Annotated in this window: 57 protein-coding genes and 1 tRNA gene (1 of these 58 running past the window's edge); 30 read left to right on the top strand and 28 right to left on the bottom strand. The window is 70.2% G+C overall.

Features of this window, described 5'->3' with window-relative positions; translation table 11 throughout:
• From sigM to ACQPZZ_RS39785, 5 genes are all read right to left on the bottom strand, one after another.
• Positions 1-461 carry the 5' portion of an RNA polymerase sigma factor SigM gene (gene sigM, locus ACQPZZ_RS39805; RefSeq protein ID WP_363635984.1) on the bottom strand. It extends 130 nt beyond the left edge of the window, so 461 of the gene's 591 nt are visible here — the first part of the coding sequence; its start codon is at positions 459-461; its stop codon lies off the left edge, out of view.
• Positions 462-521: 60 nt separating this feature from the next.
• Entirely contained in the window at positions 522-2,039 is a 1,518-nt protein-coding gene (locus tag ACQPZZ_RS39800; RefSeq protein WP_432927697.1) for a protein kinase family protein, read from the bottom strand.
• Between the two features lie 413 nt (positions 2,040-2,452).
• Positions 2,453-4,051: a murein biosynthesis integral membrane protein MurJ gene (gene murJ / locus ACQPZZ_RS39795; protein WP_432927695.1), complete on the bottom strand. Its 1,599-nt coding sequence runs from the start codon at positions 4,049-4,051 to the stop codon at positions 2,453-2,455.
• Between the two features lie 86 nt (positions 4,052-4,137).
• On the bottom strand, positions 4,138-6,393 hold the full coding sequence (locus ACQPZZ_RS39790) for a hypothetical protein (protein WP_432927693.1): 2,256 nt from the start codon (positions 6,391-6,393) through the stop codon (positions 4,138-4,140).
• 46 nt (positions 6,394-6,439) lie between these two features.
• Complete coding sequence (locus ACQPZZ_RS39785) at positions 6,440-6,976, bottom strand: aminoacyl-tRNA deacylase (RefSeq protein ID WP_432927691.1); 537 nt, start codon at positions 6,974-6,976, stop codon at positions 6,440-6,442.
• Positions 6,977-7,118: 142 nt separating this feature from the next.
• On the opposite strand from ACQPZZ_RS39785, the gene ACQPZZ_RS39780 reads away from it, so the two are divergent.
• Positions 7,119-8,552 (top strand): CCA tRNA nucleotidyltransferase, encoded by a 1,434-nt coding sequence (locus ACQPZZ_RS39780; RefSeq protein ID WP_432927689.1) that lies wholly within the window; start codon positions 7,119-7,121, stop codon positions 8,550-8,552.
• On the top strand, positions 8,553-9,866 hold the full coding sequence (locus tag ACQPZZ_RS39775) for an adenosylmethionine--8-amino-7-oxononanoate transaminase (protein WP_432927687.1): 1,314 nt from the start codon (positions 8,553-8,555) through the stop codon (positions 9,864-9,866).
• Positions 9,867-9,923: 57 nt separating this feature from the next.
• Here ACQPZZ_RS39775 and ACQPZZ_RS39770 read toward each other — a convergent pair whose 3' ends face one another.
• The 3 genes from ACQPZZ_RS39770 to ACQPZZ_RS39760 all read right to left on the bottom strand — a co-directional run bounded on the left by ACQPZZ_RS39770 (position 9,924) and on the right by ACQPZZ_RS39760 (position 14,988).
• Positions 9,924-11,456 (bottom strand): extracellular solute-binding protein, encoded by a 1,533-nt coding sequence (locus ACQPZZ_RS39770; protein WP_432927685.1) that lies wholly within the window; start codon positions 11,454-11,456, stop codon positions 9,924-9,926.
• Positions 11,456-13,504 (bottom strand): vWA domain-containing protein, encoded by a 2,049-nt coding sequence (locus tag ACQPZZ_RS39765; RefSeq protein WP_432927683.1) that lies wholly within the window; start codon positions 13,502-13,504, stop codon positions 11,456-11,458. The genes ACQPZZ_RS39770 and ACQPZZ_RS39765 overlap by 1 nt, the downstream gene beginning before the upstream one ends.
• Before the next feature lie 185 nt (positions 13,505-13,689).
• The gene (locus ACQPZZ_RS39760) at positions 13,690-14,988 is read right to left on the bottom strand and encodes an MFS transporter (RefSeq protein WP_432927681.1); all 1,299 of its coding nucleotides are present in this window, start codon (positions 14,986-14,988) and stop codon (positions 13,690-13,692) included.
• Positions 14,989-15,089: 101 nt separating this feature from the next.
• On the opposite strand from ACQPZZ_RS39760, the gene idi reads away from it, so the two are divergent.
• Positions 15,090-15,689: an isopentenyl-diphosphate Delta-isomerase gene (gene idi, locus ACQPZZ_RS39755; protein ID WP_363636004.1), complete on the top strand. Its 600-nt coding sequence runs from the start codon at positions 15,090-15,092 to the stop codon at positions 15,687-15,689.
• A 115-nt stretch (positions 15,690-15,804) separates the two neighbouring features.
• Here the strand turns inward: idi and ACQPZZ_RS39750 are convergent, their stop codons facing one another.
• Both ACQPZZ_RS39750 and ACQPZZ_RS39745 read right to left on the bottom strand, forming a co-directional pair.
• Complete coding sequence (locus ACQPZZ_RS39750; protein WP_363636006.1) at positions 15,805-16,884, bottom strand: inositol-3-phosphate synthase; 1,080 nt, start codon at positions 16,882-16,884, stop codon at positions 15,805-15,807.
• 13 nt (positions 16,885-16,897) lie between these two features.
• Entirely contained in the window at positions 16,898-17,536 is a 639-nt protein-coding gene (locus ACQPZZ_RS39745) for a helix-turn-helix transcriptional regulator (protein ID WP_432927678.1), read from the bottom strand.
• A 125-nt stretch (positions 17,537-17,661) separates the two neighbouring features.
• Between ACQPZZ_RS39745 and ACQPZZ_RS39740 the strand changes: the two genes are divergently transcribed.
• From ACQPZZ_RS39740 to ACQPZZ_RS39725, 4 genes are all read left to right on the top strand, one after another.
• Positions 17,662-18,045 (top strand): DUF5318 family protein, encoded by a 384-nt coding sequence (locus ACQPZZ_RS39740; protein WP_432927676.1) that lies wholly within the window; start codon positions 17,662-17,664, stop codon positions 18,043-18,045.
• A gap of 447 nt (positions 18,046-18,492) precedes the next feature.
• Complete coding sequence (locus ACQPZZ_RS39735) at positions 18,493-21,123, top strand: transglycosylase domain-containing protein (RefSeq protein ID WP_432927674.1); 2,631 nt, start codon at positions 18,493-18,495, stop codon at positions 21,121-21,123.
• A gap of 116 nt (positions 21,124-21,239) precedes the next feature.
• The gene (locus tag ACQPZZ_RS39730; RefSeq protein ID WP_432927672.1) at positions 21,240-22,604 is read left to right on the top strand and encodes a glycosyltransferase family 87 protein; all 1,365 of its coding nucleotides are present in this window, start codon (positions 21,240-21,242) and stop codon (positions 22,602-22,604) included.
• 115 nt (positions 22,605-22,719) lie between these two features.
• Positions 22,720-23,955, top strand: coding sequence for a glycosyltransferase family 87 protein (locus tag ACQPZZ_RS39725; RefSeq protein WP_432927670.1), 1,236 nt, complete (start codon positions 22,720-22,722; stop codon positions 23,953-23,955).
• A gap of 43 nt (positions 23,956-23,998) precedes the next feature.
• On the opposite strand, the gene ACQPZZ_RS39720 is transcribed toward ACQPZZ_RS39725, so the two are convergent.
• Positions 23,999-24,787 carry a deoxyribonuclease IV gene (locus tag ACQPZZ_RS39720; RefSeq protein ID WP_432927668.1) on the bottom strand — a complete coding sequence of 263 codons (789 nt, stop codon included), beginning with the start codon at positions 24,785-24,787 and terminating at the stop codon, positions 23,999-24,001.
• 179 nt (positions 24,788-24,966) lie between these two features.
• Between ACQPZZ_RS39720 and ACQPZZ_RS39715 the strand changes: the two genes are divergently transcribed.
• Positions 24,967-25,143 carry a hypothetical protein gene (locus ACQPZZ_RS39715; protein WP_363636020.1) on the top strand — a complete coding sequence of 59 codons (177 nt, stop codon included), beginning with the start codon at positions 24,967-24,969 and terminating at the stop codon, positions 25,141-25,143.
• 11 nt (positions 25,144-25,154) lie between these two features.
• On the opposite strand, the gene ACQPZZ_RS39710 is transcribed toward ACQPZZ_RS39715, so the two are convergent.
• Positions 25,155-25,487 carry a hypothetical protein gene (locus tag ACQPZZ_RS39710; protein ID WP_363636022.1) on the bottom strand — a complete coding sequence of 111 codons (333 nt, stop codon included), beginning with the start codon at positions 25,485-25,487 and terminating at the stop codon, positions 25,155-25,157.
• A gap of 185 nt (positions 25,488-25,672) precedes the next feature.
• On the opposite strand from ACQPZZ_RS39710, the gene rpsF reads away from it, so the two are divergent.
• From rpsF to ACQPZZ_RS39675, 7 genes are all read left to right on the top strand, one after another.
• A complete protein-coding gene (gene rpsF / locus ACQPZZ_RS39705; protein WP_030508619.1) occupies positions 25,673-25,963 on the top strand; it encodes a 30S ribosomal protein S6 in 291 nt (96 codons plus the stop codon).
• 101 nt (positions 25,964-26,064) lie between these two features.
• Positions 26,065-26,601, top strand: coding sequence for a single-stranded DNA-binding protein (locus tag ACQPZZ_RS39700; RefSeq protein ID WP_432927666.1), 537 nt, complete (start codon positions 26,065-26,067; stop codon positions 26,599-26,601).
• An 85-nt stretch (positions 26,602-26,686) separates the two neighbouring features.
• Positions 26,687-26,923: a 30S ribosomal protein S18 gene (gene rpsR / locus ACQPZZ_RS39695; protein WP_030508621.1), complete on the top strand. Its 237-nt coding sequence runs from the start codon at positions 26,687-26,689 to the stop codon at positions 26,921-26,923.
• 19 nt (positions 26,924-26,942) lie between these two features.
• Positions 26,943-27,389, top strand: a complete 447-nt coding sequence (gene rplI / locus ACQPZZ_RS39690) for a 50S ribosomal protein L9 (RefSeq protein WP_432927664.1) — start codon at positions 26,943-26,945, stop codon at positions 27,387-27,389.
• Positions 27,390-27,567: 178 nt separating this feature from the next.
• Positions 27,568-28,449 (top strand): ABC transporter substrate-binding protein, encoded by an 882-nt coding sequence (locus tag ACQPZZ_RS39685; RefSeq protein ID WP_432927662.1) that lies wholly within the window; start codon positions 27,568-27,570, stop codon positions 28,447-28,449.
• Positions 28,446-29,342, top strand: coding sequence for an amino acid ABC transporter permease (locus ACQPZZ_RS39680; protein ID WP_432927660.1), 897 nt, complete (start codon positions 28,446-28,448; stop codon positions 29,340-29,342). Before ACQPZZ_RS39685 ends, ACQPZZ_RS39680 begins: the two co-directional genes overlap by 4 nt.
• Entirely contained in the window at positions 29,339-30,082 is a 744-nt protein-coding gene (locus tag ACQPZZ_RS39675; RefSeq protein WP_432927658.1) for an amino acid ABC transporter ATP-binding protein, read from the top strand. The genes ACQPZZ_RS39680 and ACQPZZ_RS39675 overlap by 4 nt, the downstream gene beginning before the upstream one ends.
• 1 nt (position 30,083) lies before the next feature.
• Here ACQPZZ_RS39675 and ACQPZZ_RS39670 read toward each other — a convergent pair whose 3' ends face one another.
• The gene (locus ACQPZZ_RS39670; protein ID WP_432927656.1) at positions 30,084-31,412 is read right to left on the bottom strand and encodes an MATE family efflux transporter; all 1,329 of its coding nucleotides are present in this window, start codon (positions 31,410-31,412) and stop codon (positions 30,084-30,086) included.
• A gap of 335 nt (positions 31,413-31,747) precedes the next feature.
• Here ACQPZZ_RS39670 and dnaB point away from each other — a divergent pair, with 335 nt between their 5' ends.
• Positions 31,748-33,070, top strand: a complete 1,323-nt coding sequence (dnaB, locus tag ACQPZZ_RS39665; protein WP_139575704.1) for a replicative DNA helicase — start codon at positions 31,748-31,750, stop codon at positions 33,068-33,070.
• A 12-nt stretch (positions 33,071-33,082) separates the two neighbouring features.
• Here dnaB and ACQPZZ_RS39660 read toward each other — a convergent pair whose 3' ends face one another.
• Complete coding sequence (locus ACQPZZ_RS39660; RefSeq protein WP_432927654.1) at positions 33,083-33,397, bottom strand: ester cyclase; 315 nt, start codon at positions 33,395-33,397, stop codon at positions 33,083-33,085.
• Here ACQPZZ_RS39660 and ACQPZZ_RS39655 point away from each other — a divergent pair.
• From ACQPZZ_RS39655 to ACQPZZ_RS39640, 4 genes are all read left to right on the top strand, one after another.
• Positions 33,389-33,760 carry a TetR/AcrR family transcriptional regulator C-terminal domain-containing protein gene (locus tag ACQPZZ_RS39655; protein ID WP_432927652.1) on the top strand — a complete coding sequence of 124 codons (372 nt, stop codon included), beginning with the start codon at positions 33,389-33,391 and terminating at the stop codon, positions 33,758-33,760. The two genes, ACQPZZ_RS39660 and ACQPZZ_RS39655, sit on opposite strands and share 9 nt — an antisense overlap.
• A 94-nt stretch (positions 33,761-33,854) precedes the next feature.
• Complete coding sequence (locus ACQPZZ_RS39650) at positions 33,855-34,472, top strand: DedA family protein (protein ID WP_432927650.1); 618 nt, start codon at positions 33,855-33,857, stop codon at positions 34,470-34,472.
• A complete protein-coding gene (locus ACQPZZ_RS39645; protein WP_432927648.1) occupies positions 34,456-35,541 on the top strand; it encodes a sensor histidine kinase in 1,086 nt (361 codons plus the stop codon). Before ACQPZZ_RS39650 ends, ACQPZZ_RS39645 begins: the two co-directional genes overlap by 17 nt.
• Positions 35,532-36,176, top strand: a complete 645-nt coding sequence (locus tag ACQPZZ_RS39640; protein ID WP_432927646.1) for a response regulator — start codon at positions 35,532-35,534, stop codon at positions 36,174-36,176. The genes ACQPZZ_RS39645 and ACQPZZ_RS39640 overlap by 10 nt, the downstream gene beginning before the upstream one ends.
• A gap of 93 nt (positions 36,177-36,269) precedes the next feature.
• On the opposite strand, the gene ACQPZZ_RS39635 is transcribed toward ACQPZZ_RS39640, so the two are convergent.
• Complete coding sequence (locus ACQPZZ_RS39635) at positions 36,270-36,824, bottom strand: PadR family transcriptional regulator (RefSeq protein WP_432927644.1); 555 nt, start codon at positions 36,822-36,824, stop codon at positions 36,270-36,272.
• 95 nt (positions 36,825-36,919) lie between these two features.
• Between ACQPZZ_RS39635 and ACQPZZ_RS39630 the strand changes: the two genes are divergently transcribed.
• Positions 36,920-37,477 (top strand): hypothetical protein, encoded by a 558-nt coding sequence (locus ACQPZZ_RS39630; RefSeq protein WP_432927642.1) that lies wholly within the window; start codon positions 36,920-36,922, stop codon positions 37,475-37,477.
• Between the two features lie 15 nt (positions 37,478-37,492).
• Positions 37,493-38,800, top strand: a complete 1,308-nt coding sequence (locus ACQPZZ_RS39625; protein WP_432927640.1) for a carotenoid oxygenase family protein — start codon at positions 37,493-37,495, stop codon at positions 38,798-38,800.
• Between the two features lie 21 nt (positions 38,801-38,821).
• Here the strand turns inward: ACQPZZ_RS39625 and ACQPZZ_RS39620 are convergent, their stop codons facing one another.
• The 5 genes from ACQPZZ_RS39620 to ACQPZZ_RS39600 all read right to left on the bottom strand — a co-directional run bounded on the left by ACQPZZ_RS39620 (position 38,822) and on the right by ACQPZZ_RS39600 (position 42,662).
• Complete coding sequence (locus ACQPZZ_RS39620) at positions 38,822-39,556, bottom strand: metallophosphoesterase (RefSeq protein WP_432927638.1); 735 nt, start codon at positions 39,554-39,556, stop codon at positions 38,822-38,824.
• A gap of 72 nt (positions 39,557-39,628) precedes the next feature.
• Entirely contained in the window at positions 39,629-40,093 is a 465-nt protein-coding gene (locus ACQPZZ_RS39615; RefSeq protein ID WP_432927636.1) for an SRPBCC family protein, read from the bottom strand.
• Positions 40,094-40,190: 97 nt separating this feature from the next.
• The gene (locus ACQPZZ_RS39610; RefSeq protein ID WP_363636057.1) at positions 40,191-40,982 is read right to left on the bottom strand and encodes a helix-turn-helix domain-containing protein; all 792 of its coding nucleotides are present in this window, start codon (positions 40,980-40,982) and stop codon (positions 40,191-40,193) included.
• Between the two features lie 70 nt (positions 40,983-41,052).
• Positions 41,053-41,802 (bottom strand): ABC transporter permease, encoded by a 750-nt coding sequence (locus ACQPZZ_RS39605; protein ID WP_432927633.1) that lies wholly within the window; start codon positions 41,800-41,802, stop codon positions 41,053-41,055.
• On the bottom strand, positions 41,799-42,662 hold the full coding sequence (locus ACQPZZ_RS39600; protein ID WP_432927631.1) for an ABC transporter ATP-binding protein: 864 nt from the start codon (positions 42,660-42,662) through the stop codon (positions 41,799-41,801). The genes ACQPZZ_RS39605 and ACQPZZ_RS39600 overlap by 4 nt, the downstream gene beginning before the upstream one ends.
• A gap of 132 nt (positions 42,663-42,794) precedes the next feature.
• Between ACQPZZ_RS39600 and ACQPZZ_RS39595 the strand changes: the two genes are divergently transcribed.
• The 3 genes from ACQPZZ_RS39595 (at position 42,795) to dnaN (ending at position 46,106) form a co-directional block, all read left to right on the top strand.
• The gene (locus ACQPZZ_RS39595) at positions 42,795-44,294 is read left to right on the top strand and encodes a sensor histidine kinase (RefSeq protein WP_432927629.1); all 1,500 of its coding nucleotides are present in this window, start codon (positions 42,795-42,797) and stop codon (positions 44,292-44,294) included.
• Positions 44,285-44,932: a response regulator transcription factor gene (locus ACQPZZ_RS39590; protein WP_432927627.1), complete on the top strand. Its 648-nt coding sequence runs from the start codon at positions 44,285-44,287 to the stop codon at positions 44,930-44,932. The genes ACQPZZ_RS39595 and ACQPZZ_RS39590 overlap by 10 nt, the downstream gene beginning before the upstream one ends.
• Positions 44,933-45,014: 82 nt before the next feature.
• On the top strand, positions 45,015-46,106 hold the full coding sequence (dnaN, locus tag ACQPZZ_RS39585; RefSeq protein WP_363636067.1) for a DNA polymerase III subunit beta: 1,092 nt from the start codon (positions 45,015-45,017) through the stop codon (positions 46,104-46,106).
• 134 nt (positions 46,107-46,240) lie between these two features.
• Here the strand turns inward: dnaN and ACQPZZ_RS39580 are convergent, their stop codons facing one another.
• From ACQPZZ_RS39580 to upp, 6 genes are all read right to left on the bottom strand, one after another.
• Positions 46,241-46,930, bottom strand: a complete 690-nt coding sequence (locus ACQPZZ_RS39580; protein ID WP_432927624.1) for a FadR/GntR family transcriptional regulator — start codon at positions 46,928-46,930, stop codon at positions 46,241-46,243.
• Positions 46,931-47,027: 97 nt separating this feature from the next.
• A complete protein-coding gene (locus ACQPZZ_RS39575) occupies positions 47,028-48,305 on the bottom strand; it encodes a helix-turn-helix domain-containing protein (protein WP_363636071.1) in 1,278 nt (425 codons plus the stop codon).
• A gap of 183 nt (positions 48,306-48,488) precedes the next feature.
• Positions 48,489-49,019 carry a PH domain-containing protein gene (locus tag ACQPZZ_RS39570; protein WP_363636073.1) on the bottom strand — a complete coding sequence of 177 codons (531 nt, stop codon included), beginning with the start codon at positions 49,017-49,019 and terminating at the stop codon, positions 48,489-48,491.
• Positions 49,016-49,192: a hypothetical protein gene (locus ACQPZZ_RS39565; RefSeq protein WP_179155058.1), complete on the bottom strand. Its 177-nt coding sequence runs from the start codon at positions 49,190-49,192 to the stop codon at positions 49,016-49,018. The genes ACQPZZ_RS39570 and ACQPZZ_RS39565 overlap by 4 nt, the downstream gene beginning before the upstream one ends.
• Positions 49,193-49,263: 71 nt before the next feature.
• Entirely contained in the window at positions 49,264-49,482 is a 219-nt protein-coding gene (locus ACQPZZ_RS39560) for a hypothetical protein (RefSeq protein ID WP_363636076.1), read from the bottom strand.
• A gap of 128 nt (positions 49,483-49,610) precedes the next feature.
• Positions 49,611-50,249, bottom strand: a complete 639-nt coding sequence (gene upp, locus ACQPZZ_RS39555) for a uracil phosphoribosyltransferase (protein ID WP_363636078.1) — start codon at positions 50,247-50,249, stop codon at positions 49,611-49,613.
• A 138-nt stretch (positions 50,250-50,387) separates the two neighbouring features.
• On the opposite strand from upp, the gene ACQPZZ_RS39550 reads away from it, so the two are divergent.
• The 4 genes from ACQPZZ_RS39550 to ACQPZZ_RS39535 all read left to right on the top strand — a co-directional run bounded on the left by ACQPZZ_RS39550 (position 50,388) and on the right by ACQPZZ_RS39535 (position 52,012).
• Positions 50,388-50,876, top strand: a complete 489-nt coding sequence (locus tag ACQPZZ_RS39550) for a tRNA adenosine deaminase-associated protein (RefSeq protein ID WP_363636080.1) — start codon at positions 50,388-50,390, stop codon at positions 50,874-50,876.
• A 15-nt stretch (positions 50,877-50,891) separates the two neighbouring features.
• Positions 50,892-51,374 carry a tRNA adenosine deaminase-associated protein gene (locus ACQPZZ_RS39545; protein WP_363636082.1) on the top strand — a complete coding sequence of 161 codons (483 nt, stop codon included), beginning with the start codon at positions 50,892-50,894 and terminating at the stop codon, positions 51,372-51,374.
• A 35-nt stretch (positions 51,375-51,409) separates the two neighbouring features.
• The gene (gene tadA / locus ACQPZZ_RS39540) at positions 51,410-51,865 is read left to right on the top strand and encodes a tRNA adenosine(34) deaminase TadA (protein ID WP_432934688.1); all 456 of its coding nucleotides are present in this window, start codon (positions 51,410-51,412) and stop codon (positions 51,863-51,865) included.
• A 62-nt stretch (positions 51,866-51,927) separates the two neighbouring features.
• Positions 51,928-52,012, top strand: a tRNA-Ser gene (locus ACQPZZ_RS39535).
• Positions 52,013-52,092: 80 nt separating this feature from the next.
• Here ACQPZZ_RS39535 and ACQPZZ_RS39530 read toward each other — a convergent pair.
• Together ACQPZZ_RS39530 and ypfJ are read right to left on the bottom strand one after the other, a co-directional pair.
• Positions 52,093-52,389: a type II toxin-antitoxin system VapB family antitoxin gene (locus ACQPZZ_RS39530; protein ID WP_363636084.1), complete on the bottom strand. Its 297-nt coding sequence runs from the start codon at positions 52,387-52,389 to the stop codon at positions 52,093-52,095.
• A 56-nt stretch (positions 52,390-52,445) separates the two neighbouring features.
• Positions 52,446-53,306, bottom strand: a complete 861-nt coding sequence (gene ypfJ / locus ACQPZZ_RS39525) for a KPN_02809 family neutral zinc metallopeptidase (RefSeq protein WP_363636086.1) — start codon at positions 53,304-53,306, stop codon at positions 52,446-52,448.
• A gap of 148 nt (positions 53,307-53,454) precedes the next feature.
• Between ypfJ and ACQPZZ_RS39520 the strand changes: the two genes are divergently transcribed.
• Complete coding sequence (locus ACQPZZ_RS39520) at positions 53,455-54,993, top strand: dolichyl-phosphate-mannose--protein mannosyltransferase (protein ID WP_432927615.1); 1,539 nt, start codon at positions 53,455-53,457, stop codon at positions 54,991-54,993.
• The last annotated feature ends 108 nt before the right edge of the window (positions 54,994-55,101 follow it).

Here is a 55,101-nt window from a genome sequence, read left to right as displayed (position 1 = left end):
GGGACGCCCAGCACCGTCGCCGCGTCGTCCACGGCGTACCCCATCATGTCCACCAGCACGAGGGCCGCCCTCTGGTCGGGCGGCAGCAGCTTGAGCGCCGCCGTGACCTCCAGGGAGACCTCGCGCTCGCCCGCATGGTCGGTGGCCGGCACCTCCCGCTCGACGGCCTCGATGAGCTCGTCGTCGGCGATCGGGCGTACCGACTTGCGGCGCATGCGGTCGAGGCAGGCGTTGACCACGATGCGGTGGAGCCACGTCGTGACCGCCGCCTCGCCGCGAAAGCTGCCCGCCTTGCGGTACGCCGAGACGAACGCGTCCTGAACCGCGTCGGCGGCCTCGTCGGGATCGCCGAGCGTACGCAGGGCGACCGCCCACATCCGGTCGCGGTGCCGCCTGACGATCTCGCTGAACGCGTGAGGGTCACCGCCGAGGTGGCGGTTCAGCAGATCGGCATCGGTCATCGCGCGACGCGCGTGCTCAGCCGTCGGGGGATTGTCTGGTGGGGAATTCACAAGTCCCTGCTATGCCGATCCGGGGGAATGCACCGTTACTTCGTAGATGGTGCCACGATACTGCCCGTTGTAGGGGGGAAGACGGGTGAACCAGATCAAAACGTACTGACCTGTGGTGGCCTTTCCCGGGGTGAGCGTCACCGAGCCCGAGGCGTTCTTCTTCTCCGCCGCCGTCTTCAGCGATGACAGCTCCGCGGCGTCGCCCACCTTGAGCTGCACGGTCGCGCCGGAGGAACCGCCCAGGGAGACGACCACGTCGGCGATGGGCACCGGCTTGCCCATGTCGAGGATGAGCCCGACGCCGTCCTTGAGCCGTCCCAGGTCGGCGCTGATGTAACTGTCGGTGTGCCACTCGGTGGACGGCTTGCCGTCGATGGCGAGATTGCTGTACTCCGGGTTCTCCGCGCGGTCGTCGCCCAGCGGGTCGAACCCGGTCGCGCTCACCGGCTTGACGGTCACCGGCTTGCGTGTGGGGGACGGGGACGTGACGGCGTCCGACTGGGCCACGCCCCTCGGGGTGTTGCCGAGGTTCTTGCCCACGGTCCAGGCGCCCACGCCGACGGCGGCCATCACGAGCAGGACGATGACGGTCAGCAGGACCTTGCTCGCGGTGCCGGTCTGCGGGCGCGGCGGCGGAGGGGCCATCGTCATCTGGTGCGCCGTATGAGACGGCATGCGGGGCGGCATGCCGGACATGCCCAGCCCGTCCGGCGCCTCGCTGCGCAGGTTCAGCGCGGGCGGCGCGGTGGTGACGGGGGCCGGCGCGGGGCGGGGCACCTCGGCCAGCGCCTCGGCCACGTCGGCCGGGGTGGCCAGCGGCGGCTGTCCCCGCCGCGACTCCTGCAGCAGCGCGCGGCAGGTGATGGCGTCCAGATAACCGGGCACTCCGGCGGTGACCTGCCGGGGTGTGCAGACCTTGCCGTCGTCCAGGGGCGCGGCGGGCAGCCCGCAGTCGGACTCGCCGGGCCAGTGGCCGGTCAGCGCCGCGTAGAGCAGCCGGCCCAGCCCCTCGGCGTCCTCCCTGGCGGGCTCGTCGCTGCTCAGCTCGAGGATCGCGGCGTCGACGGCGAGCCCGAGGAGCTTGACCGTGCCGCCGCTCGTCCAGACCAGGCGGCCGGGGGTCAGGTGCAGGTGGGTGAGGCCGGCCGCGTGCGCGTGCGCCAGGGCCTCGGCGGCCTCGGCGACCAGGGCGGCGCCGCGCTCGGGCTCGATCGGCCCGCTCTCCAGTAGATCGAGGAGCGAGTCTCCGCTGACCCACTCGCTCACGACGTACGCCGTGCCGTCCTCGTCGGCCGCGTCGAAGACCTGGGTGAGGCGAGGGTCGGTCAGGCGGCTCGCCAGGCGGGCGGCGGTGACGACCTCCTCCACCCGGGGGAAATCGGGCGCGAACGTGTGGACCGCGACCGGGCGGGCGAGGATCTCGTCCAGTGCCTTCCACAAAGTCGCGCCGCCGGACTCGTGCACCCGGTCCTCGAGGCGGAAGCGATCCGCCAGCCGGGTCCCCGGTTCGACCGTGGACATGCTCATGCGGCCGCTCCGCTCCGCGGCCCGTCGGCATGCATCAGCCGATGCCGGGTGGTTCCGCCCACGCCTTCCCGCTTCCGCTCGCCGGTCCGAAACTCCAGATCGCGCCCCTAAGACCTCCTGCCTGCCGCGGTCGCCGAGCGGAGCACCGCCGGGTCGGCGAGACCCCGAGACGAGCATCCGCAGGCCGGAATCGGTCCGCGCGGCGCCGCCGCCCGGTCCTCCTCCGCCTCGCGGTCGCCCGCCCGGCCGAATCCATCGGTGGGGCAAGGTCTGCGGGACGTTCCCTGGTCGTGTCTCAACACTCCCTGGCGCACCATGCTAGTGCCGTGCCGCTTGTGCCCGCCTTCCCGATCGAAGACGTCCGAATCGGACTTTCGGGTTACCTTCCAGTTGCCGGTCGTTCTTGAGGACTCTTACCGTCCTACCCGGCTTGCGACAAGTCCAATGATGGAACGGACCTCGGGCACCCGCAGCCGGTGCGCGGCCAGCATGTACAGCAGCAGCCCGGCGCCGCCGCCCACCACGAGCACCACGGCCGAACTCGCCGCGGTGATCGGGGTGATCTCCCTGGCCAGCCACAGGATCGCCAGAGCCAGCGCGGCGGCCGGGATCGCCGCCGCGTACATCCGGCCCAGACCGGCGACGATCTCCCGGCCGCCGAGCCCGCCGATCTTCCGGCTGGCCAGCACCCACGCGACGCCGCAGAGCACGACATAGGTGATCAGGTAGGCGAACGCCAGTCCGATGACGACGTACCGGTCGGGGAGCGTGAAGTAGGCGACGAGACTGAGCGACGCGTTGACGACCACGTTCACCCCCGCCATGATCGCGGGGGTACGGGTGTCGCCGAAGCTGTAGAAGACCCGCAGCAGCAGCTGGAAGACCGAGAACGGCATGAGCGCGACGCCGAACACCTGCAGAACGTGGCCGATGTAGATCGCGTCGGTCGTCGTCATGTGTCCCCACGAGAAGATCAACGTGGTGACCGCCGGGCCGAGCACCATCAGCAGCAGCCCCGCGGGGACGATGACGGAGGAGACCAGCCGCACCCCGGAGGAGAACTCCTCGCGGGCCGTGGCGAGGTCCCCGTCCGCCACGAGCCTGCTCATCCTGGGCAGCATCGCCGTGATCACCGACACCGCGATGATCCCGTACGGGAGCTGGAAGAGCTGGAACGCGTACGCCCAGGCGCTGTTGCCCGCGCCCGGCGCCCGGGCGCCCGCGCCGGTCGAGAGCTTGGTGGTGATCAGGAGCGCGATCTGATTGATGCCGACGAAGGCGAACGTCCACACGGCCGCCCTGGCCGCCTCGCCGAGCCCGGTGTTGCGCACCCCGAACCGCGGGCGGAACCGGAACCCGGCCCGGTGCAGCGCGACGATCAGCACCAGCGCCTGGGCCACGATGCCCGCGGTGGTGCCGAGACCGAGCAGTGTGAGGTCGCGCTCGGTCACCTTCTCGATGTCGGACGTCCCGACGGCGTAATAGGCGGCCAGGACGCCCATGACCACGATGTTGTTGAGCACCGGCGCCCACATGGGCGCGGCGAACCTGTCCCGCGTGTTCAGGATCGCCCCGGCCAGCGAGCCGACCCCGAAGAACGCGATCTGCGGGAGCAGGTACTGGGCCAGCGTGGTGGCCACCGTCACCTTGTGCTCCGACCAGTTCGAAGCGGTGTAGAGCTCCATGATCGGCCGGGCCAGCAGCACGCCGATCACGGCGACGGCCGACAGCACCACCACGCCCAGCGTCATCAGCCGCTGCTCGAACGCCTGGCCCCCGTCGGGGTCCCGCTTCTGCGCCCGTACGATCACCGGCACGACCACGGCGCTGAGGATGCCCTGGAGCAGCAGGTCGAGCAGGATGTAGGGGATCTGGTAGGCCGCGTTGTAGGCGTCGCCGAGGGCGAGGGTGCCGATGGCCGCGGCGAGCATCGCCGTGCGGACGAAGCCGGTGAGCCGCGAGACCATCGTCCCGGCCGCCATGATCGCGCTGGCCCGCAGCATCCTGCTCATGGTTGTCCTTCGGTTCACGGCGGCCCGAATCGCGCGGCCGCCTCACTCGGGGTCCCGGGGTGGTCCAGACTCTACGGCGACCCAGACTAGGGCGACTGGGTGCGCTCGGCCGGGACGGCTCCCGGCCGGCCGGCGGGCGGGCCCTCCTCGTCCTCCGGCCCGTCGAACGGGAACGCCTTGCGCGACCTGCGGCGCAGGATGCGCATCACCACGGCGGCCAGCATGATGACCACGGCCGCCCCCACGATGACGAGGGCGATGCCGGTGTAACCGGTCGCGCGCACGACGACCCGCACCGCCTTGCCGTACTTCTCGTCGCCGTCGGTGAGGAGCTGTACGGAGATGCTCGCTTCGCCGCCCTCGTTGCGGACGATCACCGGCACGTTCACAAGCTGGCTGCGCCCCGCGAGGATCCTGGTGGTGGGGGTCACGTAGACCCCTCCGTCGGCGTCGATGGCGAGCCGCGACTTGCTGGCCGAGGTGACCCGGACCTTGATCTGGATGTCCTTGTCCAGGTTGTTGGCCACGCTGACCGGGACCTGGCCGTTGCTTCCGGCGACGGCGCGCGGGGTGTCGAGCACGGACACGTGGTCGATGCGGTCGTCGATCGCCTTCTGCACCTGGCCGGCGAAGGAGCCCGCCCGCTTGCCGTCGCCTCGCCAGGAGGCGGATGTCAGCCGGAGTATGGCCGTGTGGAAGACGTCCGTGTGCTCCTCGGTGACGGTGGCCACGGCGTCGGCCTTGCGCGCCAGCTTGCGCACGGTCGTGAGGTAGGAGCGGCTCAGCTCGGCCTGGCGGTCGCGCTCGGTGTACGTCAGGTCGCCGCGCGGCACGCCGGCCCGGCCGGGCTTGACCGCTTCGAGCGAGGTCATGCGCAGCCAGGGGGCGCCGACGGCGGCCTGGAGGAGGCTGGAGACGAACGCCGGGTCGGGGGTCCACAGGTGCGAATCGGGCGCCGCGATGACCGTTCGCGCGGCCGCCGTCGCCGTCTCGCCCTGCCCCGTCTGCCCCGTCTGCCCCGTCTGGCCGGTCTGGCTGGTCTGCTGGGCCTGCTGCTCAAAGGCGATCATGGCGGTCTCGGCGAGGAACCGCTGCCGCGCGAGCATGGCGGCGCCGGGAGCGGACACGTTCCCGCCGAGGACCTTGCTGAGCGTGGGATCGGTGAGCAGCGCGGTGAGCGGAGCCTCCGCCACGGTGTCGAGCCTGGCCGCACCGTCGGGAGTGGCCTGCGCGGGGGGCGGGACGGGCTGTCCGTTCTGCGTCGCGTCCTGCGCCGTGTCCTGTCCCGCGGTCCGCGGCGGCAGCGCGTCCCCGGACAGCAGCACGGATTTCACGCCCGACATCGCCAGTTCGTCCACCGCGTCACGGTCGATCTTGCCGCCGGCCGGCCACGCGGTGGTGCCGCGAATCTCCCGGCCTAGCAGTTCGCTCGCGAGCGCGGCCCCGCGCTGGACGGACGCCGCGGCCTGTTTGTCGAGACCGTGGTGGACCAGCGCGGCCACGTCCGGGTCGGCGTACGGCGTGGCGATGACCGTCTTGTCCGTCAGCGCGCTGCGCAGGCCGTTCAGCCACTGGCCGGCCGCAGGGTCGGCGTTCTTGCGTGTGCCGCGCACGTCGCGGGTCCCCGAGGACAGGACACGGACGTCGTCGAGCAGGGCGGGGTCCACGAACCAGGTCACGCCGTCGCCGGTGTCCTGCGCGGTCTGGAGCAGGGAGGCCAGGCGGCCGGAGGCGAGCGACTCGGACAGGTCGTCGTCCATGAACGTCGCGTCGTCGGCGCGGTGGGGCCGGTCCACGATCGGCAGGGCGACCGCGAGCTTCACCTTGGGGATCTGCTCGCCCTTGGGGGCGTACGTCAGGAATGTCCGCTCGATCCCGAGGCGCTGCCCGGTCGCCGCGTCGGTCACCTCGATCTCGAAGGGGTAGACGCCGGGCCGGGGCGTGCCCAGCTCCTCGGGCGTCACCGTGAACCGGAAGGGCAGCTTGCCCGACTGGTCGAGCGGCGTGGCCTGGACTCTGGTGCTCCAGTTGGTTGTGCCGTACCCCTGCTCGGACAGGTAGGCCGCCATCTCCGAACGGGACGCGAACGGCCGCCCCCGGGAGTATCGGACGGCGACCCGCACGGAGGACCCGGGCGTGCCGGAGAAGGTCCCCGCGACCGTTATGGGCGTGGCGGCCGCACGCACGACCTCCGGGGTGATCTCGCTCACGAGGAGCGGATCGGCGGGAGCCGCAACTGCGGCACGACCCGGAGGAGGTGCCGCGACAGCCGTACCGGCCATGCCCGCGGGGGAGGCGAGCAGGGCGGTCAGCAATGTCAGCAGCGCGGCCTTACGGATCATGTGCCGGCCGGCGGTGAGGTACGGCGCACGCCCAGAATGCTATTGGCTATGCGGTCCGCATAGGACTCACCAGGCTTGCGAGACCTCTCCTGTGGCCGGTGCTCAGGTCGACGGGCTTGGCCGCCACCAGGTCGAACAGGTGGATGGCGCGCAATCGCAAGGCGGTGCGGCGCTCGCCGGTCGCGGTGTGGACGAAGTCGTCGGGATCGATGCGCTCCAACAGGCGCTGGTCCACCAGAACGGTCAGGTCGTCGGGCAGCAGCAGCGGGCAGACCAGGCCGTGCGCGTAGTCGGTCGCGGAGTTGACGGCGAAGGCGGACGCGGGGGTCACCCTGTGGGCGCGCAGGACGTCGCCCACCGCCGCCGGCCCGGGACAGGAGTCCACCGCGCTCACCACGGCCACCTCGTGTGTCGCTCCACGCGCCGACACCTCGAACAGCGATACGCACACGCAGGTCCCGGGAGTGACCCCCAGCACCTCGGGAAGCTCGTCCGAGCATGTCAACGGGCGCGGAAGACGTACGATCTCATGGTGGATCTGGTGGGCGAGGAGCCAGCGGTGAATCGCGAGAGCGTCTTTCATCTCGTGTGCTCCTTGCGTCGTCCAGCGCCCCCGAACCGTTCGTGGCCTGGTGATCGCTAGGTGTGTCTCCCCTGGGTGACACCCGAACACCTGGGCCATCGGGGGAGAGTTTCTGTTCCGTGACCGAAGGACCTACCCAGCCTTGTCCGTTTCAAATCTGAGCGACAGCCAGCAGCGCGCCGTGAACGAACTGTTCCGCCGGATCGCCCCGGTCGCCGACGAGCTCGGCGAGCTGTTCTCGGCCCGGGGGCACGAGCTGGCCCTGGTCGGCGGTTCCGTCCGCGACGTCCTCCTCGGCCGTGCGAGCAAGGACCTCGACCTGACCACGGACGCCCGTCCCGAGCGGGTGCTGGAGATCGTCAAGGACTGGGCCGACGCCGTCTGGACGATCGGGATCGACTTCGGCACGGTCGGCGTCCGCAAGGGCGGCTGGCTGCTGGAGATCACCACCTATCGCAGCGAGTCGTACGATCCCGCCTCGCGCAAGCCCGAGGTCATGTACGGCGACTCGCTCGACGGCGACCTCGCCCGGCGCGACTTCGCGGTCAACGCGATGGCCGTCCGGCTGCCGCACCACGAGTTCGCCGACCCGTACGGCGGGCTGCAGGACCTCGCCGCGAGGAGCCTGCGGACGCCGGGCCGCCCCGAGCAGTCGTTCGACGACGACCCGCTGCGGATGCTGCGGGCGGCCAGGTTCGCCGGCCAGCTCGGATTCACGGTCGCGCCCGAGGTCGTCGAGGCCATGACGGCGATGTCCGGCCGCATCGAGATCGTCTCGGCCGAGCGGATCCGCGACGAGCTCGACAAACTGATCCTCGGCGCGCACCCGAGGGCCGGGCTGGCGCTGCTGGTGGAGACCGGGCTCGCCGCCCACGTCCTGCCCGAGCTGCCCAAGCTGCGGCTGGAGATCGACGAGCACCACCGGCACAAGGACGTCTACGAGCACACGCTGATCGTGCTGGAGCAGGCCATCGGGCTGGAGACGGCCGGTCCCGACCGGGTGCTGCGGTGGGCGGCCCTGCTGCACGACATCGGCAAGCCGAAGACCCGGCGCAACGAGCCCGGCGGCCGGGTGTCGTTCCACCACCACGAGATGGTCGGCGCGCAGATGACCAAGAAGCGGCTGACCGAGCTCAAGTTTCCCAAGGACGTGGTGTCCGACGTGTCCAGGCTCGTGGAGCTGCACCTGCGCTTCCACGGCTACGGGACGGGGGAGTGGACCGACAGCGCCGTGCGCCGCTACGTCCGCGACGCGGGACACCTCCTCGAACGGCTGCACAAGCTGACCAGGGCCGACTGCACCACCCGCAACAAGCGCAAGGCGCAGGCCCTGTCGCGCACCTACGACCAGCTGGAGGAGCGCATCGCCCGGCTGGCCGAGGAGGAGGAGCTGTCCAAGATCCGGCCTGAGCTGGACGGCAACGAGATCCAGGAGATCCTCGGCGTGCCGCCCGGCCCGGTCGTCGGCAGGGCCTACAAGCACATGTTGGAGATCCGCATGGACCAGGGCCTGATCGGCAAGGAGGCCGCGAAGGACGCCCTGCTCGCCTGGGCGCACGGCAACGGGCTTCTGTGAATGGACGCCGGGGAGGTGCTCCGGCTGGACCGGGAGCACGTCTGGCACCCGTACGCGGCCATGCCGTCGAAAGGGCCGTCGAAAGGGCTGTCGAAGGGGCCGTCGGAGGCGCCGCCGGGGGTGCCCGTGCACGTCGTCCGCCGGGCGGACGGTGTGCGGATCACCCTCGACGACGGTCGTGAGCTGGTCGACGGCATGGCCTCCTGGTGGGCGGCCATCCACGGCTACAACCACCCCCGGCTGAACCGGGCCGTGCGCGACCAGGCCGGCGACATGGCGCACGTCATGTTCGGCGGTCTCACCCACGAGCCCGCCGTACGGCTCGCGCACCGGCTGAGCGAGATGACCGGGCTCGACCGCGTCTTCCTGGCGGACTCGGGTTCCGTGGCGGTCGAGGTCGCGATCAAGATGGCGGTCCAGCACAGCGGCCGGTCGGCGCTGCTGACCGTGCGCGGTGGCTATCACGGCGACACCTTCGGCGCGATGTCGGTCTGCGATCCGGTCAACGGCATGCACCACCTGTTCACCGGGATGCTCCCGGCCCACGTCTTCGCGCCGGCGCCGCCCGCCGACTACGGCCGCCGCCCTGGGCCGCCGGTCGAGCCGGGACCCGACGAGGCGTATCTGGCGGAGCTGACCGCGGCCGTCGCGGCGCACGCCGACCGGCTCGCCGCGATCATCGTGGAACCGGTCGTGCAGGGCGCCGGCGGCATGCGGTTCTATCACCCGGCCTACCTGCGGCGGCTGCGCGATCTGGCCGACGAGCACGGCGTCCTGCTGATCGCCGACGAGATCGCCACCGGCTTCGGCCGTACGGGGGAGATGTTCGGCTGCGACCATGCCGGGATCAGGCCGGACATCATGTGCGTGGGCAAGGCGCTGACCGGCGGCTACATGACGCTCGCCGCCACGCTGTGCACGGCGCGGGTGGCCGAACGCGTCGGCGTGCTGATGCACGGCCCGACCTTCATGGGCAACCCGCTCGCCTGCGCGGTGGCCGGCGCCTCGCTCGACCTGCTCGCCGAGCGGCCCTGGAGGGAGGAGGTCGCCCGCATCGAGGCGGCCCTGCTGGACGGTCTGGCTTCCGCCGCGCACGCGCCCGGCGTACGAGACGTACGGGTGCTTGGGGCGATCGGAGTGATCGAGACCGACGAGCCCGTCGATGTCGCGAAAATCCAGGACATCGTGATGGAGCACGGCGTCTGGCTGCGGCCCTTCGGCCGCCTGATCTACACGATGCCGCCCTACGCCTGCACGCCGGACGACATCGCGACGATCACCAGGGCGATGACGGCCGCCACTGCGGCCCTCTGAGCGCACCCGGCAGTCGCCGGCCGCTCACACCCTGAAGGCCGCGCTCGAACGTCGTCACTACCCCGAGGGCCGCAGGCACGGGGAGTCCGACCGGCGTCCGGCCTGGGCATCCTGCAGAACTCTGGCGATTCGGCCGACGTCCAGATCCTCCGGATCAACGTCACTCATCAACGCGCCCCGGAGGCAGGTTCGGAACGTCTCACTGAAGGAGGCGTAGTGGGACGAGATCGGCCGCTGCACTGCCTTGGTCACGGCATCGTGGACCTTTGCCGCGAAGTTCTTCAGCTGAGGAGAGGTCAATTCCGAGCCGGGTTCCGCGACGATGTCCCGGCCATCCTGCCGCTGCAGGCCGCTGCAGGTGTGCCGATCGTCGACCTCCTGGAAGAATTCATAGGCTTTCTCGACGACCGGTGGGTAACCGCCGCACGCGAACAGCTTCTCCTGCGAGTCCGCTCGGGTGAGAAACTCGATGAGGCGCCGGGCGTCCTCGATCTTGTCTTCGGAGATGTCCGCGCTGAGGGCGAGGGTGGAGCCGCCGAGGATCCCACCGCGCGGCAGGGGCGCCACGTCGAAGCGGAGGGCTCCACCCGGGCCGCGCATCACCGGGTCGAGAGCCAGCCGGGGAATCGCGAACGGCCAGTTCCGCATGTACCCCACCCCGCTGTCGCGGAATGCCCGGATCCCGCTCTCCTCGGTGAATCCCCACAGGCAGCCACGGGCGAGGCTGTCCCGGCACTGGCCCGCGTTCTGCGGTGATCCCCCTGGAGTGCCGGAGTCTCCGTCGTGTCTCGGAGGGCTCAGTAACCCCTTCCACATCTTGAGCGCCTGCTTGGTCTCGGTGGGGTAGCGGTCCAGCACGATACGCTCACCATCAGAGATCTTCGCGCCGCCGGAGAGGATCACCTCCATGAGGTTCACGGTGCCGCCCTCGTAGTCGCCGAACTGCCCCGCGTAGCCGTGCTTCTCGGCATCTCGCACGAGATCCGGCCAGTCCTTGAAGGTCAGCTGACCGGTCTTGCCGAACAGAAGCGGCGCGTCGGAGGCGAACGGCACGGCATACCGCTTGCCGTCCACCTCGGTGGCCTTCAGCACGTTGGGAATGAATCGCTGCCAGTAGTCCTGGCCGAAACCGTCCGGATCTTGGGCGTCGCCGACGGCGTCGATCTCCCGGATGTAGCCGTTTCTGGCGAACTCGGTCACATAGGCGACGTCGAGGATGAGGATGTCGTAGGCACACCGGTGCGACTGGGCGGCCGCCGCCATCTCAGCCCGGGCTTCGTCGGCGGAGTCGGATATCTCGACGAACCTGGCGACGCGCGACAGTGAAGTCCTGTTCCAGTCCTGGACCAGGTTCCTGCGGAAGCTTCCCGCGCTGACGTCGTTCCCGGTCGCGATGGTTATTTCGCCGCTGCCGGAGCAGGTCTTCTCGCGGTCGACGGCCGGGGAAGCGGAGGGGGACAGGACCGTCCACAGGCTGCCGGGGAGAAGCTGACTCGTCCCGAGGAGGAGACCCGCCGTGAACCCGGCCACCCCGAGCCACTTCCGGTAGACCGGAAGCGGAGACCACCACCGCTTCAGACGCCCCGGCATCAGGACCACTCCCGCACCGTGGAAATCATTTTGATCAGTGCGTTCTCCACGTCCCCTGCCTGCAAGGACGATGAGGAGCCGCCCTCGACCTCGGCGCAGACCAGGTGCTTGGACCGTCTCCTCGGGAGTTCCGGCGCCGAGACCATGCCGCCGCATTTGTCCCGCTTCAGCACGAGTAGGTAAAGGTCCCTGATTGACGGGCTTTGCTCCAGAGCCTGCGCGATGGCGTGTTCGGCCCCCCGAGGGTCCTTCTCGAGCCGGAAGGGGCCTCCGTCGGTGATGATCACCAGGGAGCGGGCCGGCTTTTTGACCAGCGGCCCCAGCTTTCTGATCGTTGCTGATATCGGCGCGTCCGCACCATTACTGGTCACCTTCGCCACTTCTGTGATGAATTCGTGTAGATCATCCACTCCCTGTTTCGGAGAAGGCTGGGCGACGTTTACGCCGTCGTGCAGGTAGAACGTGCTGAGCGACAGTCGATCGGATTCGGTGAGCGTCTGCCAGATGCCGGGAATCGCCTGACGAGTGAGCAGGAGCGCGGAAGGCGATCCGGACATCGACCCGGAGATGTCGAGCAGGAGCTGTATATCGACGGGGGGCAGCCGATCCTTGATCTGCTTCTCCGCCGCGCGCAGCGCCGCCGAAGACACCGTCGAGGCCCTGCCGGGCGCGGGGCGGTCGAAGAGCTTGTGGCCGGCGAGCCAGGCACCGAACCCGTCGATGGCGTCGCTGCGCCCCTGGTCCTCCTCGGGCCAGTGGATGTGGACGAAGGGGTAGTCCAGGGCGGGCAGGCCGGCCACCTCCGCCTCGGTGAGCGCCCCCGCGTTGTTACCGTTCGTGCCGGTGCAGCCCTCGCCCGTGTTCTTCCGGTCTGGATAGTCCTGCACGCTGTGGGATGGGACGAACAGCGCGATGTCCTTCTTCTTGCCTCCCAGCCCCTCGAATCGGCACAGGAGCGCGTTGACGCTGTTGTCGAAGGCCACGCTCTCGGCGGTTTCCTTGGAATCTTCGTGGTTCACGAGTTGCGCGGCCGCGATGAGACCAGCCGAGGAGAGCCCTGGCTGAGGGTAGAGAAGGCGCATGTCCAGCTCCCGGCGAATCGCCCTCACCACGCCGGCCAGGCCCTTCTGCGGGGGCAGCCCCTTCAGGTCCGGGATGCGTTCGCCGAGCATCGCGATGGCCAGATGGTCGTTCGCCACACTCGCTCGCTTCTCCAGTCGCACCGGGTCCTCGTCGCCGCACTCCTTCTCCCCGGCGCCCTGAGGGCGTCCCACCTCGCAGCGGACGAAATCCACCTCCTCCGAGCTGGTCGCGATCCAGGCGTCGGGCCGCGGTCCGAACAGGCGCCGGAACGGCTCGTTCGACTGAGCAGCGTCGTCGCGACGCCAGCCGTCGTCGAATCCGTGGATCATTCCTTTGATCGACGGAGCGGGAAACACCGAGATCCGGTAGGCGGCGCAGTCGTCCACCCGTGTCTCGGCGATGAAAGCGGAGGCCTTTCCGCGCAGTGCGTCGACGTTTTCCGGCGCCGTCATGACGGAGAGTTCTCGCGGCTCGGCGCAGGACGGTGGCAGGGCCAGCCGGTACAGAGTTGGCGTGACCTTCACAATCCCGACCACGATCAGGGCAACGACCAGCCCGAGGGTCACTGACAGATAGCTGATGGCGAGCGGCGGCCAGACGCGGCGAAGACATTCGCGTATCCGCCCGACCTGACGGCGGCGTGGAGGGACGTCCTCGGGCCGAGGACTGATCGCCGAGACGGACGGCCTGCTCCGGCGCATGAGCCAGGCGCGAACGCGGGCGGGTCCCGGAAGCTGCAGGAGGACGCCTCCGATCAGACCGATCGTGAGCATCGTGACGAACCACCCGAACAGCCCCTGGTCCGTCAGGGTGATGAACTTGTTCAGCACGCCGGTCGTCAGGATCGTCAGGGCCGTGCTGATCACCGTCTGCCGCGCCAGCGTCACCTCGGGCTGACGTTTAGGGGACGTCGCGTCGTCCTTGTTATCCGGAGCTTCTCCTGAATTCGAGGGGGAGGGGGACATGAGGGCGGCCTGTTCGCTGGAGGGCGGACCACATGAAAACGGCGAATCGTTTTGGGAGGGATGTTAACTCTTCAGCGAGCAGTCAAGGCTTCTGTGCCCTTGTGTTCGGATCCAATTTGCCGATCACGCACAGCCGATTTCGAATTGCCCGGACAACCGCCGATTGGCGGGACGCGGCCCAGGGGTCAGTCGGCGGCGGGGACCGGCGGCCTGCGTACGGTCGTGGGCAGCATCAGCCGGTACACCACCGCGCCGATCACGTAGCCGACGCCGATCACGGCGAGCGCGAGATAGGACCTGCCGTCGCGCGGCAGCAGCGCCGCCGCCAGCACCGCGCCGAGGACGGTCATGCCGTTGAACAGCATGTCGTACACGGAGAAGGCGCGGCCGAGATAGGCATCCTCGACGTCGCGCTGCACGACGGTGTCCGCGCAGATCTTCACGCTCTGCCCGGCGACGCCGATCACGAGCCCGGCGGCCACGAACGCCCACTGCTGGAACGTCGCGCACAGCGCGAACTCGAGGACTCCGCAGGTCACCAGCATGACCGGGACCCAGGTCTCGATCCGGAACCGCTTGGTGGCCCACGGCGTGACCACCACCGCGGCGAAGCTCCCCGCGCCGACCGCGCCCAGCACGAGCGCGATGCCCTTCAGCGCGTCGTCGACGTTCGTGGTGAAGCTGTAGCGGTAGAGCATCATCACCGCGGCCGTCGAGATTCCGAACATGAGGCGGTGCGTCGCGATGCCGCCGAGGGCCGCCGCGGCCGAACGCCGGTGCGCGATGTGCCGCGCTCCGTCGACCAGGCCGGTGAGCACGTGCCGTACGGCCTCGCGGGCCTGCGGGCGGTCCGGGTCGTACGCGGGGCCGAGCAGGGAGCGCTCCATCGTCCGCGCGATCAGCGCGCTCAGCCCGAAGACGAGGCCGGAGGAGACCAGCAGCACCGCCACCCCGCCGTCGCCCGATCCGGCGACCATGCGGAGCACGATGCCGGCGCCCGCCCCGACGAATGTCATCACCGTGCCCGACGTGGGCGTCACCGCGTTGGCCATCATCAGCTGGTCGGACGGCACGACGTGGGGCAGCGCCGCGCTGAGGGCCGAAAGGAAGAAGCGGTTGACCGCGAGCACGCCGAGCGCCGCCACGTAGAAGACGGCGTCCGGCGCTCCCGCGGCGACGAGGCCTGCGGCCACGATCAGCAGCGCACCGCGCACGACCGGCGCGATGACGAGGATCTGCCGCCGCGACCAGCGGTCGATGAACACCCCGACGAAGGGCCCGAGGACGCTGTACGGCAGCAGCAGCACGGCGAGGCCCGCCGCGATGTCGGCCGCGTTGGTCTGCCGTTCCGGGCTGAAGAACGCGTACCCGCCGACGGCGAGCTGGAAGATCCCGTCTGAGAACTGCGAGACGAGCCTCGTGGCGAAAAGACGCCGGAAGTTGCGGCCCCTCAGGACCACCCGCAGATCGGAGACGTACGACACGGCGACAGCCTACGCGGACGATCACAGCCGAGCATCAGGATCAACCCTGATAAAGTCCCCTACGTCTCACTCGCATCAAGGTGATCACGTACTCTCGCAGAGTGACCTCACAGGAACATGTCGTGCTGGTCGACGGCGAGGGCAACCCGGTCGGCACCGCTCCCAAGTCGACCGTCCACGGCGCCGACACTCCGTTGCATCTGGCGTTCTCCAGCTATGTCTTCGACGACCGGGGCCGCGTGCTGCTGTCGCGGCGGGCGGGCACGAAGCTGACCTGGCCCGACGCGTGGACCAACAGCTGCTGCGGGCATCCGCTGCCGGGCGAGCCGCTGTCGTCGGCGGTGATCCGCCGCCTCCGCTTCGAGCTGGGCCTGGCCGTCGAGTCCGTCGACCTGATCCTGCCGGGCTTCTCCTACCGGGCCGTGATGGACAACGGGACGGTGGAAAACGAGCTGTGCCCGGTCTACCGGGCCGTGGTGAAGGGAGAGGCCACGCCCAACGCCGAGGAGGTGGGCGAGGTCCGATGGGAGCCCTGGACGCGCTTCGCCGCCGAGGTGATGAGCGGTGAGCTGGACATCTCGCCCTGGGCCCGGCTGCAGGTGCCCCAGCTCGTCGCGCTCGGTCCTGACCCGCTGGCCTGGCCGGTGGCCGACGCCGCGGCCCTGCCGCCCGCCGCGCGCCCGCTCACCTCGAACCGCTGAGACCCGCCGCCAGGGCGAGCTCCTGAGACGCTGAAATCACCGAGACGGCTGAGACGTGCGACCGCCCCGGTCCGCAAGGCGGAGCCGGGGCGGGACACGCTGTGAGCGACGGACGTCAGCGCTCGACCTCGCCGCGGATGAACTTCTCCACGGCCTCGCGGGCGGCGTCGTCGGAGTACTGCTCCGGCGGCGACTTCATGAAGTAGGACGAGGGCGAAAGCAGCGGGCCGCCGATGCCCCGGTCGAGGGCGATCTTGGCCGCGCGGACGGCGTCGATGATGATGCCGGCCGAGTTGGGCGAGTCCCAGACCTCGAGCTTGTACTCCAGGTTGAGCGGGGTGTCTCCGAACGACTTGCCCTCGAGGCGGACGTAGGCCCACTTGCGGTCGTCCAGCCACGGCACGTGGTCGGACGGGCCGATGTGGACGTCGGCCTTGGCCATCTCGTGCGGGATCTGCGACGTGACCGACTGCGTCTTGGAGATCTTCTTGGACTGGAGGCGGGTGCGCTCCAGCATGTTCATGAAGTCCATGTTGCCGCCGAAGTTGAGCTGGTAGGTGCGCAGCAGCTCCACTCCGCGGTCCTCGAACAGCTTGGCCAGCACGCGGTGGGTGATCGTGGCGCCTACCTGCGACTTGATGTCGTCGCCCACGATCGGGACGCCGGCCTCGGTGAACTTCGCGGCCCACTCGGGGTCGGAGGCGATGAAGACCGGCAGCGCGTTGACGAAGGCCACCTTGGCGTCGATCGCGCACTGCGCGTAGAAGCGGTCGGCCTCCTCCGAGCCCACGGGGAGGTAGGACACCAGGACGTCGACCCGGGCGTCCTTCAGCGCCTGGACGACGTCGACCGGCTGCTCGTCCGACTCCTCGATGATCTCTCGGTAGTACGTGCCCAGCCCGTCGAAGGTCGGGCCGCGCTGCACGGTCACGCCGACCGGCGGCACGTCGCAGATCTTGATCGTGTTGTTCTCGGAGGCCACGATGGCCTCGGACAGGTCGCGGCCGACCTTCTTGGCGTCCACGTCGAAGGCCGCCACGAACTCGACGTCGCCGACGTGGTAGTCACCGAACCGCACGTGCATGAGGCCCGGTACACGGCTGCCCGGATCCGCGTCCTTGTAGTAGTGGACGCCCTGTACCAGCGATGCGGCGCAGTTGCCCACACCGACGATGGCTACGCGCACCGAACCCATAGCACTCGCTCCTTCACCTATCTGCCTCGGGCGTGTCCGCCCTTTGGGTCTCTTTCTGCACGGCTTGCGCGGGATCCGGGGGGTGATCCCCCTCGCCGGGAGCCGAGTGGCTCCGCCGTTCCGAGTCGATCAGCTCGTTCAGCCATCGGACCTCGCGCTCGACCGACTCCAGTCCGTGCCGCTGGAGCTCCAGCGTGTAGCTGTCCAACCGCTCCCTCGTACGGGCGAGAGCCTCACGGACGCGGTCGAGGCGTTCCTCCAGGCGGCTGCGGCGGCCTTCCAGGATGCGCAGCCGCACCTCCGCCTCCGTATGGCGGAAGAAGGCGAAGTGAATGCCGAAGCTCTCGTCCTCCCAGGAGGACGGCCCCGACTGGCTGAGCAGCTCCTGCAACCGCTCCTTGCCCTCCGCCGTGATCTTGTACACGATCTTCGACCTGCGGCCGAGAACCGTGTCCTCAGGGGGCTCCTCCTCGGCGATGAGCCCCTCGTTCAGCAGACCCCTGAGGCAGGGATACAGCGAGCCGTAGGAGAACGCACGGAACATGCCGAGCAGCGTGTTGAGCCGTTTACGCAGCTCGTATCCGTGCAAGGGCGTTTCGTGCAGCGATCCCAGGACGGCGAGCTCCAGTACACCTCCACGAGAGCCCGTCACTGGAACCACCTCCTGTGTCCGACCGATGTATCGACTCGATACATCCGCAGGATACGTCGGAGCGTCATATATGGCAATGAGTCAACGGTTGGGCAAGATTCCGCAAAGGGCCGTAATCTGGCCGTATGTGGTCACAGCGGTCGGTCGTGGACTACGGCCTCGCGAAGCGGGCGGCCGTGCAGTCCGTCCGCGCCGGCCGCGTGCGGGCGCGGGACGTGTGCGACGCCCATCCTTACCTGCTGCGCGCGGCTCGCTTTCACGGAGAGCCGTCCAGGCGCATCTGCCCCATATGTGAACGACGGAACGTGACCAACGTCACATACGTATATGGGGATGAACTAGGACGAGTGGCCGGCCAGGCGAAAGGGGCGGCCGAGCTCACCGCGATGGCCCGGGAATACCGCGAATTCCGGGTCTACGTGGTGGAGGTCTGCCAAGGTTGTTCCTGGAACCACCTGGCGGTGTCGTTCGTCCTCGGAACAGCCGATCCCCCGGGCCCCTCTCTGTAGGGCGACCTCCACTTCCAGGAGGACAGCCCGCCGGCCTGCCGGCCGACGCCGATTCAAACTCCCCGAAACATCTGACGAGGACGCGTGACCAACAGCAACTATGGACCGGAGCCGACCGGCCGCCCCGAGGACGCCTCGGGCTCCGGTGGACCATCCCGCCCTGGGCGCCGTCGTCGCTCGCCCCGGGAATCCGACGAGTACGGCGAGTACGGCGAGCCAGGTCCGCCGCGGCAACCCGGCAGGGGCCCGGCCCCGCAGCCACCCCGCGGCGCCCGGCCCGGAGGACCGGAGCAGCGCCGCAGGGAGGCGGCCTTCGAGGACACGGCGGCCATGAACGCCGTGCCGCCGAGACCGGCACAGGGCCCCCCGCAGGGCTCCCCTCAGGGCCACCCGCAGAGACCCGCACAGGGACATCAGCAGGGACACCAGCAGGGACCCCGCGGACCTGTGGGCGGCGGACGCCCGCCGGCCGGCCGTGACCCGCGTTACGCCGCCGGTCCGGGTGGTCCGGGCGGTCCCGGTCGGCCCGGCGTCCCCGGCGCCGACGAGCGCACCCAGGCTCTGGGCATGCCGAGCGGCGGCTTCCGCGGTGACGCCCCCCGTGACGTACGCGGTGACGCCCGCGGGGACGCGGACGGGCAGAGCACCGAGGCGCTCCAGACGGGCGGCCGCCGCCGCAGGCCTCCGGGCCGGAGCGGCCGCGGTCCGGGTGGACCCGGTGGTCCCGGCGGCCCGGGGGGGCCGGAAGGTCCCGGCGGTCGCGGTCCCCGGGATCCGCGCGACTTCGACGACTTCGACGATGACGACGAGAAGCCGCGCCGTACGGGCTGGAAGCGTTTCCTGCCGAGCTGGAAGATCCTCGTGGCGGCCTTCACCGTGCTGGCCGTCGGCACCTTCGGCATGATCGCGGTGGCCTACGCCAACACCCCGGTGCCGAAGGCGACCCAGGCGGACGCGATCGCCGAGGGCAGCGCCATCTACTACAACGACGGCAAGACGCTGATCGCCAAGGTCGGCACTCCGCGCGTCATCGTGGACGACATCAACAAGGTGCCGCGGCACGTCCAGGACGCCGTCATCGCCATCGAGAACAGGACGTTCCGCGAGGACTCCGGCATCTCCATCCCCGGCATGGTGCGGTCGGTTTGGATGACCGCGACCGGCCAGCAGCTCCAGGGCGCCTCGACCATCACCCAGCAGATGGCCCGCAACTACTACGACGGCCTCAGCCAGGAAGTGTCGATCAAGCGAAAGTTCAAGGAGATCTTCGTCGCGGTCAAGCTCGACCAGGAGATGCCCAAGAACCAGATCCTGCTGACGTACCTCAACACGGTGAACTTCGGCCTCGCCTACGGCATCGAGGCCGCCGGGATGGCGTACTTCAAGAAGCACGTCGGTCAGCTCACGCCGGAGCAGGGCGCCTATCTCGCCGCGCGCATCCAGACGCCGGCCCTGGACCCCGACTCCCCGCAGCTGCAGAGCCGGTTCAAGGACGTCATCAACGCGATGGCGACCCTCGACCCCGGCAGGTACGGCAAACTGCCCGCCACGGCCAAGTTCCCCAAGACCGTCAAGCAGAGCAACACCAACTACCTCGGCGGCCTCAAGGGCTACATGGTCGTCCAGGTCATGCAGGAGCTGAAGACCAAGATGAACCTGTCGCCCGACCAGGTCAGGAGCGGCGGCTACAAGATCATCTCGACCTTCGACAAGAGGCTCATGCAGGCCGCGAGGAAGGCGGTCATCGGCACCACCAACGCGCTGCCGAAGGAGATCCACGCCGGTCTGGCCGCGGTGGACCCCAAGACGGGCCGGGTGCTCGCCTTTTACGGCGGCGAGGACTACGTCAAGGACAACTGGAACGAGCCGTTCGACTCCAAGAAGCAGGCCGCCTCGGCCTTTAAGCCGTACGTGCTCGCGGCCTGGCTGGACGCCGGATACAGCCTCAAGAGCTGGCTGCCGGGCAACCAGACCGTGCCGAAGGAACTGCCCGGCCAGGCGAAGGGCGGCATCACCAACGGCCACTCCGTGCCCGCCGCCATCGACGCGACCTACGCCACCTCACACTCGATCAACACGGCCTTCGCGTCCATGGCGTACAAGCTGGACGAGGTCAACGGCACCATCGGGCAGCTCAGCGCCGTGAAGCAGATCGCCGAGGAGGCCGGGCTCGACAAGACCCGGCTGGAAGAGGACGTCAAGGAGCACCAGTACCAGTTCGCGATCGGCAGCGCCCTGGTCACCCCCGTCGAGCAGGCCGCGGGCTACTCGATCTTCGCGAACGAGGGCAAGCACACCAACTACCACGTGGTCAAGGAGGTCCGGAAGGACAAGGAGGTCGTCATCGCCGAGCGGCGGGACGAGAAGCAGGTGATCACACCCGAGGCGGCGGCCGACTCCGTGGCGGCCATGGAGGAGGTCCTCAAGTCGGGTACGGCGGCGGGCAAGGGCATCGGCCGTCCGGCGGCCGGCAAGACCGGTACAAACAACGAGAACAAGGAAGCGTGGTTCGTCGGCTTCACGCCGCAGATCTCCACCGCCGTCGGCATGTACCGCGAGGAGTGCGTCACCAAGACGGGCAAGATCGTCCAGCCCGTCAACGCGAACTGCCCGGAGAAGCCCAACCCCAAGAGCAAGAAGTACGGCCCGCAGAACCCGTACTCACAAGGCCGTGAGATATCGCTCGGCAGTGGCATCGAGGGCGCGACCTACCCGACCACGATCTGGCGGAACTTCATGATGGAGGCGCTCGCGGGCAAGCCGGTCGAGCAGTTCCCGCCGAAGGCCGGGCTGGGCACTCCGGAGAACATCGTGCCGAGCCCGACGCCCTCTCCGTCGCCGACCCCGGACGACGCCGGGTTCCCGACCGACTTCCCGACCAACTTCCCCGACGACGGCGGCTGCTACGACGGCGGCCCGGGATGCGACAGCGGTGACGGCCTCGGCGACGACCAGGACACCGGCGGTCAGGACGGCGGCCCGGGAGGCGACGACGTTCCGTTGAACATCAACCAGGCCCCGGCCGCCCTGCCGACGGATTCCGGCAACGGCAGGAGCGGCGGCAGAGGCGGCGCCTGATCCGTCTGCTGATGGTCCGCAAGGGGCCCGTGGCGACTCCCGCCGCGGGCCCCTTCCATGCGCCGATCCATGCGCGGAGTCGCCAAGCCGAGGCGTTGGATGGTGCAATACCGAGCATGACGACCCGGACCACGAACGACTCCGCCCCGCTGCCCGGGGTCGCCGCGCGGGCGGTGCCGTACCTGCCTCTCGGGCTTCTCGCGGGCCTCGGCGCGATCCTCGCCTACCTGTGGAAGTATCCCTGCCGCTTCGGCGGGGCCTGGAACGGCGGTGTCGGGCAGTTCACGAACTTCTGCTACACCGACATCTATCCGCTGTTCTGGGCGGAGCACCTCAACGAGGGCAAGGTCCCGTACGTCGACTATCCGGTCGAATACCCGGTCGGCATCGGCGGGATCATGGAGTTCGCCCGCCGGCTCGCGGGCGGCGACGGGATCGTGTTCTACGACGTCACCGTGGTCCTTATGGGCGTCGCGCTGGTCGTGGGCGTGCTGCTGACGGCCGCGCTGGCCGGCCCGGCCCGCCGCTGGGACGCCCTCTGGTACGCCGTCGGCCCGGCGGTCATCCTCACCGCGTACATCAACTGGGACCTGGCCGCGGGGGCACTCGCGCTCGGCGGGCTGCTGGCCTGGGCCAAGGACCGGCCGTGGCTCGCGGGCGCGCTGCTGGCGCTGGCCGTGGCCACGAAGTTCTACCCTCTGATGTTCTTCGGCGCGTTGTTCCTGCTCACGGCCCGTACGGCGAAGTGGGTGCCGTTCCTGAAGACCGCGGGCGCGGCGGCGATCACGTGGCTGCTGGTGAACGTGCCGATCATGCTGGTCAACTTCGAGGGCTGGAAGCGGTTCTACGCGTTCAGCAGCGAGCGCGGCGCCGACTGGGGCGGGCTGTGGTTCTTCTTCCAGAAGACGCAGTGGTTCGGCATGGAAAGGCCAGGTTTCCTGGCCTTTCTCGGCGATCCCGAGAAGCTGAACACCATGGCCATGGCCCTGCTGGCGGTGCTGCTGCTGGGGGTCGCCGTGCTGGCGCTGGCCGCGCCGCGCCGGCCGCGCCTGATGCAGCTGTGCTTCCTCGCCCTGGCCGCCTTCATGATCACCAACAAGGTCTGGTCGCCGCAGTACGTCCTGTGGCTGGTGCCGTTCGCGGTGCTGGCCAGGCCCAGGTGGGGGGCCCTGGCCGCCTGGCAGGTCGCCGAATGCTGGTACTTCTTCTCGATCTGGCTCTACCTGGTCACCCAGACGGGCGAGCCCGACCTCGGCATCGGCGACAACCCGTACTTCCTGTCGGTCTGGGCCCGGGCGCTGACCATCGTCGTCCTCATGGCGCTCGTCGTCCGCGACATCCTGCGGCCCGAGCACGACGTCGTACGCCAGGGGGAGGCCGACGACCCGTCGGGCGGGGTGTTCGACCACGCCGAGGACCGTCTCGTGCTGCGCCGTTCCCCGCTCTCGCGGGGCGTCCGGGAGCAGCCGGACACGGCGTGAGCTCATGAAACTTACATCGGATTTCGCGCCCGTCACGGCGCGGCAGGGAACGGCCCGAGCGGAGGCATCGCGTAGCGTCGCGTGAGAGTGTGCGCGACGGAACGGGGGAGACGCGATGCGCCGGAGGCCACCATGGCTCCTGCTGCTGGTGTGGACGGTGACCCGGGTGGCGCTCCTCCTGGTCGCGACCCAGGCCGTCCCGACAGGGCACGGCGAGGCGTTCAGGAACGACGTCACCCTCTACCGCGGCTGGTCCGACCTCCTGCTGGAGGGGGAGTTCCCCGACGGCGACGAGAAGTGGCAGTACCCGCCGTTCGCGGCGCTGCCGATTCTCGCCCCCCGTCTGCTGCCGCTGGACTACCACGTCGCCTTCTCCCTGGTGGCGGTGCTGTGCGACCTCGCGATCCTGCTCCTGCTGTGGCGGTTCTCGGCCTCCCGCCGCGGTGGCGGCAGTACGGGCCCGTGGGCGTGGACCGTCGGCGCGGCTCTGCTCGGCCCGGTGCTCGTCTCGAGGTACGACCTCATGGTCACGCTCGTGGCGGTGCTCGCGCTGACGGCGTCGGCCAATCCGGCGGTGCGCGGGTCGCTCATCGGCGTCGGGCTCCTCGTGAAGGTGTGGCCGGTCGCGCTGCTCGCCGGTCTGCGAAGGTGGCGCGACCTGCTGACCGCGTCGGGAACCACGCTCGTCGTCGCGCTCGCGGGGTGCGGCGCGGCCGTCCTGACCCTGCCGCACGCGCTGGACTTCCTGACCGCGCAGGAGAAGCGGGGGCTGCAGATCGAGTCGCTGGCCGCCACGCCGTTCGCGCTCGCCCGCGCCCTCGGCTGGTGGGACGGGTACACCACCTACAAGCACGGCGCGATGGAGGCCGTGGGCGACGGCGTGGGCGTCGCGACGGTGCTGAGCCTGGCCGCCACGCCCCTGGCGCTGGCGCTGATCGGCGTGTGGTGGCTGCGCGCGGCACCGAGCCCGCGGTCGTACTTCGACGCCGCGCTCACCACCGTGCTCTTCCTGGTCGCGACCAGCCGGGTCCTGTCGCCGCAGTATCTCGTGTGGGTGGTCGGCGTGGCCGCCGTCATCCTGTCGGTGCGGCGCGACCGGCCCGGCCCGACGCAGCGGCCGGCCGCCCTGCTCGTCATGACCGCCGCCCTGCTGACGGGGATCATGTACCCCTGGATCGAACTGGACTACAGCTGGACGGGCGCCCTGCCGGGGACGCTCGTGCTGGTCCTGCGCAACCTGGTCGTCCTGGCCGCGGCGGTCACGTCGTACGTGCAGTTGTGGCGCGCCACGCGCAGGCCCCGGCGGGTGAAGGGCGAGCGGGGCATTCAGGAGGCGGTACCCGCTTCCTGAGGTTCTCAATCCGCAGAGTTATCCACAGGGTGTGGACGGATGTCTACAGGTGCTTGCGCAGGAACGCGATGTCGTCGGCCTGGCCCTCGAACGGCGTCTCCACCACGATCGGCGCCCTGGCCGCCCGGCAGACCTCCAGGATCAACTCGGGGTCGATCTGCCCGGTGCCGAGGTTGGCGTGGCGGTCGGCCCCCGAGTCGAACGCGTCCCGAGAGTTGTTGCAGTGGACGAGGTCGATGCGGCCGGTGATCGCCCTGACCCGCTCCACGAGCCCGGCGAGCTCCTCGCCGCCCGCGTGGAAGTGGCAGGTGTCCAGGCAGAAACCGACGACCGAGGGGTCGGGGGCGCCCGCCGTGACGGCATCCCACAGCCGGGCGATCCGCTCCAGCTTGCGTGCCATCGCGTTGCCGCCGCCGGCCGTGTTCTCGATCAGCACGGGGATCGGGCACTCGGTGCGCTCGAAGACCTTGCGCCAGTTGTCGAAGCCGGTCTGCGGGTCGTCGCCCGCGTTGACGTGCCCGCCGTGGACGATCAGGCCCTTGGCGCCGACGGCCGCCGCCGCCTTGAGGTGCGCGTCGAGCAGCTTGCGGCTCGGGATGCGGATGCGGTTGTTCGCCGTGGCCACGTTGATGACGTACGGCGCGTGCACGTAGACGTCCACGTCCGACGCGCGCAGGGCGTCGGCGGTGGCGGGCGTCGCCGGGCCCTTCCAGCCCTGCGGGTCGCCGAGGAAGAACTGCACCACGTCGGCGTTGCGGGCGGCCGCGTGCGCGAGTGGGTCGTCCTGGTCGACGTGGGCCCCGATCCGCGGGCGGCCGCTGCGGCTGTCCATGCGTTCCTCCACCATCGCTTGCCTGCTTATGGGGCTGCCGGACGCGGAGGGCGAACTCTAGGCGCTGTCCAAGAACGTTTCAAGGGGACGCGCCGTTTCAAAGCCACAAACCAGGGCAGTCGCGATGCACGCGCCCCGAGACCCGCGCGCGATACTACTTCGTCGTCAAGGAGACGAGCATGAGATATCGCTTAGGCAGCTTCATCCTTCTCATCTACATCCTCGTCGGTCTCTACGTGGCCTGGGTCCACAACTACATCACCCCCACCCTCCTCAAGCAGGTCGCCCAGGCCCTGATCGCGGTCTTCCTGTGGTTCCTCGTGCTGCTCGGAGTGGACCTGCACATCGGCGGCTGAGCAGCCGCTCCTCAGCCGCGCAACGAGAACCCGCGGGGGAAGAAGCCGCCGTGCGCGATCCCCAGCGCGGCGCCCACGAACGAGCCCACGACCCCCACGATGATCAGCGAACGCTGCCTGGTCGTCGATGAGATGAACTGGGCGTACAGGCCGCCCCAGAACCCGATCGCGCCCACCCACGACGCGATCATGTGGGCCGTCACGATGAAGCCCGTGACGAACGCCACCAGGCCGCACACCAGCGTCGCGATCGTCATCATGTTCTCCCGCGGGTGCGGCCTGCCGTCCGTGTTCAGCGTGAGATGGACGGGGTGCTTTCTCTTTCGGCCGATGGCGTTTCGCATCGCGCCTACCCCCTCTCCGACCTCCAGTTTCACTCTCGGGGCGGGGTACGGCCAAGTGGCTGGTAGCCTTGTTCGACTGCGTCTGATAAGGGCCGGGGGGCATGGCCGCCCGGCGCGAGGCGCAGGGTCCTCCTGTCACGGCAAGGCGTCGTGACCGCAAGAGTCCAGAGGAGGTTGGATCACTCATGCGTCGCTACGAGATGATGGTCATTCTCGACCCGTCCCTCGACGAGCGCACCGTGCAGCCGTCGCTCGACCAGTTCCTCACCGTCGTCCGCAACGACGGCGGCACCGTGGAGAAGGTCGACGTCTGGGGCCGTCGCCGCCTGTCCTACGACATCGCCAAGAAGTCCGAGGGCATCTACGCCGTGGTCGACCTGACCGCCGAGCCCGCCACCGTGAAGGAGCTGGACCGTCAGCTCAACCTGAACGAGGGCATCCTCCGCACCAAGGTCATCCGCCCCGAGCTCCACTGAGCTCCACTGGCAGGACCCGAAGCCCGGCGGTTTGTCGGGCCCGGGCCGTACTCTGAGCCCTTAACGGCTCAGCTGACGGGATAGGAAGGCGAAAGCGACCGATGGCAGCAGGCGACACCCAGATCACGATCGTCGGCAATCTTGTCGACGACCCGGAGCTGCGCTTCACCCCCACGGGGCAGGCCGTGGCCCGGTTCCGCATCGCGTCCACTCCGCGGTTCCTCGATAAGCAGACCAACGAGTGGAAAGACGGCGAGGGCTTGTTCCTCACCTGCAACGTCTGGCGGCAGGCGGCGGAGAACGTCGCCGAGAGCCTCCAGCGCGGCATGCGGGTGATCGTGCAGGGACGGCTGCGCCAACGGTCGTACGAGACCAAGGAAGGCGAGAAGCGCACGGTCTACGAAGTCGAGGTCGACGAGGTCGGCCCCTCGCTGCGCAACGCCACGGCCAAGGTCAACAAGACCTCGCGCCAGGGCGGCGGTGGCGGCGGCTTCGGCGGTCCGGCCAACGATCCGTGGGCGACCGCGGCGCCCGCCCCCCAGGGGGGCTTCGGCGGCGGTGGTGGCGGCGGTTTCGGCGGCGGCCCCCAGGGCGGTGGCGGCTTCGGCGGCGACTTCAGCGACGAGCCGCCCTTCTGAGGTCGGGCCCTTCCGGTCCCACCAACCGTAAACACAACCGAGCGACCATTCCCGCGACATGCGGGGCTCTGAAAGGAGCACCACGATGGCGAAGCCGGCAATTCGCAAGCCGAAGAAAAAGGTTTGCCTTTTCTGCCACGACAAGATCTCCTACGTCGACTACAAGGACACGGGGCTGCTGCGGAAGTTCATTTCCGACCGCGGCAAGATCCGTGCCCGCCGGGTGACGGGCAACTGCACCCAGCACCAGCGCGACGTGGCGACCGCTATCAAGAACGCCCGTGAGATGGCCCTGCTGCCGTACACGAGCACCGCGCGCTGAGAAAGGAGACTCAGGACAAATGAAACTCATCATCACCACTGAGGTCTCCGGCCTCGGCGCTCCCGGCGACATCGTCGAGGTCAAGGACGGCTACGGCCGCAACTACCTCATTCCCCGTGGCTTCGCCATCCGCTGGACCCGCGGTGCCGAGTCGCAGATCGCCTCGCTGAAGAAGGCGCGTGCCGCCCGCGAGATCCGCGACCTGGGCTCCGCCAAGGAGGTCGCCGGCCAGCTCGGCGCCCTCAAGGTGCGGCTCAAGACCCGCGCGGGCGAGTCGGGCCGGCTGTTCGGCTCGGTCACGACCGGCGACATCGCCGACGCGGTCAAGGCCGCCGGCGGTCCGCAGCTCGACCGCCGCCGCATCGAGATCGGCAACGCGATCAAGAGCGTCGGCACCCACAAGGTGAGCGTCCGGCTGCACCCGGAGGTCGCCGCCACCATCGACATCGAGGTGGTCGCGGGCTGACACCCGTCGCAGTCCGTCAAGGGCCCTTCTCCATTCCCGGAGAGGGGCCCTTCGCGCTTCTCCGAGGCGCCCGGCGACGGGGTGATTCCCCTCAGGTGAAGAAGGGTTATACGGAACGCTAGTATCTTGCCGTCCGATTTAGCGGATTTCGTGGAAAGACCCCCTGATGGAGGCTGTGATGCGCCGTCCCCCACTCCTGCTGGCGTCCGGCGCCCTCGTGCTGGCGGCCGCCGCCTGCGCTCCGGCGAACGACACCTCCACCACCGCGACCGGCGCCGCGAGCCCGGCCGGTTCTGCCGCCGCGAACGCGTGCGCGAAGGAAAGCCTGAAGCTCACCACCCCCGGCAAGCTCACGATCGGCACCGACAAGCCGGCGTACGAGCCGTGGTTCAAGGATGACGACCCCTCCAACGGTCAGGGCTTCGAGAGCGCCGTCGCCTACGCGGTGGCGGGCAAGATGGGCTTCACCAAGGACGAGGTCGCCTGGGCGGTCGTGCCGTTCGACTCGTCGTTCGCCCCCGGGCCCAAGCAGTTCGACTTCGACATCAACCAGATCTCCGCCACCCCCGAACGGGCCAAGGCCGTCGACTTCAGTCAGGGCTACTACACGGTCAAGCAGGGCGTGGTGACCCTCGGCGGCACGAAGTTCGCCTCCGCCACGAGTCTCGCCGAGCTGAAGGACGCCAAGATCGGCGTCCAGGCGGGCACGACCGCGCTGGAGGCGGTGCGGTCGGTCATCCAGCCCGCGAAGGACCCGAGCGTGTTCAACCAGCAGGTCGACGCGGTCAACGCGCTGAAGAACAAGCAGGTCGACGCCATCGTCGTCGACCTGCCGACGGCCTTCTACGTCACCGCCGCCCAGGTGGAGGGCTCGAAGATCGTCGGTCAGTTCGCCGCGAACGGCGGGCAGCCCGAGGAGTTCGGCCTGCTGTTCCAGAAGGGCAGCCCGCTGGTGAGCTGCGTCGACAAGGCGCTCGGCGACCTCAAGTCGTCAGGTGAGCTGGCGAAGATCGAGAATCAGTGGCTGACCGCCGCCGCGGGCGCGCCGGAGCTGAAGTGACCGACGGGCAATCCGCCGCGGCGGCTCCCGAGGACACGGAATCGCCCGTCTGGGTGAAGAGCGAGCGGCAGCTCCGCCGGGAGACGGAGCTGCGCGCCCGCGGGCGGCGGTCGGTCTCGGTCGCCACCGCGTCCACGATCGTCGTGGTGGTGGCCCTGATCGTCGCGATCACCTCGTCGCCGGGGTGGCCGCGTGTCCGGGAGACGTTTCTCAGCCCCGAGGCGTTCGTCGCCGCGCTGCCCGACGTGCTGCGCGGGTTCCTGCTGAACATCGAGATCTTCCTCGTCGCCGAGGCGTTCATCCTGGTGGTGGGGCTCCTCGTCGCGCTGGTGCGGGGCCTGCGCTCGCCGGTGTTCTTCCCCCTGCGCGCGCTCGCCGTGCTGTACACCGACGTCTTCCGCGGCATCCCGACCATCCTGCTGCTCTACCTGGTCGGATTCGGCGTCCCGGCGCTGCAGTTGCAGGGCGCGCCGAGCGACCCGGTGACGCTCGGGATCATCGCGCTCGTGCTGTCGTACGGCGCGTACGTCGCGGAGGTGTTCCGCGCGGGCATCGAGTCGGTGCACCCGAGCCAGCGGGCGGCGGCGCGGTCGCTGGCCCTGAGCCACGGCCAGACCATGCGTTACGTGGTGCTGCCTCAGGCGGTGCGCCGGGTGGTCCCGCCGCTGCTCAACGACTTCGTGTCCCTGCAGAAGGACAGCGCGCTCGTCGCCATGCTCGGCCCGCTGGAGACGTTGCGGCAGGCGTCGATCCACGCCTCCTCCACCTTCAACTACACCCCCTATCTGGCCGCCGCGCTGTTGTTCATCCTGCTGACAGTGCCGATGGCGCGGTTCACCGACCATCTCGCCGCGCGGGTCGCCCGGCGCCGTACGGGAGGCGGCACGGCATGAGCCTGCTCACGATCGAAGGCGTCTGGAAGCACTATCACGGGCTGAGCGTGCTGCGCGGCATCGACCTGGAGGTCGCCCCGCACGAGGTCGTCTGCCTCATCGGGGCGTCCGGCTCGGGCAAGTCGACGCTGCTGCGCTGCGTCAACCTGTTGGAAACGATCGACGACGGCGCCATCTACCTCGACGGCGACGAGATCACCGACGTGCGGTCCGACGCGGACGACGTGCGACGCCGCATCGGCATCGTGTTCCAGGCGTACAACCTGTTCCCGCACATGACCGTGCTCGACAACATCACGCTCGCGCCGCGCAAGGTGCACGGTGTGCGGCCGGAGGAGGCCGAGGCGCGGGCGCGAGAGCTGCTCGACCGGTTCGGGCTGGTCGACAAGGCGGGGGAGTACCCCGACCGCCTGTCCGGCGGCCAGCAGCAGCGGGTCGCCGTCATCCGCGCGGTCGCGACCAACCCCCGCCTGCTCCTGCTCGACGAGGTCACCTCGGCGCTCGACCCCACGTTGGTCACCGAGGTGCTCGGGGTGATCCGCGAGCTCAAGGAGACCGGGATGACGATGATCCTGGCCACCCACGAGATGGGCTTCGCCCGCGACATCGCCGACACCGTCTGTTTCCTCGACGGCGGCGTGCTGCTGGAGAGCGGGCCGCCCGAGCAGATCTTCACGGCGCCCGAGCATCCCCGTACACAGGCGTTCCTCCAACGCGTCCTGGAGGCGCGCCGCATGTGAGTCAGGCGGCCGTCCGCGAGGCGCCCGTGACCAGCCAGGCGCTGCCGTACGCGCGGAGGGCGAGCGTGACGAGCCGGGCGGCCATCCAGACGCCGAGCGCGATCCACAGGGCGACCAGGGTGCCCGCGACGGCGGCGAACGGCAGGTAGGCCAGCGTCGTCCACAGGCCGGCCCAGGCGAGATAGCGCTGGTCTCCGGCTCCGATGAGCACCCCGTCGAGCACGAACACGACGCCCGCGATCGGCTGCAGGAGCGCGACCGGCCACAGGACGGCGAGCAGCTCGGCGGCCGCCTCGCCGTGCGCGTCGAACAGGGCCGGGACCAGCGGGCGCGTCAGCAGGACGGCCGCGCAGAACACGACGCCGCATCCGATGCCCCACATGACCATGCGCCGGGTCGCCGCGCGGGTGCCCGTGATGTCGCCCGCGCCCAGCGCGCGGCCGGTGATGGCCTGCCCCGCGATCGCGATGGCGTCGAGGGCGAAGGCGAGGAACGTCCAGATCCGGGCGGCGATCGTGTGCGCGCCGATCTGGTCGTCGCCCATGCGGGTGGCGATCGAGGTGGCGACGAGCAGCACGGCCTGCAGGCATGCCGTACGGACGACCAGGGCGAACCCGGCGGCGCCCGCGGCGCGCACTCCGGCGAGATCGGGCAGCAGCGATGCGCCGTGCGCGCGGGCGGTCCGCACGACCAGCGCGAGGTAGGCCGCGGCGGCGAGTGACTGCGCGATGACCGTGCCCCAGGCGGATCCGGCGATCCCCCACCCGAGGCCGAGCACGAACCAGATGTTGAGCAGCCCGTTCAGTGCGAACGACGCGACGGACACGGCCAGCGGCGTGCGGGTGTCCTGCAGCCCGCGCAGGACGCCGGTGCCGGCGAGGACCAGCAGCATCGCGGGGGTGCCGACGAGGCTGATGCGCAGATAGGTGACGGCCTGCGCGGCGAGCTCGCCCGTCGCTCCGAACAGGTGTACGATAAACGGAGCAAGAGGCCAGCACGCCACACTGACGGCCAGGCCGATGATCGCGGCCAGCCACAGGCCGTCCATCCCCTGGCGCATCGCCTGCCTGACGTCCCCCGCCCCCAGCCTCCGCGCGACCGCGGCCGTGGTGGCGTACGCGAGGAACACGCACAGCCCGACGAGTGCCGACAGGGCCGCGCTGGCCACGCCGAGGGCGCCGAGCGCCGGATCGGGGAGGTGGCCGACGATGACCGAGTCGGTGAGCAGGAAGAGTGGCTCGGCCACCAGGGCCCCGAATGCCGGGATGGCGAGCCTGAGGATCTCCCTGTCGCGGGCACGGCCGTGTCCCGTTCCGGAGGTAAGTGGCATAAGCCTATTTTGCGGCTTACGGAGCCATGCTCGATCGGTATCGCGAATCCCCGGTGACTTTCTTCCTTCCACAGGCCGTGGATATCGAAATCCCAGGTGGGAGCGGACTTCCATGATGCCGTCACATCGTTGTCCACAGGGTCGTCCCCAGTGTTTTCACATGTCCGGGGAGCGGACTGCACAAGTTGTCCACAGGGTTGTCCACTGGTCAAGTTGCCGCCGGGCCCTGTGGTTGGGGAGACTTGCGCACCGGGTTGGGGATGCCGTGACCACCGGGCAGGGGGTGTGAGGTGAGCGTGCTCGACTTTCCGGGGGGTCCGGGAGGCTCCGAGTCGATGTTCGAGCGGACGCCGCCGCACAACATCGAAGCCGAGCAGTCGGTGCTGGGCGGCATGCTGCTGTCCAAGGATGCCATCGCCGACGTCATCGAGGTGCTGCGCGCCGACGACTTCTACCGGCCGGCACACCAGATCGTCTTCGAGGTGATCACCGACCTGTACGGCCGGGGCGAGCCCGCCGACTCGGTCACCGTCTTCGACGAGTTGCAAAAGCGCGGTGAGGTCGCCCGCGTCGGCGGCGGCGCCTACCTGCACACGCTGACCGCGATCGTGCCCACCGCCGCGAACGCCGGCTACTACGCCAAGATCGTCCGGGAGCAGGCCGTGCTGCGCCGCCTCATCGAGGCCGGCACCCGCATCGTCTCCTACGGATACGGCGGCCAGGGCGAGGAGGTCGACGACCTGGTCGACCGCGCGCAGGCCGAGATCTACAAGGTCACCGAGCGCCGCACGTCCGAGGACTACCTCCCGCTGTCGGAGATCATGCCGTCGGCGCTGGACGAGATCGAGGCCATCGGCAGCCGCGGCGGTCAGATGGTCGGCGTCCCGACCGGTTTCCAGGACCTCGACGCCCTGACCAACGGCCTCCACCCCGGCCAGATGATCGTCGTGGCCGCTCGTCCCGCCATCGGGAAAAGTACCCTTGGTCTAGATTTCGCCCGATCTGCGGCGATCAAGCATGGGATGACCACGGTCGTCTTCTCGCTGGAGATGTCGCGCAACGAGATCACCATGCGTCTGCTGTCCGCCGAGGCGCGGGTGGCGCTGCACACGATGCGCTCGGGCATGATGAGCGACGACGACTGGACGCGGATGGCCCGCCGCATGGGTGAGGTCGCCGAGGCGCCGCTTTTCATCGACGACTCCCCGAACATGTCGATGATGGAGATCCGGGCCAAGTGCCGTCGCCTCAAGCAGCGTCACGATCTGCGCTTCGTGATCGTCGACTATCTCCAGCTCATGAGCTCGCCCAAGAAGACCGAGAGCCGCCAGCAGGAGGTCTCGGAGCTGTCCCGTGCCCTGAAGCTGCTGGCCAAGGAGCTCGAGGTGCCGGTCATCGCGATCTCGCAGCTCAACCGTGGTCCCGAGCAGCGCACGGACAAGCGTCCACAAGTGTCGGACCTACGTGAATCGGGCTCTATCGAGCAGGACGCCGACATGGTCATCCTGCTGCACCGGGAGGACGCGTACGAGCGGGAGTCGCCACGCGCGGGCGAGGCGGACCTGATCGTGGCCAAGCACCGAAACGGCCCCACGGCCACGGTCACGGTCGCCTTCCAGGGCCACTACAGCCGCTTTGTGGACATGGCCACGCACTGACGGCCGCACAGGTCAGTCGACCTGCGGCCAGTCCCAGCCGAGCTGGAGGAACAGGCCCAGGCGGTCGCTCACCGCGCGCATCTCGGAGATCTTCCCGTCTCGCAGGGTGAGGATGAAGATCGCCTCGACCGTGAACGAACGATGGGTGGGCTCCGGCATCCGGGGGTGAGAACCGCAGTTCACTCCCGACATCGTCAGCCGCACGGCCACCCGGTCGCCCTCGCCGATCATCTCCTCGACCTCCAGGTGAAACGGGTCGAACGCGTCGAGCTGCTGGGCGATGGCGTCGAACGCCGCGCCCGGCTCGTCCGGCTCCCCGTGGATCACGCGCACCCCGCCCTGCTGCCGCTGGTCGCCACCCGGCCGGTGATGGCGCCCGGCGGCCTCGCGACCGTGGAGCGGATGGCGGCCGCGCTGCGGGCCGAGGGGTTCGGCGCGCTGGAGGGGCTGCAGCTCGTCAACGCGGTGGCGACGTTCGTCGTGGGGCACACCCTGGCCGAGGCCGGACGTACGCCGGGGCACGACGACCCGGACGTCGCCGACGTGATGGAGGGCCTGGACCCGGGGGAGTACCCCGTCCTGGCCGACGCGCTGCGCGCCGGGCTCGGCACCCCCGAGGATCACCAGGAGCGCTTCGACCGCGCGCTCGACGCCCTGCTCCGGGGTTTGGCTCCCCGCACGCCCCTCTAGTCACGCGTACGGACGGCGGCTGTGGTTTTCCCCACCCCTGAACGGCCACACGCCTCATGGTGGCCGTACCCTGATCGTTCCTAGTCTCGGGCGCATGACGGAATGGCTGATTCACCTGATGGAGTTGCTCGGTGCGCCGGGGGCCGGGATCGCGATCGCGCTGGAGAACCTCTTCCCGCCCCTCCCCAGTGAGGTGATCCTGCCGTTGGCCGGTTTCACCGCCTCCCGGGGAGAGATGGACCTGCTCGCCGTCCTGCTGTGGACCACGGCCGGCTCGGTGACCGGGGCGCTGGCGCTGTACTGGGTCGGCGCGCTGCTCGGCCGCGAGCGCACGCTGGCCCTGGCCGCACGGATCCCACTGCTGAAGGTCTCCGACGTCGCCAAGACCGAGGCCTGGTTCCTCGAGCACGGGCGCAAGACGGTGTTCTTCGGCCGGATGATCCCGATCTTCCGCAGCCTGATCTCCGTCCCCGCCGGGGTGGAACGCATGCCGCTGGGCGTCTTCACGCTTCTGACCACGGCAGGGAGCCTGCTCTGGAACACCATCTTCGTCCTGGCCGGCTGGACACTCGGCGAGAACTGGTCGCTCGTGGAGAAGTACGTCAACGTGGGCACGAACGCGGTCATCGCCATGGTCGCGCTGGCCGTGCTGGTCTTCGTCGGCGTACGGCTCAGTGAGCGGCGCAAGGGGCGGCATGCACTGGACGGTTAGAGCACTGCTGCTCGTCGGGGCGGTGGCCGCAGGCGCGGTCACCGCCCTTCCCGGGCTGGTCTTCGTCCTGGTGGCGATGCCGTTCGCCGGTCGTCCCGGGGTGCGCGCGACGGCCGCCCGGCTGACCGGGCTTGAGCTGCGGCGGCTGCGCCTCGACCTGCCGGGCCGCACCGAGGAGGGTGAGCTGCGCTTCCTGGCCGCCCGGGCGCCCGTGGGCCTCCTGGGCGGCCTGGTGGTGCTGCTGCTGGTGGCCGGCATCGGTTACGCGGCGAGGCTGGCGTGGTCCTGGGGGCGCGGGGAGGCGTTCGACGGCATGCTGCCCACCCCGCCGCTGCTGGCCTACTTCTTCCTCGCGGGCGTCGTCCTGCTCTTCCTGGACGTGTCCGGCCTGGTGGGGGCGGACGCGCTGGAGCGGCGGCTGGCCGTACGCCTGCTCGCTCCCGACCCGGCCGAGGCGCTCCGGCGGCGGATCACCGAACTGACCGAGAGCCGTGCCGGGGTGGTCGCGGCCGTCGACGCCGAACGGCGGCGGATCGAGCGCGATCTTCACGACGGGGTGCAGCAGCGGCTGGTGGCGCTGTCCATGCTCGCGGGACGCGCCCGCCGGGGCCGCCCCGAGTTGCTGGGTCAACTGCACGAGCAGGCCCAGCAGGCGCTGGTCGAGCTGCGCGAGGTGGCCTGGCGGGTCTATCCGTCGGGGCTGGACGCGCACGGGCTGGGGGAGGCGCTGGCCGGGGTGGCCGAGCGGGCCCCGGTGGCGGTCACGGTGACCTGCGAACTGCCGCAGCGGCCCCCGTCGGTGGTGGAGGCCGCCGCCTACTTCGTCGCGAGTGAGGCCGTGACGAACGCCGCCAAGCACTCGGGGGCCGCCCTGGTCGTCATCGACGTACGCCAGGAGCGCACCATGGTCGTCGTGAGGGTGGAGGACGACGGCGTGGGCGGAGCCGACGCCGCCGGTGGCGGGCTGACCGGGCTGGCGCGGCGGGTGGCCGCACTGGACGGCCGGTTCACGGTGACCAGCCCGCCCGGCGGGCCCACTGTGATCGAAGCGGAGTTGCCGTGCGTGTGATGCTGGCCGAGGACTCGGCGCTGTTGCGTGAGGGCCTGGTGCGGCTGCTGAAGGAGGAGGGGCACGACGTCCTGGCCGCGGTGGGGGACGCCGAGGCGCTCCTGGAGGCGGTGGACGGCGACAGGCCCGACGCCGTGGTGGTCGACGTGCGGATGCCGCCCACCCACACCGACGAGGGCCTGCGCGCCGCCCTGGAGATCCGGCGGCGCCGGCCGGAGGTCAAGGTGCTGGTGTTGTCGCAGTACGTCGAGAAGAAGTACGCCACCGAGCTGATGAGCGGCAGCATCGACGGCGTCGGCTACCTGCTCAAGGACCGCGTGGCCCAGGTCGGCGACTTCCTGGACGCGCTGGACCGGGTGGGCGCGGGCGGGACGGCCTTCGACCCGGAGGTGGTGCGCCAGCTGCTCGCGCGCACCAGCCACGCCGATCCGCTGGCCCGGCTCACCGCCCGCGAGCGCGAGGTGCTGGAGCTCATGGCCCAGGGCCTGACCAACGCCTCGATCGCCCAATCCCTGCACGTGTCGCAGAGCGCGGTGGAAAAGCACGTCAACGCGCTGTTCGACAAGCTCGGGCTGTCGCACATCACCGGCTACAGCCGCCGGGTCCTGGCGGTGCTGCGCTACCTCGGCTCCTGAGCCGCCGGCGGTGACTGCCGCGGCGGGCGGCCGTCGCCCGAGGTCGTGGCCGCCGTCAGAAAGGGCCACTTCCGGGCGAAGGCCCCGACGGTGTCACTCGGCCGGGGCCTGCTCGGCTTTCTCGTGGTCGAGCGCGGCGACCCGCCCCGCCGCCCACTCGGCCCAGTCGCGCTGGGCGGCGGTCAGGCGCAGTCCCCACTCCAGCGCGATGTCGCCGTACAACCGCAGCGCGTCGTCGCCCTGGCCGATGACGAACTCGCGGATGCCGAGGAGCTGGTCGTGCTCGTGGACGGCACGCTCGGCCAGCCGCTCCAGGTAGCCGCGGGCGGCGTCGGTGCCGACCTGGTCGAGGAAGAAGACGCGCAGCAGCATGTCGCTGCGCCGGGTCAGGGTGGGCGGCACCTCGACCAGCCAGTGGTGCAGCTCGGCCCGGCCCTCCTCGGTGATCTCGTATTCCTTGCGCCCGCGCGGGCCCTCGGCCGCGACCCGCACCAGCCCTTCCTTGGCCAGCCGGCCGAGCTCGGCGTAGAGCTGGCTCTGGGTCGCGGGCCAGACGTTCTCCAGCGACAGTTCGAAGGTCTTCAGCAGGTCGTAGCCGCTGGCGGGCCCGGCCGACAGGAGGCCGAGCATGGCATGACGAAGGCTCATGGGTCCGATCGTACATTCCTGTGTTGACAGGTCGCGAGTGGAGGTTCTACTTTCGACATGTCACTCGTGGAACGTCGAATCCGAAGGAACCCCCCGTGCTCCGTTACGTCCTCACCTTCCTCCCCTGGATCGCCTTCGCAGTCCTCAGTACGAACGGTGAGGCCAGGTTCGGAGCCGCGGCCGCGCTCCTCGTCTCGATCGTGTTGCTCGCCGCCGACCGCAGGGCGGGGCGTGGCTGGGACGAGCTGGTCATCGAGCTCAGCTCGGGGGTGTTCTTCGCCGGTCTGACGCTCGCCGCGTTCACGGTCACGCCGGCGCCCTTCGGCGAGTACGGCCCGGCCGTCTCGGTGGCCTGGCTGGCGCTCACCGCCTGGGGGTCGCTGGCCGTGCGCAAGCCGTTCACGCTGGGCATCGCCCGCAGGACGACCGCGCCCGAGGTGCACGCGACCCCGCTGTTCTACCGCGTCAACGCCGTCATCACCGCCGTGTGGGCGGTGGGCTTCACCCTCAACGCCGTCGGCCTCGCCCTGCTGCTCGCGTTCGCCCCGCACGCCACCGCCGCGATCATCGCGGTGAAGGTCTGCGGCTTCGCGCTCCCCGCCCTGTTCACCATCCGCTACCCCCAGATCGTCCGCGCCCGCTACGCCGCCTGATCGGAGTCACCCACCATGACCGCAGAGATGACCGCCTCCTACCTGACCGGCCGCCTCGCCCCCGTGCCCGACGAGATCGACGCGATCGATCTGCCCGTCGAGGGCACGCTGCCGCCCGAGCTCACCGGCCGCTACTTCCGCAACGGCCCCAACCCGCGCCCGGGGGAGGACCCGGGGCACTGGTTCGTCGGACACGGCATGATCCACGGCGTCCGGCTGCGCGACGGGCGGGCCGAGTGGTACCGCAACCGCTGGGTCCGCACCACCCGCTTCGCGGGCGCGCCCTACCTGCACGAGCGCGGCGTCGACCTCGCGGCCGTCCCCGCCAACACCCACGTGATCCGGCACGCCGACAAGATCCTCGCGCTCGTGGAGAACGGCCTGCCGTACGAGATGACGCCGCAGCTCGACACGGTCGGCCCCTGCGACTTCGGGGGGCGGCTGGCCACGGCGATGACCGCGCACCCCAAGGAGGACCCGATCACCGGGGAGTTGCACTTCTTCGGGTACGGCTGGGCCGCGCCCTACCTCACCTACCACCGCCTGTCCGCGCGAGGCGAGCTGGTGGAGAGCCGGCCGGTGGACGTGCCGGGGCCCACCATGGCGCACGACTTCGCGATCACCGAGCACCACGTGGTGTGGCTCGACCTGCCGGTCGTCTTCGACATGGCCCTGGTGGGGCGCGGCATGCCGTACCGGTGGGACGACGGGTACGGCGCGCGGCTGGGCGTGATGAGCCGCGGGACCGGCGACGTGCGGTGGTTCGACATCGACCCCTGCTACGTCTTCCATGTGGGCAACGCGAGTGAGGACGGGCACGGGCGCGTCGTCGTCGACGCGGTGCGCTACTCGCCGGGGGCGTTCTGCGGCTTCTGGCCGACCATCGGCGGCGCGGCCAACCCGGCCGCCCACACCGGGGGCGCGGCCCTGCACCGCTGGACGCTCGATCCCGCCACCGGCCTCGCCGCGGACGAGCAGCTCGATGACCTGGATGTCGAGTTCCCCACGATCAACGAGACGCGCACCGGTCTGACCAGCCGTTACATCTACGCGGTCAGCAAGGGCGCGATCCTGAAGTACGACACCGCGACCGGCACGAGCGCGGCGCACCAGACCGGCGAGCGCTCGCCGGGGGAGGCCGTGTTCGTCCCCGCCTCGGGCGCGAAGGCCGAGGACGAGGGCTGGCTGATGTCGATCGCCGGCACCGAGCACGGCGCCGAGCTGCTGGTGCTCGACGCGTCGGACCTGACCCGGGTGGCGTCCGTACGGCTGCCGCGCCGGGTGCCGTCCGGGTTCCACGGCTCGTGGATCCCGGACGCGTGAGCCGCGGCAGAGACCACCTGGCTAGGGCACGGGCCGGAAGTGCGTGGTGATCCGGCCGTCGTCGAGCACGTGCAGGGCGATGGCCGGCGGCAGGTCGTAGTCGACCGGAGGCTGCGCCGAGGTCTCCGACGGCAGCAGCGCGGTGCTGACCACCCCCGGCGCGACCAGCAGCGGCAGCCCGGCGAACGTCGTCGCCGCCGCCGTGTGGGCGTGCCCGGCCAGCACCGCGATGGCGTGCGGGTGACGGCCGAGGACCTCCGCCAGCCCCTCCGGGCGCCCGAGCCTGATCTCGTCGACGTACGGGATGCCGAGCGGTACGGCGGGGTGGTGCATGCCGACGAAGGCCGGCACGCCGGGCGTGGCCGACAGGACCGAGTCGAGCCACGCGAGGGTGTCGTCGCTCAGCTCGCCGTCGGGGCGCCCGGGAATGCTCGAGTCGCACAGCGCGATCGTCGCCTGGTCGAGGTTGAGCGCCTGGTTGACCGGATGGTCGCCGTCCTGCTCCAGCAGGACCTTGCGGAAGTCGCCTCGCGCGTCGTGGTTGCCGGGGCACAGCACGACGGGCACGTCGTCGGCCGAGACCAGCTCGCGGACGATTTCGTACTCCTCCATCGCGCCGTGGTCGGCGAGGTCGCCGGTCAGCACGATCGCGTCGGGCCGCAGTGACCTGGCGTAGTCGAGCGCGCGGGCCGCGCGCGAGGTGTTCCGCTCGCTTCCGTCGATGTGGATGTCGCTGACGTGCGCCAGCACGAGCATGTGGTACCTCCGGGCGGATGGTGGGGACCCCAGCTTCTCACGCGAGACAGCGGCGGTCAGGGCGGCGAACCGTCACGAACCGTTCGTCGACCGCCGGGACAACCGTTCGGCGAGGATCCGGCCCCGGGCGAGCTGGACCTTGCGCGCCTGGCCCGCCGCGAACCCCATCACGAGCCACGGCGCGCTCAGGTCCAGCCGGTCGTCCACCCGCGTGCCGCCGGCCTCCGGGGACAGGTCGAACCGGTAGCCCATCCGGACGCCGCCGGGGCTGCGTACCTGTCCCCGTACGGACAGTCCTCCGGCCGTACGCTCGGTCAGCAGCGTGACGGCGATGGGGTTGTCGTACTTCAGGCCGAGGAAGCGGAACCGCTCGATGGAGGTGTAACGCACCACCTCCGGCTCGGACCGGTCGACGTCCCGCACGGCGACCACGAGCGGCGATAGGCCGATGTAACTCTCGGGCGTCGTGAGGTGGTCGAAAACCTCCTCCGGCGCGGCGTCCACGTGGAACGTGTTGGTCAGCACCCGTGTGGGCACCCGGTCTCCTCCCCCACCCCGGCCTCCCCCTGGTCATCGTTGGGGAAATTGTGGCAGGGCAGGGTCGCCGTGCGGACGCCGGATGATCTCCGGACGATCACGAAGAGGCGCCGCGCAGGAGGGCGGCCGTCGCGGGATCGGCGGGGTAGAACGACTCGATGGCGAGTTCGGAGACGGTGATGTCGAGCGGGGTGCCGAAGGTCGCCACGATGCTGAAGAACGACAGCTCCCGCCCGGCCCGCCGCACCCGCAGCGGCACGAGGATGTCCCCGGGGCCGGGCAGCTCCACCTCGGGCTCGGGCTGGTCGCAGGGGTAGCCGCGCAGCTCGGCGTACAGCTCCGTGAGTCCGGGGTCGGCGGTGAGCGTGATCTGCCGGCGCAGCCGTCCGAGCAGGTGCGCCCGCCACTCGCCCAGGTTGAGGATGTGCGGGGCGAGCCCTTCCGGGTGCAGGCTCGCCCGCAGCACGTTGCTCAGCAGGTCGGGGTCGATGCCCTCCGCCAGCAGCCCGATGCCGTCGTTGGCGTCGACGAGGTTCCAGGTGCGGTCCACCACCACCGCCGGGTAGGGGTCGTGCGCCGACAGCAGCCGCCGGACCGCGTCGTACACCGCGGCCATCCGTGGCGAGGCGAGCGGTGACTCGCTGTAGACGGGGGCGTATCCGGCGGCCAGCAGCAGGTGGTTGCGCTCGCGGAGCGGAAGGTCGAGCTGCTCGGAGAGGTGGAGCACCATGTCGCGGCTGGGGGTGGCCCGGCCGGTCTCCAAAAAGCTGATGTGCCGGGTGGAGATCTCGGCCTGGTTGGACAGTTCGAGCTGGCTCATCCGCCGGTGCTCGCGCCACTGGCGCAGGAGCTCGCCGAACGGCCGCTGATGAAGGGTGGCGACGGTCACGTCCCCGACGCTATCCGCTCGCCGATCGGCCCGGCGATTACCCCTGAGGTAGGCGCGGGGCCGAGGGCGGCTACTCCCAGCGGAACAGCCGGGCCGCGGCGAGACCGGCGGCCAGTGCCCAGCCCGCCAGTACGGCGAGGTGGAGCGGCTGGGGAGCGTGCCCTCCCAGGGCGTCCATCAGCCCCTGGCCGAAGGCGCCCGTGGGTGTGAAGTCGCTGATCCGGCGCAGGAGCTCGGGCATGAGCGGCCGGGGCAGCCACATCCCCGCGAGGAACAGCAGGGGGAACATGAGAGCCGAGCCCACTCCCTGCACGATCCGGGCGTTCGGCGCCACGGCGGCCAGCAGCAGGCCGATGGCGAGCATCGTGAGCGAGCCGAGGACGAAGACCGCGGCGAACGTCAAGGGCGAGCCGGGGAACGGCACCCCGAGGATCAGGTGACCCAGCACCAGCGTCAGCGTGGTGGCGACGACGGACACGACCACGTTGAGCAGCAACTGGGCCGCCAGCAGCGCGGTCGGACGCACCGGCGTGGTGGACAGCCGCCGCAGCACGCCGCGTTCCCGGTAGATCACCAGGCTGCCCGGCAGCACGCTGAGCCCGAGCGTCACGACCGACAGCAGCACCATCATCGCCGTGAAGGGCGCGTCAACGAGCCGCTGCCCACCGAGCGACGGGTCGGCGTCGCGGAAGCCGGGCATCGTCGTGCCGAGCCCCAGGAGCAATCCCACCGGCAGCACGATCGCGAAGAACACCGCCATCGGCTCGCGGAGGAACAGGCGGGCCTCCACCGCGGCGAGTCTTCCGAAAGCCTTCGTCATGACTCCTCCTGGCCGGTGAGAACGAGAAACGCGTCGTCGAGGGTGGTGCGTTCCATGCGCAGGTCCCGCATGCGGGCGGGGGGCAGCACGGCGGTGACCGCGCTCAGCAGGTCACCGGTGCCGGTGACCGTGACCTCCGCGCCGTTCCCGGTGACGGACGCCACCTCGGGCAGCCCACGCAGACCGTCGACGGGATCGTCGGTGTGGAAGATCAGGCGCTGCTCGCCGCCGGCGCGGGCGACCAGCCCGGCGGGGGTGTCCACCGCCCGCACACGCCCCCGGGAGATGACCGCGACCCGGTCGCACAGGCGCTCCACCTCCTCCATGAAGTGGGTCACCAGCAGCACGGTCACGCCGCGTTCCCTGATCCGTGAGACCAGGTCCCACGTGTCGCGGCGGGCCTGCGGATCGAGGCCGGTGGTGAGCTCGTCGAGTATCGCGACGCGCGGGCTTCCGACCAGCGCGAGCGCCACCGACAGCCGCTGGCGCTGACCGCCCGACAGCTTGCCGAAGGGCGCACGGAGATCGAGCCCCGCATCCTCCGCCAGGGCCCGCCAGTCGGCCGGACGGGAGTAGAACGAGGCGTAGAGCGCCAGCGCCTCCCCGACCCGGATCTTGTCGGGCAGCGAGCACTCCTGGAGCTGCACGCCGACCTGTTCCTTCAGGTCCGCGTCCACGGTGACGCTGCCCGCGGTGGGGGTGCGCAGCCCGGCGACGCACTCGACCGTCGTCGTCTTGCCCGCCCCGTTGCGGCCCACGATGCCGAAGACCTCGCCCTCCTCCACGGAGAACGACACGTCCTCGACCGCCACCTTCGTTCCGTACGCCTTGCGCAGGTGGTCCACGGTGATGATTGCCATGGCCACGACGCTAGGAATCGGACGGTCCGCGGAGAATGCGGCTGCGGACCCGATGGGGGTGCACTTTCCTCCACCCCCATCGGGCGGCTTCGGCCACTGTGCGCATCCGGCGCGGGCCCCCAGACTGAACCCATGACCTCGGTTCGCTCCACCCTCACCGCCCTGGGCCGGGGCGCCGCCCTCGCCGGCCTCGCCCTGCTGGGCCTGGCCGCCGGCCTGGTGGTGCTGGCGGCGGTGTTGCTCACCTTCCTGGTCGGCCTGGTCATCGTCTTCCCCCCGGCCGTACGGCTCGCGCGGGCCGTGACTCGGCTGCAACGCGGGCTCGCCGCCCGCTGGTCGGGCATACCGATCGACGAGCCGTACCGGCCGGCGCCGCCCCCACCGGTCCCGCAGGCCGACGGTTGGTACCGCGACGGCCGCACCCTGTACAAGAGGCCCACGATCCCGGCCTTCAACAAGCGGTGGAACTGGATGACCAAGGACCCCGCGACCTGGCGCGACCTCGCCTACCTGCTCTCCGCTCCGTTGGCCGGCGGTTTCGTGGCCGCCGCTCCGCTGCTCGCGGTCGCGTACGGCGTCGCGTGGGCGGCCGGAGGCGACCTGGTGACGGGCGCGGTCTGGATCCTGCTCGCGGTGATCGGCGCGCGCTGGTACGCGCCGTGGGCCGTGCGCCTGCACGGACAGGTCGCGGCCGCGCTGCTGGGGCCCACCGAGAAGGCCAGGCTGGCCCAGCGGGTCAGCCGCCTGGACGCCGCCCGCACCGAGGCCGTCGACTCGCAGGCCGCGGAGCTGCGCCGGATCGAGCGCGACCTGCACGACGGCGCCCAGGCCCGCCTGGTGGCGATCGGCATGACGATCGGCGCGGCCGAGCAATTGCTGGAAAGCGACCCGCAGGCCGCCCGGGCGCTGCTCGGCAAGGCGAGGGATGCCTCGGCGACCGCGCTGCAGGAGATCCGGCGGCTGGTGCGCGGCATCCATCCCCCGGTGCTGGCCGAGCGCGGTCTCGGCGACGCCGTACGCGCGCTCGCCCTGGACAGCCCGCTGCGCACCCACGTCACGGTCGATCTGCCCGAGCGCGCCTCCGCCCCGCTGGAGTCCGCGGCCTACTTCGCGGTCAGCGAGCTGCTGGCCAATGCCGCCCGGCACGGCGACGCGACCGAGGCGTGGGTGGACGTGAGCACGCAGGGCCCGGCGTTGCGCGTGACGGTGACCGACGACGGCCACGGCGGCGCGGACCCCGAGCAGGGCACCGGCCTGCGGGGCATCGAGCGCAGGCTCGGGGCCTTCGACGGCGTCCTCGCGGTGAGCAGCCCGGTGGGCGGCCCGACCACGGCCGTCATCGAGCTGCCCCGTGCGTTCCGGGTGCGGCAGGCGCCGATGACCCCGTGGCGTTACTTCGGCCGCCTGTGCTGGGGGCTGTGGCCGATCGCGCTGTTCCCGCAGGGGCTGGTCGCGATGGTGCTGAAGATCGTGGGATCGCCGGTGAAGTCCTGGTTCCTCGGTCTGTACGTGCCCGAGCCCTTCCAGTGGCCGGTCATCGTCGGCATGATTCTGCTCGGCGGCGGCCTGCTGGCCGTCGCGCTGGCGACGACGGCGTGGGCCAGGGAAGCGGAGGGCGGCGCGTGCGGGTAGTGCTGGCCGAAGACCTGCACCTGCTGCGGGAGGGCCTGGTCGCCCTGCTGCGCGCGCACGGTTTCGAGGTGGTCGCGGCGGTCGAGTCCGGCCCGGAGCTGCTCGCCGCCCTGGTCGGCGAGCGTCCCGACGTTGCCGTCGTGGACGTACGGCTCCCGCCGACCTTCACCGACGAGGGGCTGCAGGCCGCGCTGACCGCACGGCGGCAGGTGCCCGGCCTGCCGGTCCTCGTGCTCTCCCAGCACGTCGAGCAGCTGTACGCCAGGGAGCTGCTGGCCGACGGGTCCGGTGCCGTCGGCTACCTGCTGAAGGACCGGGTGTTCAACGGCGAGCAGTTCGTCGACGCCGTGCGCAGGGTCGCGGCCGGCGGGACGGCGATGGACCCCGAGGTGATCGCCCGGCTCCTGGCGAGCAACGCGCGCAACGAACCGCTCGGCAGGCTCACCCCGCGAGAGCGCGAGGTGCTGGAACTGATGGCCGAGGGCAGGTCCAACGCCGCGATCGGGCAGCGGCTGTTCCTCAGCGACAGCGCGGTGGGCAAGCACACGGCGAACATCTTCGCCAAACTCGGCCTGGGGCCCTCCGACGACGACAACCGCCGCGTCCTCGCCGTGCTCGCCTTCCTCAACAGCAAGTAGGACCGGCCGAATTGTCGGTGCCGAGCGCTACTTTTTGCGGAGTGCTGCTTTTGAGGTCGAGTGGCGCAGGCAGGAGGTCGGCATGAAATTCCAGGTGAACCGCGACGTTCTGGCCGACGCGGTGGCGTGGGCGGCCCGGGTGCTGCCCGCCAGGCCCGCCGTGCCCGTTCTCGCGGGCCTGCTGCTGGAGGCGGGAGACGACCTGCGGGTGTCGGCCTTCGACTACGACGTGTCGGCCCGTGCCGACGTCGAGGCCGACGTCGCGGAGCCGGGGCGGGTGCTGATTCCGGGCAAGGTCCTGGCGGAGATCACCCGGAGCCTGCCCGCCCGGCCCGTGGAGATCGCCACGAGCGGTTCCGAGGCGGTGCTCACCTGCGGCAGCGCGGAGTTCGGCTTGATCACGATGCCGGACGAGGACTTCCCCGCGATGCCGCCGATGCCGCCGAAGGTCGGCGCCGTGGGCGGCGGCGCGTTCGCCGACACGATCCGGCAGGTCGCGGCCGCCGCGAGCCGCGACGACACGCTGCCCATGCTCACCGGCATCCGCGTGGACATCGAGGGCGTGCGGGTCTCGATGGCCGCCACCGACCGCTACCGCATCGCGGCCGGCGAGTTCCTGTGGCATCCGGAGCGGGAGGACGCACGACACGGCGTGGTCGTGCCGGCGCGGGTGCTGGTCGAAGTGGCCCGGTCGCTGCGCGGTGGCGAGGTGGCGATCGGACTGGGCGACAACGTGGCGGGCTTCGAGAGCCAGGGACGCACGACCACCGTGCGCCTGCTGGACGACCAGTTCATCGACTACCGGTCCCGGCTGACCGGTCAGTGGGGCATCCACGCCGACGTGGCGGTGGCGCCGTTCGTGGAGGCGGTCAAGCGGGTCGTGCTGGTCGCCGAGCGCAACACGGCGGTCCGGTTGTCGTTCTCCCAGGGGCAGGTGCAGATCCGGGCCGGGGGCGGCGACATCGGCAGGGGCTTGGAAGCGGTCGACGCCGAGCTGGAGGGGCCGGACATCGAGATCGCCTTCCAGCCCCACTTCCTGCTCGACGGGCTCGAAGGCGTCGGAACCGAGCGGGCGCGGATCTCCATGGAATCGCCGACCCGTCCCGCGCTGATCACCGACGAGGGCGACGACTCCGGCTTCCGCTACCTCGTCATGTCCCTGCGGCTCGGCTGAGCCGTTGCCCGCCTGACTGTGCTCACCTGACCCTGCTCGCCTGATTGGCCCCGCGGGCGCCGTTCGGAACGGCCCCGCCGGGCGGAGGGGTTCAGGAGGCGGTCTTCAGGCGGCGCGGTTCAGGGCGGCGCGGTTCAGGACGTGAGGGTGGCGGAGTCGGTGAGGGCGATGAGGATGTGCTCCATGCACGCGTGGCCGGCCCGCTCGGCCGCTGTGGCGTCGCCGGCGACGATCGCGCGCACGATCGCGTCGTGGGGAATGTAGTTCTGCTCCAGGGAGCCGCCGGCCGCCGCGATGCTCGCGCGCAGAGCGGCGGAGAAGTCGACGTAGAGGTCGATCAGCACCCTGTTGTGCGTGGCCTCGACGACCGCCACGTGGAAGGCGAGGTCGGCCTCGACGAACGCTTCGGGGTCACCGCCCGACCACGCCCTCTCCCGCGCGGCCAGCGCGGCTTCGATCGACGCGACGTCGCCGTCGGACCGCCGCGTCGCCGCGAGCCTGGCCGCCTCGACCTCCAGCGCGCGCCGGACCTCCAGAATCTCCAGCTGCTCGGCCGCGCGCAGCCGCCGGGCCATCGCGCCCGACAGCTCGCTGGTGGCCCGCACGTACGTGCCGTCGCCTTGGCGGCACTCCAGCAGCCCGGCGTGGGTCAGCGCGCGGACCGCCTCACGGACCGTGTTCCTGCCGACTCCGAGATGCTCGGCGAGCACCGTCTCGGTGGGAATCTTGGCATTCATCTGCCAGGACCCGGAGGTGATCTGCTCCTTGAGCTGGTCAATCACCTGGTCCACGAGAGACGCCCGCTGCGCCGTCCGCAGGCTCACGTCAGCCTCCTTTGGGTTGCCAATCATCCGATGATGGAATGAGTGGTAGACCCTCATTATTCCAGAGCCCCCGAAACGTGTCCGGAGCCCCGGGAGGCTATCGAGTGAGCACCGTCGTGGTCATGGAGCCCGGGATGTTCACGCGGATTCCAACCGCTTCCAGGGCTCTACGATATGCCCCCGACTGCCGGTCGAGGGCACCGGCCTTGCCCCACAGGTCGCCGAGCATGCGCCAGGCCCGGGCGGTCTCCCGGTCGGACACCTCGCCGTCCAGCAGGTCGTACGCCCGGTTGAGCGCCGGTACTGGATCTTGGGACCGTGCCAACGCGATCTCGGCCATGACCATGTTCGCGGTGGCCGCCGTGGTCCCCTTGGCGCCGTCCAACAGAAGCAGTGCCCGATCGGCGAGTTCGGCTGCGGATTCCGTGTCTCCGGTCCGGAATCGTACGAAACTCAGCACCACGAGGCTCCGTGCGTGCTCCTGCCGTTCGGCCGGGAACTCCGCGAAGACGTCCACCGCGGACTTCGCCAGAGCGTTGGCTCGGTCCAAATCCGCGCCTTCGGAATCCGCCGCGGCGATGCGAGCCCGGTACATCGCGATGCGGGCGCGGCGCACGGCCATACGAGCCGGGCGGCCCGCCGCGAGCGCGTCCTCGGCGAGCTGCACGGCCAACGCCGAGTCCTCGCCGTCGGCCGCCGTCACGCTGGCCTGCCACAGGGCGAGGACCTCCGCGCTGCGGTCGCCCGCGCACCCCGGGTCCGGCGTCGACAGCACGCGCTCGACGTACGGCAGGCCGGTTTCGGTCTTCACCAGCGCCAACGCGAGCTCGACGGCCAGTTCGCCCTCGGTCACGCCGAGCCGGTCGACCTGGCCGAGCGCGTGGGCGCCGAGGTCCCGGGCCCGCAACCGGTCGCCGGCCTGCTGGTAGCAGCGGCACAGCGCGACGGTCAGCGGCAGGTCGGCGAGACGCTCGGGGTGCGCGGCGGCCTCGCGGCGCAGCCGCTCGTACGCTTCGACGGCCCGCCCGACGCGGCCCTGGGCCTCCAGTGCCCGCGCCATGCCGAGCCGCGCGTGCGCGGCCAGCATCGCGTTGTCCTCGCCTGCCGCCTTGGCGATCTCGCCGAAGCGGTCGGCCGCCACGGCGGGATCGCCGTGATACAGCTCGAGCTCGGCATGTCGGAGGCCGAGCTCGGTGTCGATGCGTTGCCGGGGTTCTATGCCGTGGAGCAGGAACTCGGTGGTGCAACCGAGTCGCTCGGCGAGCAGCCGGGCAACGACTGGTGTAGGCGTCCGCTTTCCGGACTCAATGAGTGAGACGTAACTGTCCGACAGGTCGGGTCCGGCCAACTGGGCCTGCGACATGCGCCTGCTCAACCGCAATCCGCGGACGCGGTCACCGATGGTTCCCTGACTCGGCATCTGATCTCTCAGGGCGGGGGAAGGGTCAATAGTGTCGCCATAATGGCACGAAGCAGCCGAATCGTGTAACCCTCCGTCAAGAATCACGACGGTGAAGGTTAGATCACGGTGTCGAGATATCGGACGGATGGCCGTCGGTCAGTCGTCGTCCCCGTCCTTGCTGGGGAAGATCATCTGACAGACCTCGAGGTACAGGGTCTCCGGATAGGGGATGTGGGGGACGGTACGCAGGGCCTGATCCTGGCCGGCCGACTCCATCACGAACTCGCCGTAGCCGAGCATGCGGCCGAGGAGCGAGCGCTGGAAGCTCATGTCGGTGACCTTGCTCAGGGGCATCATCGCGACCTTGCGCGTGATGAGGCCCGTGGTGAGAAGCATGCGCTGGGAGGTGACGACGAAGTAGTCGACCGACCACTCCGCGACCTTCCATACGAAGCGAACCAGCAGGAGGAGCCAGGCCCACCAGACGAGGGCGAGGGCCTGGCTCGCGCCGTTGTCGCTCAGGAACTTGCTGATGATCCCGGCGAGGATGAGCCCGCCGAAGATCTCGGCGACCGGACGCAGGAGCACGGCGGGGTGACGCCGGACCATGATGACTTGGTGTTCGTGGGGGAGGAGGTAACGGTTGACCGACGACGGGGCGGAGTCCCCGTGGGTCACAAGTCTCATGTCAGGGTGGCGAAGAACTGCGCCATCGAGTCGGCCGCGCTGACGATTCCGTTGAAGGCTCCGTGGACTGTGTGGGCCGCGTCAGTCGGTCTTGTGAGCAGGTAGAACCCTGCCGACACGATGAGCGTCCACTTGATGACTTTCTTCGCTTGCACCGCCGTCACCACTCCCATGACCAATACATTACCCAGACACCCCGTTTGGTAAAGCGGCTAACCGCGAACGGGTTCGGTGATCGACGGCGTCAGCCCCGCTCCGCGGCGGCGGTGGCCAGGACCCGCAGGTGTTTGCGGGCGATGCGCTCGACCAGTGCGGGGTGCGCGTGTCCGGTGACCTCGATGGCGCCGTGGTGGGCGGCCTGAACGCACCGGGTCACCGTCGCGGGAGGGTGCACCCCCGCGAACTCGTCCCTGAGCAGGGCCTCGAGCTGTTCGTAGCGCTCGTCGGCCGGATGCTGGATCATCGCTCTCCCTGGTGGCGCGTCGCTCGCCAGAGCGCGGAGTGACGTCGTCATCACAGTGAGTACCCTATCGGGCGCGCAGTGTAACCAGAGGTGGGATGCGGACCAAGCACGCGGGAAGGAAAGGGAAATCAGACCACGCCGTACAGGCGGTCTCCGGCGTCGCCGAGCCCGGGCACGATGTAGCCGTTCTCGTTCAGCCGCTCGTCGAGAGCGGCCGTGACCACCCGGATCGGCCTGTCGCCGCCCCGGAACGCCTCGTCCAGGTACGCGATCCCCTCGGGGGCGGCCAGCAGGCAGATCGCGGTGACGTCCCGTGCGCCCCGGTCGAACAGGAACTGGATCGACGCGGCGAGGGTCCCGCCCGTCGCGAGCATCGGGTCGAGCAGGTAGCACTGGCGGCCGGACAGGTCCTCCGGCAGCCGCGTGGCGTACGTCTGGGCCTTGAGGGTGGACTCGTCGCGGATCATCCCGAGGAAGCCCACCTCGGCGGTCGGCAGGAGCCGGGTCATCCCGTCGAGCATCCCCAGCCCGGCGCGCAGGATCGGCACCACGAGCGGCGCGGGACGCGCGAGCCGTACGCCGCCGGCGCGGGCGAGCGGCGTGTCGACCCTCACCTCGGTGACCCGCACGTCCCTGGTGGCCTCGTAGGCGAGCAGCGTGACCAGCTCGTCGGCCAGGCGGCGGAACGTCGGCGAGTCGGTCCGCACGTCGCGGAGAGTGGTGAGCTTGTGGGCGACGAGCGGATGGTCGACGACGAGAGTCTCCATGGTAAGAGAAATTACCCCTTCCTGGGAGAACCCTCCACGCGGGCTGACTCTTTGATCACGATTTGGAGCGACAGCCATACGCTACGACCCCGATTCTGCGACCATTGCCTGCGTGAAGAGCGTGCGGTGGGGAAGACGATGACAGACGTGGACACTCTTGACTTCGCCATCGTTGTCTATCGCGAAGAGGACCGCTGGGAGGCGGAGATGCTCCCGGTGGCGCTGACCTCCGACCTGGATGGCCTCATTCACGCACTCCGGCAGACCCCCAGCATGGGGACCACGATTGGCATGGTCGCCGTAGGGGATGACTTCTTCGTGGTGTTGCGGGTCTTCGGCGAGCAGGTGGACGTCTTCCTCTCGGACATCACGGCCGCCTGGGAGTGGCCGCTGGCGCAGCAGGCCCTCGAATACCTGGACGTGCCCGTGCCGGAGGAGGAGGAGCTCGACAGCGTGCTTCCCGCCGGAGACCTGTCCATCTTCGCCGACCTCGGGCTCGACGAGATGGAGCTGGGCGCGTTGTCCGGCGACCTCGACCTGCTGCCAGACGAGGTCCTGTCCAGCATCGCCGCGCGGCTGGGCTTCTCCCAGCCATTCGAACGCGCCGTCGACGCCGCCGTCGGCTGACCTGGGGAGACGGCAATGCCCTCCAGATCCAACCTCTTCTCCGCCGGCTTCGCCCGCATCGACGGCCGCTGGGCCGGCGCCGAGGTCGATCTCGGCGAGGCCGAGATCGCCGACGACCTGAGCGACGCCCTGCAGGAGGCCCTCGGACTCAGCGGCGACGAGCTCGCCCTGCTCTGCGTCGAGGTCGAGGACGAGTGGTTCGCGATCATTCGTTACGAGGACGACCTCGACCCCCGCGTGTTCATCTCCGACGCGCACGCCGTGCAGAACGACTCCCTCGGCGAGATCTTCGCCGAGCTCGCCGGCGTCGTCGTGGACAAGGACGCGCCCGACCTCGGCATCCGCCCGGTCGGCGATCTGGAGCTGCTCGGCGACTTCTCGCTGAGCGCGGAGGAGCTCGTGGAGCTCAGCATGGAGGAGGGCGTGCTGCCCGCCGACATCCTCTCCCTGATCGCCGAACGGCTCGGCTTCGCCGACGAGCTCGACCGCCTGCGGTGACCGGATCGCCGCCGCCGGACGCGTACGAGGCCGCGATGCGGCTGGCGCTGGCGGAGGCCGTACGGGCGGGCGGGCGCGGGGAGGTGCCGGTCGGCGCCGTCGTGCTCGGCCCGCCGCAGCCCGGCTCGCGGGCCCCCGGGCGGATTCTGGCGGCGGCGGGCAACGACCGCGAGGCGAGCGCCGATCCCACCGCCCACGCCGAGGTGCTCGCTTTGCGCGGGGCGGCGGCGAAGACCGGCGACTGGCGGCTGACGGGGTGCACCCTCGTCGTCACGCTGGAACCCTGCACGATGTGCGCCGGCGCCGCGGTTCTCGCCCGGGTGGACCGCGTGGTGTACGGCGCGGTGGACGAGAAGGGCGGGGCCGCCGGATCGCTGTGGGACGTCCTGCGCGACCGCCGGCTCAATCACCGGCCCGAAGTCGTCATGGGCGTGCTGGCCGACGAGTGCGCGGCCGTGCTGACCGAGTTCTTCTCCGGCCGCCGCGCCTGACTCGGCGGAACGGACGGAAACGGATGCACGCGCAGTGGTGTTCGTCCGGTAAGCTGCTGCGCGGTGGAGTCGCCTAGTGGCCGAGGGCGCACGCCTCGAAAGCGTGTGTAGGGCAACCTACCGTGGGTTCAAATCCCACCTCCACCGCTCGAGGAAAGAGCCGCCGACCTGGTTTCCACTGGTCGGCGGCTCTTCTCGTATGCGTGGGTCGCATCCGCGGGGGCGGCTCAGTCCCGCAGCTCCAGCACGCGGGCGTGCAGCACGGAACGCTGGTGCAACGCGGCGCGCAGGGCCCGGTGCAGACCGTCCTCCAGGTACAGCTCGCCCTTCCACTGCACCACGTGCGGGAACAGGTCGCCGTAGAAGGTCGAGTCCTTGGCGAGCAACGAGTGCAGATCCAGCACGGCCTTCGTGGTGATCAGCGTGTCGAGCCGGATCTGCCGTGGCGGGATCTGCGCCCACTCCCGGGACGACAGTCCGTGCTCGGGATAGGGCCGTCCGTCACCGACCAACTTAAAGATCACGGTAGGTAGTTTAGGAGACGACGCAAAGGCTTGCGCCCGAGGCTTTGCCGGAGGGCTCAGACGCTTCCCGAGAAGGTGTCGCAGCGCGCCGGGTCGCCCGACGAGTAGCCGTTCGTGAACCACTTCGTCCGCTGGGCCGAGGTGCCGTGCGTGAAGGCGTCCGGGTTGACCCTGCCCTGGGCCTGTTCCTGGATGTGGTCGTCGCCGACCGCCGCGGCCGCGTCGAGCGCCTCCTGGATGTCGGCGTCGGTGAACGGCTTGGCGTAGAAGCCGGTGTCCACCGCGTTCTTGGCCCACACGCCGGCGTAGCAGTCGGCCTGGAGTTCGAGCCGTACGGAGCCGCTCTCCGCGCCCTGGTCCTGGCCGACCCGGTTCATCGTGCCGAGCAGGTCCTGCGCGTGGTGGCCGTACTCGTGGGCGATCACGTACGCCTGCGCGAACGGGCCGCCCTTGGCCCCGAACCGCGACTGCAGCTCGTCGAAGAACGACAGGTCGAGATAGACGTGCTTGTCACGAGGGCAGTAGAAGGGGCCGACGGAGGAGTCCGCGGCGCCGCAGCCGGTCTGCACCCCGCCAGAGAACAGCGTGGTCTTCGCGCCGGTGTATCCCTGGATCTGCTCACCCCAGTACTTCTGGATGCTGTTGACGACGCCCACGACCCGGCACTTCTCCGACTGGTCGGCGTCGGCGCCGGTCTTGCACTGCGCGCTCAGGTCGCTGCCCGGCTGCAGGCCGGCGGGCTCGTCTCCGCCCGTGATGTTGCCGGGGTTGATACCGAAGATCAGGGCCACGATGAGGGCGATGATGCCGGCGGCCCCGCCGCCGACGGCCAGGCCGCCGCCGCGGAACCCGCCCCCACCGCCGCCTACGTCCTCGACCTGCGAGGCGTCGAGTTGCGCTCGGTCATCGAAATCCATCTGCGACGCTCCCGATGGAGTTGCCGGACACTGTCTCCCGCTGCTCGCCGGGCCTACTGCCCAAGAAGGTGGTGATCATGCCTGAATCGCTGCCATGCCGGATCCGTCTCGCCCTGATCGTCGTAATTCGCCGGGTTAGGATTCGCGGATGGTTCGGAGCGCCTTACCCCGGCTCGTGCCGCCGATGCCGGGCGGGCGGGGGTGGCTCGGCCCGCTGGCCGTGGCCGCTCTCGGGGGGTTCCTCCGGTTCGACCGCCTCGACGTGCCGCACGCGCTCGTCTTCGACGAGCTCTACTACGCCAAGGACGCCTACTCGCTGATCAGGTACGGCGTCGAGCGGCAGTTCGCCGACGGCGCCGACCAGGTGTTCGCGCGCGGCGGCACGGACGTCTTCAAGGCGTGTGGAACGGTCGAGGAATGCGCCGCCTACGTCGCTCACCCGCCCCTCGGCAAGTGGCTGATCGGCGCGGGAGAGTGGCTGTTCGGCGTCACGCCCTTCGGGTGGCGGTGCGCCGCCGCGCTCGTGGGCACGCTCAGCGTGCTGGTGCTGGCGCGGACCGCCCGCCGGATGACCCGCTCGACCCTCCTCGGTTGTCTCGCCGGTCTGCTGCTGGCGCTGGACGGCCTGCATCTCGTGCTGTCACGCTCGGCGCTGCTCGACGTCTTCCTCGCGTTCTGGGTGCTCGCGGGCTTCGCCTGCCTGGTCGCCGACCGCGACGCGGCCCGCGCCCGCCTGACCGAGTGGTATCGCGCCTCCGCCCTGGACGGGCCCGCGCCCCGGCTCGGCCCGCGGCCCTGGCGGCTGGCGGCCGGGTTGTGCCTGGGCGCGGCGACCGCGACCAAGTGGACCGGTCTGCTGTTCGTCGTGGCGTTCGCGATCATGACGCTCGTCTGGGACTGCGGTGCCAGGCGCGCCGTCGGCCTGCGCGGGCCGTACCGGCAGGCGGTCCGTCTCGACTGGCCGCTGGGCCTCGCCTGGCTCGGGGCCGTGCCGCCCGTCGTTTACGTCGCGTCGTTCGCCGGGTGGTTCGCCTCGGCCGGCGGCTACGGGCGCAACTGGGACCGCGCGGCCTCCAACGGCTGGGCCTACTTCGTCTTCGACTCGGTGCGCTCGCTGGTGGACTACCAGAGTCAGGTGTTCGGCTTCCATCAGGGTCTGAGCACGCACCACGACTACCAGTCGGACCCCTGGGGATGGCCCCTGCTGCTGCGGCCGGTCCTGTTCTTCTACGAGTCGCCCCGCGGCACGTGCGGCGCGCCGTCCTGCTCGCAGGCGATCCTCGGGACCGGCACCCCGGTGATCTGGTACGGCGGGCTGCTCGCGATGCTCGCGATGCTGGTCTGGTATGCGGCGACCCGCGACTGGCGGGCGGGCGCCGTCCTGCTCGCCTACGCCGCGGGCTGGCTGCCCTGGTTCTACTTCGCGCTGGCCGACGACCGCACGATGTACCTGTTCTATCTGCTCCCCGCGGTGCCGTTCATGATCCTCGGGATCGTGCTGGTGTGCGGGCTCGTCCTCGGGCCGCCGGGCGCGTCCCCGGTGCGGCGCTCCACGGGAGCGGCGGTGGCGGGTGCGTTCACGCTGCTGGCGCTGGTGAACTTCTGGTGGCTGTCGCCGGTGCTCACCGCCGTGCCCGTGCCGTACGACGTCTGGCTGAGCCGCATGCTGCTGCGCAGCTGGATCTGAAGCGTTCGCGGGTCAGCCGACGTAGACGATGAAATCGGGATAGACGTGGACGCCTGGCCGGCCGCTGAACACACGAAGGCCCCGGCTGGATAGGTCCGGGGCCTTCGT

Origin of the sequence: Microbispora sp. CA-135349 (assembly GCF_050947365.1) — a bacterium.
Taxonomy (GTDB): Bacteria; Actinomycetota; Actinomycetes; order Streptosporangiales; family Streptosporangiaceae; genus Microbispora.
The sequence above is the reverse complement of the archived record's forward strand: the minus strand, read 5'-3'. Positions and strand labels throughout refer to the sequence as shown.

Bases quoted from the DNA above. Each gene is read 5' to 3' on its own strand.
- ACQPZZ_RS39800 (WP_432927697.1), bottom strand. From the start codon at position 2,039: ATGAGCATGTCCACGGTCGAACCGGGGACCCGGCTGGCGGATCGCTTC.
- murJ (WP_432927695.1), bottom strand. From the start codon at position 4,051: ATGAGCAGGATGCTGCGGGCCAGCGCGATCATGGCGGCCGGGACGATG.
- ACQPZZ_RS39790 (WP_432927693.1), bottom strand. From the start codon at position 6,393: ATGATCCGTAAGGCCGCGCTGCTGACATTGCTGACCGCCCTGCTCGCC.
- ACQPZZ_RS39785 (WP_432927691.1), bottom strand. From the start codon at position 6,976: ATGAAAGACGCTCTCGCGATTCACCGCTGGCTCCTCGCCCACCAGATC.
- ACQPZZ_RS39775 (WP_432927687.1), top strand. From the start codon at position 8,553: ATGGACGCCGGGGAGGTGCTCCGGCTGGACCGGGAGCACGTCTGGCAC.
- ACQPZZ_RS39770 (WP_432927685.1), bottom strand. From the start codon at position 11,456: ATGCCGGGGCGTCTGAAGCGGTGGTGGTCTCCGCTTCCGGTCTACCGG.
- ACQPZZ_RS39765 (WP_432927683.1), bottom strand. From the start codon at position 13,504: ATGTCCCCCTCCCCCTCGAATTCAGGAGAAGCTCCGGATAACAAGGAC.
- ACQPZZ_RS39750 (WP_363636006.1), bottom strand. From the start codon at position 16,884: ATGGGTTCGGTGCGCGTAGCCATCGTCGGTGTGGGCAACTGCGCCGCA.
- ACQPZZ_RS39740 (WP_432927676.1), top strand. From the start codon at position 17,662: ATGTGGTCACAGCGGTCGGTCGTGGACTACGGCCTCGCGAAGCGGGCG.
- ACQPZZ_RS39730 (WP_432927672.1), top strand. From the start codon at position 21,240: ATGACGACCCGGACCACGAACGACTCCGCCCCGCTGCCCGGGGTCGCC.
- ACQPZZ_RS39725 (WP_432927670.1), top strand. From the start codon at position 22,720: ATGCGCCGGAGGCCACCATGGCTCCTGCTGCTGGTGTGGACGGTGACC.
- ACQPZZ_RS39720 (WP_432927668.1), bottom strand. From the start codon at position 24,787: ATGGACAGCCGCAGCGGCCGCCCGCGGATCGGGGCCCACGTCGACCAG.
- ACQPZZ_RS39715 (WP_363636020.1), top strand. From the start codon at position 24,967: ATGAGATATCGCTTAGGCAGCTTCATCCTTCTCATCTACATCCTCGTC.
- ACQPZZ_RS39710 (WP_363636022.1), bottom strand. From the start codon at position 25,487: ATGCGAAACGCCATCGGCCGAAAGAGAAAGCACCCCGTCCATCTCACG.
- rpsF (WP_030508619.1), top strand. From the start codon at position 25,673: ATGCGTCGCTACGAGATGATGGTCATTCTCGACCCGTCCCTCGACGAG.
- ACQPZZ_RS39700 (WP_432927666.1), top strand. From the start codon at position 26,065: ATGGCAGCAGGCGACACCCAGATCACGATCGTCGGCAATCTTGTCGAC.
- rpsR (WP_030508621.1), top strand. From the start codon at position 26,687: ATGGCGAAGCCGGCAATTCGCAAGCCGAAGAAAAAGGTTTGCCTTTTC.
- rplI (WP_432927664.1), top strand. From the start codon at position 26,943: ATGAAACTCATCATCACCACTGAGGTCTCCGGCCTCGGCGCTCCCGGC.
- ACQPZZ_RS39685 (WP_432927662.1), top strand. From the start codon at position 27,568: ATGCGCCGTCCCCCACTCCTGCTGGCGTCCGGCGCCCTCGTGCTGGCG.
- ACQPZZ_RS39675 (WP_432927658.1), top strand. From the start codon at position 29,339: ATGAGCCTGCTCACGATCGAAGGCGTCTGGAAGCACTATCACGGGCTG.
- ACQPZZ_RS39670 (WP_432927656.1), bottom strand. From the start codon at position 31,412: ATGCCACTTACCTCCGGAACGGGACACGGCCGTGCCCGCGACAGGGAG.
- dnaB (WP_139575704.1), top strand. From the start codon at position 31,748: ATGTTCGAGCGGACGCCGCCGCACAACATCGAAGCCGAGCAGTCGGTG.
- ACQPZZ_RS39650 (WP_432927650.1), top strand. From the start codon at position 33,855: ATGACGGAATGGCTGATTCACCTGATGGAGTTGCTCGGTGCGCCGGGG.
- ACQPZZ_RS39645 (WP_432927648.1), top strand. From the start codon at position 34,456: ATGCACTGGACGGTTAGAGCACTGCTGCTCGTCGGGGCGGTGGCCGCA.
- ACQPZZ_RS39635 (WP_432927644.1), bottom strand. From the start codon at position 36,824: ATGAGCCTTCGTCATGCCATGCTCGGCCTCCTGTCGGCCGGGCCCGCC.
- ACQPZZ_RS39625 (WP_432927640.1), top strand. From the start codon at position 37,493: ATGACCGCAGAGATGACCGCCTCCTACCTGACCGGCCGCCTCGCCCCC.
- ACQPZZ_RS39620 (WP_432927638.1), bottom strand. From the start codon at position 39,556: ATGCTCGTGCTGGCGCACGTCAGCGACATCCACATCGACGGAAGCGAG.
- ACQPZZ_RS39605 (WP_432927633.1), bottom strand. From the start codon at position 41,802: ATGACGAAGGCTTTCGGAAGACTCGCCGCGGTGGAGGCCCGCCTGTTC.
- ACQPZZ_RS39600 (WP_432927631.1), bottom strand. From the start codon at position 42,662: ATGGCAATCATCACCGTGGACCACCTGCGCAAGGCGTACGGAACGAAG.
- ACQPZZ_RS39595 (WP_432927629.1), top strand. From the start codon at position 42,795: ATGACCTCGGTTCGCTCCACCCTCACCGCCCTGGGCCGGGGCGCCGCC.
- dnaN (WP_363636067.1), top strand. From the start codon at position 45,015: ATGAAATTCCAGGTGAACCGCGACGTTCTGGCCGACGCGGTGGCGTGG.
- ACQPZZ_RS39570 (WP_363636073.1), bottom strand. From the start codon at position 49,019: ATGAGACTTGTGACCCACGGGGACTCCGCCCCGTCGTCGGTCAACCGT.
- ACQPZZ_RS39565 (WP_179155058.1), bottom strand. From the start codon at position 49,192: ATGGGAGTGGTGACGGCGGTGCAAGCGAAGAAAGTCATCAAGTGGACG.
- ACQPZZ_RS39560 (WP_363636076.1), bottom strand. From the start codon at position 49,482: ATGATCCAGCATCCGGCCGACGAGCGCTACGAACAGCTCGAGGCCCTG.
- upp (WP_363636078.1), bottom strand. From the start codon at position 50,249: ATGGAGACTCTCGTCGTCGACCATCCGCTCGTCGCCCACAAGCTCACC.
- ACQPZZ_RS39550 (WP_363636080.1), top strand. From the start codon at position 50,388: ATGACAGACGTGGACACTCTTGACTTCGCCATCGTTGTCTATCGCGAA.
- ACQPZZ_RS39545 (WP_363636082.1), top strand. From the start codon at position 50,892: ATGCCCTCCAGATCCAACCTCTTCTCCGCCGGCTTCGCCCGCATCGAC.
- tadA (WP_432934688.1), top strand. From the start codon at position 51,410: ATGCGGCTGGCGCTGGCGGAGGCCGTACGGGCGGGCGGGCGCGGGGAG.
- ypfJ (WP_363636086.1), bottom strand. From the start codon at position 53,306: ATGGATTTCGATGACCGAGCGCAACTCGACGCCTCGCAGGTCGAGGAC.
- ACQPZZ_RS39520 (WP_432927615.1), top strand. From the start codon at position 53,455: ATGGTTCGGAGCGCCTTACCCCGGCTCGTGCCGCCGATGCCGGGCGGG.